The sequence below is a fragment of the Eubacterium sp. ER2 genome, assembly GCF_000765215.1.
Taxonomy (GTDB): Bacteria; Bacillota; Clostridia; order Lachnospirales; family Lachnospiraceae; genus Claveliimonas; species Claveliimonas intestinigallinarum.
This window is the reverse complement of sequence record NZ_JPJE01000001.1, coordinates 1-56730: the sequence shown is the minus strand read 5'-3', so window position 1 is coordinate 56730 and position 56730 is coordinate 1. Positions and strand designations below refer to the sequence as shown.

Sequence of the window (56730 nt, the reverse complement as noted above, 5' to 3'; positions counted from 1 at the left end):
GCCGGCCAGGGGAAGCTGGGCCTCTATGGCGGCCTGGAAAGCGAGGTGGTTGATCCTGTCAGGCTCCGCGCTGACGAACATGACGCCGTCGATCTGCCCTTCACGTACCATCTGGGCGATGCGGGCGTCCACCTCCAGGGCGGCGTCGTTGATCTGGGAGAGGGTGCCCTCCTTTTCCAGATACAGCTCCCCGTCCCTCCAGGTGTACAGCTTTGCGGGGCTGTCCTGCCCTGCTGTGTCCAGACTGGAGGAGGCCAGTATATACTGCACGGCGGCCACCTCCATCTGGGCGGCCCTTGTCTGGAGAAGGATCTCCTTCATCATGCCCTGGATGTCATTCCCGCCCTGTTTAAAGAGATTGCCTCCGCTGCTTCCGATAAATGCGATTTTCTTCATGTACTTTTCTCCTCTACTACTTTATCATGGTAAACTATTAACAACCTAAACAGTATAGCATACAGATTACGGGGACGCAAGGCCTTATATGTAATCTTACTCTCGCATATTTGTAAATACATGTGTCTTGTCACATGTAAATAACAGTGGTATAATGGGGAAAGTTCGTGTTAAAAAGGAGAAAATGATATGGATATCAAAGAGGAGATCAATCAATTAAAAAAAGAAAAGGACGCGGTGATTCTGGCCCACTATTACGTGCGGCCGGAGGTACAGGAGATTGCCGACTATACAGGGGATTCCTTTTATCTGAGCCGGACAGCAGAAAAGCTGACCTGCCGGGTGATTGTCTTTGCCGGCGTGTTTTTCATGGGGGAGAGCGCCAAGATCCTGAACCCGGAGAAGGTGGTGCTCATGCCGGAGGTGTCGGCGGACTGCGCCATGGCCCACATGGCGGATCCGGAGACTATTCAGAAAATGCGGGATACATACGATGACCTGGCGGTAGTGTGCTACATCAACTCCACGGCAGAGCTGAAAAGACATTCCGATGTGTGCGTTACCTCGGCCAATGCGGTACAGATCGTGCGAGAGCTGCCCAACAGGCATATCTTCTTTATTCCGGACAGAAATCTGGCCCGGTTCGTGGCCCGGCAGGTGCCGGAAAAGCACTTTGTCTTCAACGACGGCTTTTGTCCCGTCCATGAAAGCATGAAGGTTCGGGAGATAGAGAGGGCAAGGCGGCAGCACCCGGAGGCGCTGACTCTTGTCCACCCGGAATGTCCCGCTGCCATCTGTGACATGGCAGACTATGTAGGAAGCACCTCTGGGATCATCAGGTATGCCCAGGACAGCCCTTCCAGAGAGTTCATCGTCTGCACAGAGAGCGGGGTTCGGTGGGAGCTGGAGCGGAAAAATCCGGGCAAGACATTTTATTTTCCTGATACAGAGCCTGTCTGCGAGGATATGAAGACTATCACCCTGGAGAAGATCAGAGATGTGCTGAGGACGGGAAACAATGAGATCCATGTGGAAGAAAGCTCTGCCAGCCAGGCCGCAAAGCCTCTTGAGAGGATGATGGACCTGGCGGCGAAATAAGATAAAAGGAGGTGCAAAGAGCATGAAGATACATGCGGACACAGTGATCGTGGGAACCGGCGTGGCGGGACTTTTTGCCGCCCTCAGCCTGCCCCGGAATCTGAATATTGTCATGATCACGAAGGCTGACCTGGAGAGCAGCGATTCTTTCCTGGCACAGGGCGGGATATGTGTGCTCCGGGACGAGGAGGACTACGACAGTTATTTTGAGGACACTATGCGGGCCGGACACTACGAGAACCGGAGGGAGTCTGTGGATATTATGATCCGCGGTTCCCGCCAGATCATCAGGGAGTTAGTTGGGTACGGCGTGGAATTTGCGAAGGACAGCAACGGTGGGTTCGCCTACACAAGGGAGGGGGCCCACTCCAGGCCCAGAATTCTCTTCCACGAGGATATCACGGGGAAGGAGATCACGAGCCATCTCCTGGATCAGGTGAGAAAGCTGGAGAATGTCACGCTGTATGAGTATACGGAGATGACAGATATTATAGAAGAGAAGGGACGCTGCACGGGGGTTCTCGCGAGGAAGGGCGAGGAGAGGATCGCCATACGGGCGCCATTCACGATTCTGGCAAGCGGAGGCATTGGCGGCAGATACAGGCATTCCACTAATTTTCCCCACCTGACCGGGGACGCCATCGACATTGCGAAAAAGCATGGTATCCGTCTGGAGCACCTGGACTATGTTCAGATCCATCCCACTACACTCTACTCCAGGAAGCCGGGACGCAGGTTTCTCATCTCCGAGTCAGTGAGGGGAGAGGGAGCCTGGCTGCTGAACCGGGACGGAGAGAGATTTGTGGATGAGCTGCTTCCCAGGGACGTGGTGACGGAGGCGATCCAAAAGCAGATGGAAAAGGACGGGACGGATCATGTGTGGCTGTCTATGGCCCCCATTCCCAGGGAGAAGATCCTGAGCCATTTCCCCAATATTTACCGCCATTGCCTGGAGGAGGGGTATGATGTGACAAGGGAGAGGATTCCCGTGGTGCCGGCCCAGCACTATTTTATGGGCGGTATCTGGGTGGACAGTGAGAGCCGCACATCCATGCCCTGTCTCTACGCGGCGGGGGAGACGAGCTGCAACGGAGTCCACGGGGCCAACCGGCTGGCCAGCAACTCCCTGCTGGAGAGCCTTGTATTTGCCAGAAGGGCGGCAAAGGATATTGCCCGCAGAACAGCACAGGAGACTCTGGACATGGCAGAGCAGAAAATAGTATAATGGAAAACAGCAAGGAGAGAGATGAGATGAACAGAATTACAATGACACTGCAGGTGGATCACCTGCTTCTGGAGGCGCTGAAGGAGGATATTTCCAGCGAGGATGTGACGACAAACGCGGTGATGAAGGAGGCCGTGCCCGGGCAGGTGGATCTGATCGCCAAGCAGGAGGGCGTGATTGCGGGCCTTGATGTGTTCCGGAGAGTCTTCCAGCTTCTGGACGAGAATACGGAGGTCGTTTTCTTCTGCCGGGACGGCGAGAGAGTGACTAAAGGACAGCTCATGGGCAAGGTGGAGGGAGACATCCGGGTACTTCTGTCCGGTGAGAGGGTGGCTCTCAACTATCTGCAGCGGATGAGCGGTATCGCCACCTACACCCGCTCCGTGGCGGATCTCCTGGAGGGGACGGGCATCCGCCTTTTGGATACAAGGAAGACCACGCCCAATATGCGCGTTTTTGAGAAATATGCGGTCCGCGTGGGAGGCGGATACAACCACCGCTACAATCTGTCCGACGGGGTGCTTTTGAAGGACAACCATATCGGCGCCGCCGGCGGCGTGAGGGAAGCCGTCCGCATGGCAAGGGAGTATGCGCCCTTTGTGCGCAGGATCGAGGTGGAGACGGAAAATCTGGAGATGGTGAAGGAGGCCGTTGAGGCGGGAGCCGACATTATCATGCTGGACAACATGTCCCCGGAGGAGATGAAGGAGGCGGTGCGCCTCATAGACGGCAGGGCTGAAACCGAGTGCTCGGGAAACGTGACAAAGGAGAATATTGCCAGCCTTGTGTCCACTGGGGTGGATTATATTTCCAGCGGGGCCCTCACTCATTCGGCTCCCATACTGGACATTTCTATGAAAAATCTCCACGCCCTGTAGGCAGTCGGAAAAACGAGAAGCAAAGGAGGCCAGAAGAAAATGACTGGTTCTGATAGAAGAGAAGATATCGTCCGGAGGATCCAGGAGAGCGGAAGACCGGTTCCCGCAAAGAGTCTGGCCGCTCTCTACCATGTGAGCCGGCAGGTGATCGTGCAGGACGTTGCCCTGATCCGGGCCGCGGGCTATGAGATCATCTCCACCAACCGGGGCTATATACTGGGGACAGCGCCCTCTGTCAGCCGGGTGCTGAAGGTGAAGCACACAGACGACCAGCTGGAGGAGGAGCTGTGCGCCATCGTGGATCTGGGCGGCGCGGTGGAGAACGTCATGGTGAACCACAGGGTGTACGGGCACCTGGAGGCGGATCTGCACATCACCTCCAGGAGAAGAGTGGCGGAATTTATCAGCGACATCAAAAGCGGGAAGTCCAGCCCTCTGAAAAATATTACCTCGGGGTATCACTATCACAGGATCACGGCGGACAGCGAGGAGACTCTGGATATGATAGAGGAGGACCTGAGAAAAAGAGGGTTCCTTGTGGAGCCGAAGGAGGATGAGAGGGAGGGCCATGACGAGACTGAGTACACTCTGCTACATTGAGCAGGACGGGAAATACCTGATGCTTCACCGGACGGTGAAGAAGGAGGATGTAAATAAAGACAAGTGGATCGGTGTGGGCGGACATTTTGAGAGGAACGAGAGCCCGGAGGAGTGCCTTCTGCGGGAGGTGTGGGAGGAGACGGGGTACACCCTCACCTCCTGGCAGTACCGGGGGATCGTTACTTTTATCTACGGGGAGGACACCACGGAGTACATGTCCCTCTACACGGCGGACGGATTTACCGGGGAGCCCCACCCCTGCGACGAGGGACAGCTGGAGTGGGTGGACAAGGAGGAAGTGCTTTGCCTGAACATCTGGGAGGGAGACAAGATCTTTTTCCGCCTCCTGAATGAGGGGCGGCCTTTTTTCTCCCTGAAGCTTGTCTACGACAGGACGGACACCCTTCTGGAGGCCGCCCTGGACGGAAGGCCGCTGGAGCTCTTCGACATTTTAAATGAGGACGGCACAAGGACGGGCCTTGTGAGGGAGAGGGGCGTGGCCCACCTGGAGGGGAGCCTCCACCCCACCGCTCACGTCTGGATCGTCCGGAAAAAGGAGGACGGCTGGGATCTTCTCCTGCAGAAGAGGAGCGCCTGCAAGGACTCCAATCCGGGGTGCTGGGATATCTCCTCCGCTGGACATGTGGAGGCGGGGGACGATTACCTCCCCTCCGCCATCCGGGAGCTCGCTGAGGAGCTGGGCATCCGGGCCCGGGAGGAGGAGCTTCACTTTGTGGGCATGCGCCGGGCACAGTTTGAGGATGTCTTCTACGGCAGGCCCTTCCGGGACAATGAGCTGAGCGCCGTCTATATCTACCGGGAGCCGGTGGACGAGACCGCCCTCTCCCTCCAGGAGTCCGAGGTGGAGGCCGTGCGCTGGATGGACTACCGGGAGTGCTGGAGGCAGGTGGAGGAAGACACCCTGCCAAACTGCATGTATCTGGACGAGCTGAAAATGGTGGGAGACTTCCTGTTTGGAGAAAAAGAGAAGGAGTAAATGTGAAAGATGGGACTGGAAGGGATTAAGATAAAACTGGAAAATGAGTCGCTGGAGGCCCAGATCAGCCTCCACGGGGCGGAGCTGAAATCGCTGAAGCAGAAGGCCAGGGGCACAGAGTATATGTGGAAGGGGGATCCTGCCTACTGGGGAAGGACGTCTCCGGTTCTTTTCCCCTTTGTGGGAGGCGTGCGGGATAAAAAATACAGGATCGGGGACGTGAAATACCCCATGGGCCAGCACGGCTTTGCCAGAGATAAGGATTTCGCTCTGGCCAGCGTGACACAGAGAGAGGCCTGGTTTGTCCTGGAGGACGATGAGGAGACAAGGGAGGTGTACCCCTTCCCCTTCCGGCTGGAGATCGGCTACCGGCTGGAGGATAAGGAGCTCCTGGTGATGTGGCGGGTGACAAACACCGGCAGCAGCGATATGTATTTTGCCATCGGCGCACATCCGGCTTTTTGCTGCCCTGTGAGAGAGTGGGAGAAGCAGGTCGACTACAGCCTCTGCATCCGGGACAGACAGGGGGAGAAGCGGCCATCCTTTGTGAACCGGGTATTCGGGCAGGGGGGACTTGCCACGGACCAGGAGGTCACCTTTGAGCTGAAGGACGGCCTGCTGCCTGTCAGCGAGCACCTCTTTGACGGGGATGCCCTGATCCTGGAAAACGGCCAGGCCGGCAGCGTCTCCCTTGTGGATCCGAAGGGCAGGGAGTACCTGCAGGTGTCCTTTGAAGCCCCTCTTGTGGGGATCTGGTCTCCGCCGAAGAAGAAGGCCCCCTTTGTCTGCATCGAGCCCTGGTACGGGCGCTGCGACAGAGAGGGCTTTGACGGGGAGCTGAAGGACCGGGAGTGGGAGAACAGTCTGGAGCCTGGAAAGGTCTTTGAGGCGTCCTACCGGATCCGGATCAGAAGATAGGCTTTTACTCTTTCTCGTTAAAGGAGAGGACATAGCAGTAGTTTTCGGAATAGAGGGCAGAGGGCATCCATCCCTCACTCTCCTTTGTTTCGTGCGCGGACCTATTTTCCTGCACCAGCTCTTCTATGTCCCCGGGCGCGTCGGAGATGGGATCCCCCTCCTCATAGAGAGGCAGGATCTCGCCTCCCTTCCCCACAAAGTAGACCCCGTCAGAGGTCCGGCGGACAAGCCTGTGCTCCGCTGTCACAGGATCCTCCCGGTAGTAGGTGAGCTCCTCCGGCACGAGGAAATAGAAGGAGGAGGAATAGCCCTCTGCTTTTGGAAAATCAGACCAGTATCTCTGGAGGGAGATGCCGTTGGTATTGCCGCCGGAGGCGCTGACATCCACTTCGGGGCTGGACTTATCCTCTACCACATACTGGCGGTCAAAGGAGGAGATATAGGTGTTCACATTAAAGGAGCAGTAGATGGAGCCGTCCTCCAGACGGTACACATCCTGTACCTCCACGTCGTCCACAGAAATCCTCTTATCCAGCACTGGCACAGCCTCCGCCACCCGCTCTCTGGCCAAGACCATGAAGGGGGCGGAGGAGGTGAGGGCCGCGTACAGGGCCAGCAGGATGAGGGCCGCCGCGCCGGCGGTCATGACCTGGCGGAAGGTCAGCTTCCGGGCAAGCCTCTCAAACAAATCCCGGTCCCTTTCTATCTGCTTCGCGTCCTCGCCGCCGGAGGTGATTTCCGGAAGCTCTGCGCTCATCTTTTCGTAGTATGCCCGGCAGTTCTCACAGCCGGAGAGGTGGTCCTCCACCATGTCTTTGCTGGCGTCGCTGCACACATTGTCCTTGTACAGGGGCAGCAGGTCCCTCACAATATCGCAGGAAATTTTCATGACATACACATCCTTTCATGCATTTACTGCAGGCTGTCCTGGGACAGCTCTTTTATGATCTTCATCCTGGCCCGGTAGTAGGTGACTCTGGCCCAGTTCTCCTGTTTTCCAAAGATATCCCCGATCTCCCGGAAGCTCAGCTCCCCCAAGGTCCGCAGAGTGAAGACCTCCTTGTAGGGCTCGTCCAGGCAGTGGAGGACCCGGTAGATGGAGAGAGCCTCCTCCTTTTGGATACAGGCCTCGGACACGTCCGGAGCCGGCATCTGCCGTTCGGCCAGACTCTCGCCCGCGGCCTCCTGCGGCACCAGGCGTTTCCCCCTTCGGAGCTGATCCATGTAGAGGTTCTTGGCGATCTGACACAGCCAGGATGTGACAGAGCAGCCTCCTTTAAAATGGCGGATGTCCTTCAGGGCCCGGAAGAAGGTCTCCTGGGTGATCTCCTCTGCCGTGTGGGGATCCCTGCTCATGGAGAGGACAAAGAGATACACATCCCTGAAAAAACGGTCGTACAGCTCTTCAAAATCAATCTTCACCGTGTCGTCACCTCCCCTCTTTGCACATTAGACGCAGATCCCGGTATGTTTGTTACAGATTTTCCTGAAAAAGTTTCTTTTTTTACAGAAGCCGGTATATATGGTATGATAGCGTCAGTATGAGAAAATGTCTACCGGGAGCTGCGGGTGGGCAGGCCGTGCACTCCAGGGCAGAAGGGAAGGAAAAAGGGACATGAAGATAGAGATCATAGAGGACGACCGGCTTCTGGGGCAGGCCCTGGAAATTTTTCTGAAAAAAGAGGGATATGAGACAGCTCTGGCCCGCTCCTGCCGGGAGGCGCGGGAGCGGCTGGAGCCTTCTGTCTGCCTCCTCCTTGTGGATATCACGCTGCCTGACGGGGACGGGATCCGTCTGTACCGGGAGCTGACGAAGAGCAGGCCGATCCCCGGCATCTTTCTCACAGCCCGGGACGAGGAGGAGGACATGCTGGCGGCCTTCGATGCGGGAGCCGACGACTATGTGGTGAAGCCCTTCCCCATGCAGGTGCTCTCCCGCCGGATCAGGGCCGTGCTGCGAAGGAGTGAGGCCAGGCAGGGGCAGGTTCTTGTCTGCCGGGAGCTGACCCTCTGGCCGGAGAGGAAGGAGGCAAGCCTGGCCGGACAGCCCCTCCCCCTGACGCCCAGAGAGTACCGTCTCCTGGAGCTCTTCATGAGAAATCAGGGGCGGGTCCTTGGAAAGGAGAGCATCCTGGAACAGGTCTGGGATGTGGACGGCCGGTTTGTGGGTGAGGGGACTGTGAGCGTCACGGTAAACCGGCTGCGCAAAAAGATCGATACCCGGCCCGGGCAGGAGAGCTACATCCAGAATGTCTTCGGCCTGGGATACCGCTTCGGAGAGTGAGAGGGGGAAAGAGCGCTGTGTGGATATGGATTGCGGCGGGAGCCGTCCTGGGAGCGGGGATTTCTTCTGCTCTTGTCCTTCATGTGCAGAGAAGGAGAAGGGCGGAGGAGCTTGCGGAGCTGGCAGGGCTTGCGCGGGACGTGCTGGACGAAAGGGACATACAGGAGAGGGCGGCGGGGGAGGAGACCCTCTACGGCCGCATAGAGCATATGCTGGTGCGCATCCAGCGCATGAACCGGGGACGGCAGGAGGAGCTTGCGGCGAGCCGGAGGCGGATCCAGGAGCTGATCACGGAGATCGCCCACCAGATGCGCACGCCCCTGGCAAACGGGGGCACCTACCTGGAGCTGCTGGAGGGAGAGCTCTCAGAGAGGAGGGGCGCCGGAGAAGAATGTGCGGGGGAGGCCTCTGTGCCCGACCCCGTGCCTCTGTATCTGGAGGCACTGCGAAGCTCCCAGGAAAAGCTCCGCTTCCTGACCGAGGAGTTTATCCGGATCTCCCGGCTGGAAAACAACATCATCCGCATCCGGAAGGAGGAGAGGGACATTGCCGGTACCATAGAGGCGGCCCTTGCCCAGGCCCGCCCCAGGGCAAAGGAGAAGGGCGTGGAGATCCTGGAAGATCTGCCCGGAGGGCTGGACTGCCCGCATGACCCGGGCTGGCTGGGGGAGGCCCTGTGGAATGTGCTGGACAATGCGGTCAAGTACAGCCTTGAGGGCGGACACATATGGGTGGGGGTATCCAGAGGCGAACTGTATCTGACCATCCGGGTGGCGGACGAGGGGATCGGCATCGACGAGGGGGAGGAGGCCCTGGTGTTCCGGCGGTTTTACAGGGGAAGAAGGGCAGCCTCTCAGGAGGGGCTGGGCGTGGGCCTCTATCTGGCGAGGGAGATCACGGCCCGGCATGGAGGCTTTATGGAGATACAGCGCAGGGATCCCGGCGTGGAGGTGAGGATCTGCCTGCCTGACATATAGCGCCGCTTATAAAAGACAGGAGAGGAGCGAATGTCATTTCCTGAAGAGCTGGAAAAACGAAAAGACTGCATTTTTGTTAGGAGTCTGTAAGATTTATCCTCTATACTGAAAACAGAATACGGCGGCAGGGGCGCGTGTCCGTCCCTGCCGCTGGTGCATTATGAAGGAGGACAGGAAGATGGAGATCGTAAGAGCCGCAGGCCTGAAGAAATATTATGTGACAGACACCTATGAGGTCCGTGCCCTGGACGGGGTGACTCTCTGCATAGAGGAGGGGGAATTTCTGGCCGTTGTCGGCACATCGGGAAGCGGCAAGACCACTCTTTTGAACCTGCTGGGCGGCCTGGAGGAGCCCACGGCGGGGGGCGTATGGATACGCAGGAACAGCCTGAAGGATATGACACGGGAGGAGAGAACGGTCTTTCGCAGGAGGAATATCGGGTTTGTCTTTCAGCAGTTCAATCTGGTTCCTATGCTGGATGTGTATGAAAATATCGTCCTGCCCCTGCGGCTGGACGGGGAGGAGCCGGACGAGACCTTTCTGGAGGAGCTTGTGACGGCCCTGGGGATAAAGGAGAAGCTGGGCCAGATGCCCCAGACTCTCTCCGGGGGACAGCAGCAGCGGGCGGCTATCGCCCGGGCTCTGGTCACCAAGCCCGCCATCCTGCTTGCCGACGAGCCCACAGGCAGCTTGGACTCTGTGACAGGCATGGAGGTGATGGGGCTTCTGCGGACCTGCGCGGACCGGTTCCATCAGACCGTGATTCTTGTGACCCACCAGGAGGCGGCTGCCCAGATGGCGGACCGGATCCTCCGCATGTCTGACGGGAAGCTGTCAGGGGGTGAGAAGGTATGAGAGAGCACAGAGGGAGAATAGCCGGGAGCGCCCGGCAGGCTATGAGGATGCTGGCCAGGCGGGGGGCCCGAGCGGCTGCGGGGAGAAACAGGATCCTCTTTTTTGCGGTGCTCTTTTGTACAGCGGCACTGGCCGTGATCTTTGCCTTCTCCACGGGAAGGCTAGAGGCAGAGCGGATCCGCTCTGTCCGGCAGGCGGGGACAGCGGCCTCCACCTGTCTGGAGAGGGCGGACATATCTCAGTATGAGTCTATCCGCAGCCTCTCCTACATTCGGGCTGTGGGGAGAAAGGCCCCTGCCGGCCGGGCAGTGAGCCCCAGGGGAGAGGAGCCCAAGGGGGAGGGCTATGTCTGCCGGCTGTCGGCTCTGGATGAGACCGCCTGGGAGGTCATGGTAAGCCCCGCCTACACGGGGATAGAGGGCCATTACCCCGCCGAAGAGCAGGAGATCATGCTGCCGGTGCGGGCTCTGGAAGACCTGGGGATCAGCCGGCCCCGGGAGGGCATGGAGATTTCCCTGGAGGTGGAGACGGGGCTCTTTGAGAAGCGCCGGGAGACCTTTCTGTTAAGCGGCTGGTACACAGACTACACGGCGGGCTCCGGCCAGGAGGCCCAGGGCTACATCTCTGAGGAAAAGCTGGAGGAGTGGGGAGGCAGCCTGGAGGAGGAGCTGGAGCTTCTCATCCTGCAGAAGGACACTCTTGGCGGACAGCAGACGGAGGAGAGGCTCTACCGGGATGTGGGGCTGGAGACGGAGGATCAGCGGTTCACAGGAGGAAACACGGCCTCCTACGAGGCGGTGAGGCGGCTGGCCGGAGGCTACGGGGCAGCGGCCCTGGCGGCAGCGGTCATCCTGACGGGCATGTTCTTTCTCATCTACAATGTGATGCAGATCTCCATGGCCGGGGATGTCCGGCAAATGGGACTTCTGCACATTCTGGGCATGACGGACGGCCAGCTTCGGGATTTTTATCTGGGACAGCTTAAAGGTCCGATCCTGGGAGGTGTGCTGGGGGGAACTGCCCTGTCCGCCCTTCTCCTTCTTACGTGGGTGCCCACAGCACTGGGAGAGCGGTATCTGGGAGACTGGGGCGGGGCCGAAAGCGTTACCTTTTTCCGGCCCGGCATCCTGGCGGCCTGCGCGGTCTTTGCCCTGCTGTCGGCAGGAGGGGCGGCTCTGCCGGCCATCCTGCGGGTGATCCGCTTAAGCGGCCCGGAGGCCTCCGCCTACACCGGGGGCAGACCGGGAGAGAGGAGAAAGAGAAGGGCGGCTGCCAGAAAGAAAAAGAGGAGAAGACCCTGCTCGCCAGGGAGAGAGCTTGTCTTCATGGCCTGGCAGAACGTGACCCGTCACCGGGCCCGGTTCCTCCTCACCGTCCTGTCCCTGTTCCTCGGGATGGAGGCGGCCCTGGGGGCTCTTGTGGTGGCCCGGGGCGCGGACTACAGGGGCGCTGTGGCACAGAGACCGGATTTTGTGGTGGCGGGGAGCTCCTGCTATCCGGCGGAGGAGGGGGAGGGAGATCTGGGAGGAGACCTGGAAAGGGATCCCTTCCTCACCGGCAAGGATGGATTTTCCCTTCTCTATGACAACGACTATGACGAATTCTCTCCCATCAGCCAGGAGGTAAAAGAGCAGCTTCTGGCCGCGGAGGGCGTGGATCAGAGCAGCGTGAAGCTGGTGGAGGGAGGCTATCTGTCCCCCACCTTCAGCAGGAAGGGGCTGGAGCCCCTGAACGACACAGATGACAGCGTAAAGGAGCTGGAGGAGGAGTACGGAAGCTCCGGACTTCCGGTGGAGGTCATGCTGGGGGCGGATTACTGCACAGTCCAGATCCTGTCGGAGGAGGAGATACGGGAGCTGACAGCTTTTGCCAGGGAGCATGACCTGGAGGTTGACATGGAGAGCCTGGCGGCAGGTACCGGCGTTCTTCTTCTCCACGACCACATCCTGTCCCCGGCCAAGGAAAGGCTGGCCGGGGAGAGCGTGGGGGAGCCTATCACCTTTTCCACACTCTGGACAAAGGAGGAGAGGGAGAGAAGGATGGAGGCCACCCAGGAGGAGCTGGAGCAGATGGGAGAGGTGGAAAGAAAGACCTCCCGGCCACTCACCCTGTGTGGCTACATGGACACGAAGGCGGAGGGTTTCCCGGATTTTCCCAGAAGCTGGCACGGGGAGAACATCCTCTATTTTGTCATCAGCCGGGAGGGATTTGACAAGCTCCCCACAGAGGCTAAGACCCTCCTTGTGGAGATGGACGCAGAGGACGGCCGGGAGGCGGACGTCCAGAGGGATGTCGAGAGGATCACCGCGGCGGAGAACAGGCGGAGGGACGAGGCGGGGGAGGCCGGCGTCTTTTTCATCAGCGCAGAGGATCTTCTTGAGGAGGCCGGAAGCTACATCTTTGTCAGCAACCTGGTCTTTGGCGTCATCGCGGTTCTTCTCATCTTTGCCGGGCTCCTGAACTATTTTAATGTCTGCGTCACCGGAATTTTGTCCCGCCGCAGGGAATTTGACATGCTGGAGAGGATCGGCATGACCAGGCGGCAGCTGCGGTGGATGCTGGTGGCGGAAGGGAGCTTCTATGTCCTGGCCGCGGCCGCCCTCCTTCTGACAGCGGGGAGCGCCATCCTGGCGGTCCTGGGGGCCTTCATGGGGAGTCGGATATCCTGGTTTGCCTTCCACTGGCCTGTGGGCCCGGCGGCGCTGATGACGGCAGGTCTTTTTGTGATCTGCCTGACTGTGCCCTTCCTGGCCTGCAGGAGGGGGAGATAAACCAGAAAGTATATGGAAATAGGAATATGGACAGAAAGAGAAAAGCAGAGACCGGGGAGGAGGCCTCTGCTTTTCGCATAAGTTCCACTTATAGATATGATCGGAAATTGAAATTGCAGTATTTTGAGAGCGATATAAAATATAAAGCAGGAAAATGAAAAGAAAGGATGATGGAAATGGAAAAATATCAGTTTGGTTACGGATGCATGCGACTTCCCCTCCTCAATGCGGATGACCCGGCGTCTTTTGACTATCCTCTGATAGAAAAGCTGTTTGACACCTATATGGAGCGGGGCTTTACCTACTTTGACGCGGCTTACACGTATCACGGCTACCACTGCGAGGAGGCGGTAAAAAAGGCTCTTGTGGAGCGCCATCCAAGAGACAGCTTCGAGCTGGCCACCAAGCTCCCCCTGCGGGATTTTAAAGATGCAGAGGATATGGAGCGCATTTTCAATGAGCAGCTGAAGCACTGCGGCGTGGAGTATTTTGACTATTACCTCCTCCACAACATGGGCACCAATGTCTATGAAAAGTGCCGTAAATACGACGCCTTCGGCTTCGCGGCAAAGAAAAAGGCGGAGGGGAAGATCCGGTATCTGGGCATGTCCTTCCACGACATGCCGGAGCTTCTGGATGAGATTTTGGAACATTACGGGGAGCTGCTTGATTTTGTTCAGCTCCAGATCAACTATGTGGACTGGGAGCAGCCCAACGTGCAGTCCCGCCGCTGCCTGGAGGTGGCCAATAAGTACCACAAGCCCGTGTTTGTCATGGAGCCCTGTAAAGGGGGAACCCTCGTCAACCTGCCGGAGGAGGCGAAGAAGCTGATGAGAGAATATGCGCCGGAGGCCTCCTTCGCGTCCTGGGCTTTTCGATTTGCAGCCAGCCAGGAGGGTGTGGCGCGGGTGCTGTTCGGCATGAACACCATGGAGCAGGTGATGGACAATACAGCCACGTTCAGGGATTTCAGGCCCATCACAGAGGAGGAGATGGCTGTCATCCGCCAGGTGACAGAGATCATAGAGAAAAATACGCCCATCCCCTGTACGGCCTGCTCCTACTGCACCCACGGATGTCCGAAGGGGATCGCCATCCCTGAGTATTTTGCGCTGTACAACAGCATTTCCCGGACTACCGGCAGCTTCTCCAGCCAGGCGGTCTACTATAACAATATCAGCCTGAAGCACGGGAAGGCCAGCGACTGTATCGGCTGCAGGCAGTGCGAGAGGGCCTGTCCCCAGCATCTGCCCATCACCGACTATCTGAAGGACGTGGCGGCAAAGTTTGAGGCAGGCAGCAGTTTCCCGACCAGGAAATAGAAATGGAGGAGGAATTTGCAATGGGAAAGACATTGATCGTTTATTATTCAAGAAAAGGTGAGAACTATTGGAACGGAAGCATCAAGAACCTCACCAGAGGAAACACAGAGATCGTGGCGGAGATGATCGCGGAGATGACAGGAGCTGACCTGTTCCAGGTGGAGACAGTGAAGACCTACGACGCGGATTACTATACATGCATTGAGGAGGCCAAGGCCGAGCTCAGGGAGGGCGCGCGCCCGGAGCTGAAATCTTATATGGACAGCCTGGACGGGTACGATACGATTTTCGTGGGTTATCCTAGCTGGTGGGGCACTATGCCCATGGCCATGTTTACATTTCTGGAGCACTATGCCCTGTCCGGCAAGCGGATCCTTCCCTTCTGCACCAACGAGGGAAGCGGCATGGGCAGCAGTGAGAGAGATTTAAAGAAGGCCTGCCCGGGAGCAGCAGTTGAGAAGGGCCTATCCATCCACGGCGCGGAGGCGGCCGGGTCCAGAGCCCAGGTGGAGGCCTGGGTGAAAAAGACCATGTGAGCATAAGGAGAGTGATAGAGATGAGCATTACAGAGGCTTCAAAAAGGTATCATGAGAGGATGTTCCCGGGATACAAGTCGAAATTCCTGGAGACAGACCCGGAATTCATAGAGCGGTTTGACAACTTTGCCTTTGACGAGGTGGTCAACAGCGATGACCTGGACGACCGGACCCGCATGATGGCCATCCTGGCCACCCTGGTGGGGAGCCAGAGCGTGGACGAATTTCAGGCCATGGTCCCGGCGGCCCTGAACTTTAGCGTGACACCGGTGGAGGTAAAAGAGATCGTCTACCAGGCTGTGGCCTACCTGGGGATCGGCAGAGTCTTCCCCTTCCTGCATGCTGTAAATGACATTTTGGAGCAGCGGGGCGTCGCGCTTCCCCTGGAGCCCCAGGCGACGACGACTACAGAGAACAGGCTGGAGGCGGGAGAGCAGGCCATGGTGGACATCATGGGAGAGTCCATGAGAGGATTTGCCGGCTCCGGACCGGAAGAGAGCAGGCATATCAACAGATGGCTCACAGACAACTGCTTCGGGGATTACTACACGAGGGGAGGCCTGGACTACAGGCAGCGGGAGATGATCACCTTCTGCTTTCTGTCGGCCCAGGGAGGCTGCGAGCCCCAGCTCACCTCCCACGCCGTGAACAATATGATGGTGGGAAATGACAAGGCATTTCTGATCAAGATCATTTCCCAGTGTCTTCCCTTTATCGGCTATCCCAGAAGCCTGAATGCCCTCAGATGTGTGAACGAGGCGGCGGACGAGGTGGGCAATGTGGCGTAGCTGCTCATGAGCGGCAAGGGCGCCTTTATCACAGGCGCAGATTTCCTCGTTGACGGGGGAGCCACAGCCTCCTACTTCTACGGCCCCTTAAGACCGGAGGAATAGAAAGACAAAATACGTCAGACAAAAGTACGCAGTAGACAAACCGCCTTCCTTTTTGCTAGACTGTAACTGAAAAGCAGGTACAGACAGTGAAATGGAAGATGATTTTTTGCTGCTCAGACAGATGAAATATTTTGTGGCTGTGGTGGACCGGGGCAGCTTTACAGAGGCGGCGGAGCAGTGCTATATCTCCCAGTCAGCCATCTCCCAGCAGATACGGGCGCTGGAAAAGGAGCTGGGGGTGGAGCTGATCCACAGGGAGAACCGCCGCTTTTCCCTCACCCCGGCGGGGGAATACTTTTACGCCCAGAGCAGAGGGGTGCTGGAGGAGGTGGATGCGATCCGGCGGCAGACCATCCGCATCGGCCAGGACGATGAGCTCCGGCTGCGCATCGGGTATCTGCGCTGCTACAGCGGCCAGGAGCTCAACCAGGCGGTGGCAGAGTTCTCCCGGCTCTACCCGGAGGTGTCGATCCACATCGTGAACGGGACCCATGAGGAGCTTTATGACCTCCTCCGGTTCGGCGGGGTGGATCTTGTGCTGAATGACCAGCGCAGGGTCTTTTCGGACAAATATGCCAACTATCAGCTCCTCCGCTGCGGCTGCTATGCGGAGCTCTCAGCTGGGCATCCGCTTGCGGGGCAGGCCAGCGTGGAGCTGGAGGATCTGAAGAGGACTCCCTGCATCCTGATCTCCTCCCGGGAACAGCGGAACACGGAGGAGGACTATTTTAAAAATACGCTGGGCTTTGGGGGAACCTTCCTCTTTGCCGAGAACCTGGAGGAGGGGCGGCTGATGGTGGCGGGAAACAGAGGCTTTCTGCCCATCGAGAGCGTGGGGACCCTGCCCCCTGCCGGCGCGGCGATCCGGCGGCTCCCCATCATGCAGGGCGGCAGGCAGCTGGAGAGAAACTACTGCCTGTTCTGGGTCAAGGAGCAGAGCAATTACTATATCGAGGAGTTTGCCCGCATGCTGCGGGGCCTCCTCGGGGAGCCCCGGGATGACTGCCGGAACCAGGAGAGCTGAAACAGCGGGGAGTGATCCGCCAATCGGCCTGTCCAGCCACAACCCGGAGGAGGCTCTGGCGGCGGTAAAGAGCGGCGCCATCGAGGTGCTTATGTTCAGCGTCAATCCCTGCTATGCCCTGACCCGGCCGGCAGTGGCCACGGTGCTGGCCGGAGCCGGGATCGGCGCTCTGGAAGCGTTCATCCGGGAGCTTGGCCTTCCCGCCTATATTGACGGTTTTACGGATACTCTGTATAATGAATATTAAGACAAAAAGATACCAGACGGATTGTTACGAGCTAAGAAATAATATGACACCGGGGGGAACGGACATGGCTAACAGTATAAAAGGAATGGATGAGAAAGAGCGCAGATGACAGAAAGAGTCATTCTGCGCTCTTTTGTGATATGTGGCAGGTCCGGGTCAGACGGTAAGTTATCGTCATAAGGAGGAGAATATGCAAAGCGGCGAGATAAGACTGGCAGTTTACGGAATGAAATATTTCCAGGTGTTTGATCTGCCTCCTGTTTCACAGGAGCAGTGCAGTATCCGGATTTCCGGCGACCTGTTTCAGATACCGGAGGATATTACCCTTCATCTGGAAGCACTGGACGGGGAATGGTGCTTCCCGGAATCCAGGGAGTATTCCGTTCATTGGAAGAACGAAGTGTTTTTCCTGCACAAAGTACATGAAAATGAGATCCTGATGCTGACTTCCAAAAAGGGGAGCCGTTTGCTGATGATAGCCCAGCGGAAAGGGAACACGATTCCCGTGTACCGGAAATTTTCCCTGGATAAAAATCAGACGGTGACGGTAGGAAGCGGCCCGGATAATACCATACAGTTCCAGCGGGCGGGACTGGTGTCCAGACACCATGGCCGCCTGAAAAAGACAGATCGCTGGATTTATGAGGATCTGGGAAGCGCAAATGGCAGCTTCTATAACCATCATCAGTTAAGAGGCTCCTGGATAGCCCTGGAGCCGGGAGATGAGATAGAGATATATGGGCTGCGGATGATTTTTCTGGGAGATATTCTAGCGGTCAGCTCCTGCCAGGAGGCAGTTTACGGAAAAGAGCTGAAGCTGGCAGACAACGAGCGGATTAAATGGCTCTCCAGTCTTCAGCTTTATAGCGAAGAAGAGGAGAGGAACGACGGATACTTTAACAGGCCTACCAGGGTTCTGCCGGAATATGAGATCGAGCCGGTGGAAATCGAAGCGCCTCCGGCACCGAAAAACCAGGGGGAACGATCCCTTCTCATGACCATCGGCCCGTCCATTACCATGGCTATCCCCATGCTGATCGGAGTGATTATCACGGGAATGGGAGGTCTTATAATCGGTCTGATTACCATGCTTGGCTCTGCCGTCATCGGGGCCTTTTGGGCCTGGATGAACATGAATGCCCAGAAGAAAAAGGCGGTGGAGGAAGAGGAGCAGAGATTCCAGGCATACAGTGAATATCTGCAGAAAAAAGAAGAGGAAATTAAGGAGAAGACCAGCCGGAACCTGCAGGAAATGATACGGCAGTATCCGGATGGTGGCAGATGCACCACTTTCGGGACAGATTCCGGGCGGCTCTGGAACCGAAACGATACACAGTCGGATTTCCTGTTTTTCCGTCTGGGAACCGGAGAACGGGATCAGCAGATGGATATCCGGATTCCAAGAGAACGGTTTACCCTGATTCGGGATACCCTGGCGGAGGAACCGGCCCGGATCCGGGATACCTACCAGGTGCTGAAAGGAGCGCCCGTGGGAGTGGATCTGGAAGGCTGCCGGATCCTGGGAATTACGGGAGGAGAAAAGAAGGCCGGGATTTACAGCGTGCTGCGTGCCCTGCTGGCACAGATTACCTCTTCCTGTAGCTATACGGATGTAAAGATGGTGTTCCTCTGTGACAGAAACAGCCCGGAGCAGAGGGAACTTCTGGAAACGGTGAAATGGTTTCCTCATTTGTGGGATGAGGAAAAAAATATCCGGTATGCGGCGGACGGCCCGGAAAGCGCGGCAGGACTTCTTCTGGGAATCAGCCAGATGATCCGCGCCAGACAGAGTCGGCAGTCCCATGGAGGAAATGAGAAAGCGCCCCTTCCCCGGTATCTGATTTTTGTCCTGGACAGAAAGCTGCTGGAAAATACCCCGCCGGAGGAAGCCCTTCTGGATAATGGAGAATATCTGGGAGTTACGACGATTGTCTGCACGGAGCGCAGGGAGGAGCTCCCCAACGCCTGTGAGATTTATATACAGAATGAGGGAACAGAAACGGCCATTGTCTCCGCAGAAGAGGGAATGAGGAAGGTGCGGCCCCTTCATCTGGATGCGGTGAGCCCTCATCAGCTGGGTCAGTATGCCCATACCCTGGCGGCTGTCCAGGTACGGCCCATGGGTCAGAATGCCAAAATTCCGGATACTGTCACGTTCTTTGAGATGTACGGGGTACATACGCCGGAGGAACTGCAGGTGGAAGAGCGGTGGAAGAACAGCCGTGTCTATGAGAGCATGAAGGTACCCTTCGGTGTAAGAGAAGGAGGAAGTCTCTGCTATCTGGATATCCACGACGGCTCTGAGGCCGGGGCGGAGGGCGACGGCCCCCATGGACTGGTAGCCGGAACCACAGGATCCGGAAAAAGCGAGACTTTGCAGACGCTGCTGCTGGCCCTGGCCGTGAATTTCAGCCCGGAAGATTTAAGCTTTTTTATTATTGATTACAAGGGCGGCGGTATGGCAGATCTGTTTACCCGGCTTCCCCATATGCAGGGACAGATTTCCAACCTGTCCGGCAGTGAGATAGACCGGGCCCTGATTTCCCTGAAAAGTGAACTGAACCGGCGCCAGGCCGTGTTCCGGGAAAACGGAGTCACCAAGATAGACACCTATATCCGCCGGTATAAGAACCGGGAAATCCGTCAGCCCATGCCCCATCTTGTGCTGGTGATTGATGAATTCGCGGAACTGAAAAAGGAACGGCCGGAATTTATGAAGGAGGTCATCCATATTGCCACTATCGGAAGAAGCCTTGGGGTGCACCTGATCCTTTCCACCCAGAAGCCGGGGGGCGTCGTGGACGACAATATCAGTTCCAACATGAAGTTTCGCCTCTGCCTGAAGGTGGAGAGCCGCCAGGACAGTATGGATATGCTGAGAAAAGACGATGCCGTCTATATCCGGCAGACTGGGCGGGGCTACCTGAAGGTGGGAGAAGGCGGCACTTATGAGCTGTTCCAGTCAGCCTGGAGCGGGGCGGTGTATGATAAAGACATGGATAACGACAGCACCGAGCTTGCGCGGATGTACCGGCTGACCGGAGAAACCATTCTGGTGGGCAATCACCAGAGGATGAAGCAGAAGAAACAGAGGAAGAAAGAGTGGCTGGAGAGACTCTGGAAGCTTCTGGAAAGGATTTTAATAGAGCAGGGAACCTCCCTGGAAAACTGCCTGGGCAGTACGGGAAAGGGAGAGGCAATCTGCCAGGCCTTTTACCAGGCTCTCTGGAGCCAGGGAACAGAGTATCCCCAGAGCGAGGCCAATACCGGGAAAATATGGAATTTTCTGGAGGCATGCTACGAATGCGGGGCCAGAAAAGGGGAGACAGACGGGGAAGAGCTGGCGGAAAAGCTTCTGGATCGGGCGGAGATAACCGGCCGCAAATATCCGGAGAGCAGGGAAAAGACCCAGCTGGATGCGGTTGTGGACTATATCGCGGATATCCCGGTAAGCCAGGAGAGGAAGGCTCAGCACAAACTGTGGCTTCCGGTGCTTCCCCAGACAATCCCCCTTCAGACCATCCCCAGGTACCAGCAGGAAGAATTTACCGGGGAATGGAGGGGCTTTACCGGAGAGAACTGGAGCCTGGAAGCCGTGGTGGGAATGTACGACGATCCGGAGAACCAGAGGCAGGCTCCGGTAGTGCTGAATCTGGCAGAAAATGGCCACTACGCTGTATGTGGGACCGTGGGCTCCGGAAAGAGTACCTTTTTGCAGACCCTGGTGTACTCTCTGATTACCCGCTACAGCCCGCAGATGCTTCATGTATATGGAGTGGACTTCAGCAGTCATATGCTGGGTGCTTTTGAGGGAGATGCCCATACCGGGGACATCATTTACGAAAATCAGCCGGAAAAACTGGCACGCTTCTTCTATATGATGAAACGGATTCTGAACGAGAGAAAAGCTATTCTGCGGGGCGGAACCTTTACCCAGTATATCCGGGCAAACGGACCGGTGCTTCCGGCCATCGTGATTGTACTGGATCAGTATGGTTCCTTCCGGGAGAAAACGGACAATAAATATCAGGCCGCCATTCTGGAGCTGGTAAAAGAAGGCGCCGCCTGCGGCATGTACCTGGTTATCTCCGCAAACGCTTACGGGAGCAGCGAGCTGCCCGCAGCCATTACGGATAATATCCGGGGCGCCGTCTGCCTGGCCATGAACGATAAATACCAGTATGCGGATGTACTGAAATCCGGCAGAGTGAACATCCTGCCCGATACCCGGTACAAAGGGAGAGGCCTGCTGACTGTGTTCGGCAGAATGCTGGAATTCCAGACCGCAGTGGCCGTAAAGGCGGAGGATGATTACCGGAGACTGGAACTCATTCAGAAGAAGTGCCGGGACATGAGCGGGGCCTGGGACGGCGAGAGGGCGCCGGCAGTGCCGGAGGTTCCCGAAGAGCCGGTTTACAGCGAATTCTCACAGCTTCCCCAGGTAAAAAAGCTGCTGTCCGACGACCGGATGCTTCCCATCGGCTATCACATGGCAAGCGGAGAAGTGGCGGCGCTGGATATGAGCCGGTTCTACTGCTATCTGGTCATGGGAAAACGGAGAACCGGGAAAACCAATTTCCTTCAGACCGTTATCCGGATGGCCGGAGAAAAAGGCGGCAGACTTTCGGTTATTGACGGAAGCGGCGTTCTGGAAAGGACCGCGAAGGAAAGCCAGGCGGTGTATCTGAAGACGCCGGAAGAGATTCTGGAATACTTCCACGGACTGATGCCGGAAATCCAGAAGAGAAACCAGAAAAAGGCGGCCCTTGCGGCAGATGGAATGGACGAAGCGGAAATCTACGAAGAGATGAAAGCGGAAGAGGCCATTTTCATTTTCATCCAGGATATGGAGGCCTTCCTGGATATTCTGTATGAACCGGGAGAAGGGAAGCCGAATATGGCCGGATTCTTTGAGATGCTGGCCAACAAAGGCAGAATGCACCGAATTTACATATTTGCGGAATACCAGGGAGAAGGCGGATACGGAAGCCGCAATAGAGAATTTTTCCGGGCCTTTGTAAAGGACGGGGAAGGTATCCTCTTTGGCGGCGGCGCTTCCGACCAGGATATTCTGGACTTTGACTATATGGGCGGACTGGCTCAGAAGAGCCGCGCCGAGAGACGGGGAACCGGCTGGCTGGCGGCTGGAGAGAATCCTGCCCTTACCGGACGAGTGAAGATTCCCCTGGCAGGAAAGTAGGTGAAAGCATGTTACATGTGGAAATTCAGGTTCCGGCCCTGGAAAAAACATATGAATTCAGCTTAAATGAAAACGCGAAGGTAAAGGTGATCATCGAAGAGATAGCTGCCGTTATCGCCCAGTATGAGCAGAAAACCTGGAAAACAGAGGAAAGTCCCCTGCTGCTGTGCGACTGCGGCAGACACCGGATACTCCCTCTGGGAAAGACGTTGTATGAATGTCGTACAAAGCAGGGCAGTCAGCTGATGCTGATATAGAAGGAGGAAGGCTATGGCACAGACAGTAAAAATAGACACAGCCCAGCTGGAGCGGGACTGCTCCCAGTTTGAGAGCGGGATCCGGGAACTGGAGAAGTGTCTGCAGGAGATGAAGGAAAGCGTGGAGGAGCTGCATCAGTCCTGGGAAGGGCCGAGCCACGATACATTTGTCAGTAACTTTAACCAGAGCTTTGAGCAGATGGTACAGGCTGGACAGAGCCTGACCGTTTATCTGGAGTCACTTCGGCAGTCACAGAGGGACTATACAGGCTGCGAAGAGCAGGTAAGAAATCTGATTCAGAAGCTTTGAGGAAGGGAGGAAACCGTATGGCAGAACTGGTATTTCCGGGAACTGTAAAAATTGACGCAGAGCACCTGGAAAGCAGGGCGGAGCTGGCCACGGAACGGATAGCCCGGTACCGCGCCCAGCTGGAGACCATGAATGAACTGATAAAAAACACTTCCAGTTACTGGGAAGGCGAAGGGAGGGAAGCGTATCGGAAGGCCTTCGAGGAGCGCTTCCGGCAGGTGGAGGACACCCTTCATATGTTTGAAGAATACCCCCAGGAGCTGATGAAACGGGCGGGAATCGCCAGAAGTACTATAGGAGCTGCACAGGCGCTGGCCGAAGCACTTTCGGAATTTACCATGCAGTAGAGGAGGTGACAGTTTGAAAACCAGATGGGAGATAGAGCTTGAGTACAATAGGGCTACCGGGCAGGCCAAAGAACTGGAAAACATTGCCTCGGAGATGAGGGGCCTTGCCTCCAACAGCCTTGGCGCCATGACAGCAGACCTGGTCTCGGGCTGGAAAGGAGAGAATGCTTCTCTTTATATTCAGAAGGTCGATGAACGGCAGGAACAGATGAAACAGACGGCCACCGGCATTGGGAAGATTGCGGAGGCCATCAGGGAAGAGGCAGAAAAAATCAAGAGCCTGGAACTAAGCAGACTGACGGAACACGGCGGCAGCAGCCGGAGTTTTTAAACAGAAGGAGGAAAAAAGATGTCAGGATATGAAGTGAATTTTACAGCCATGAAGGCGGCAGCAGACCATTTGTCAGAGATCTTAAGCGACCTGAGCAAACAGATTGACCGGATGGGAGAGATTGAGTCGGCTATGATGAATGAAAGCGTGTGGAAAGGACCGAAGCGCTCGGAGTATGTAAAGAACTTCGATACTTACCGGGCGGCGCTTACCAGCCTTTACAACAACGGACGGGACCATCTGGTTACCCTGCAGGAAGAAATGACGACCTATGCAAAGCCGGAAAACAGCTAAAAGAAGTACGAAACAGTGAAAGGAGAATATCGAAATGAGTGACGTGATTATTGTAAATCCCCAGAAATTAAGAGAAGCCATCAGTGAATTTGAATCCTGCAAATCCCAGATCAGCAATGATATTTCTTCGCTGGAAAGTAATATTGGCGAAATCCGTTCTGCCTGGAAAGATGAGCAGGCATCCAATACCTACCAGAGTAAGATGCAGAAGCTTGTGACCAATGTAACAGCTGCCAGGGACAAGCTACAGCAGAACATTCAGGATCTGGAAAGCTACACGGGAGAAGTGGAGAAGACTATCAGCGAGGCTCAGGCTAAAGCAGAAAGTCTGGACAGTAACTTTATGGTATAGCATAAGTCGGAGGGAAAAATATGGCGAATTTTTCAGTACAGTTTGACCGGATGCAGAGCGCCATTGCCGAAGAGGATCAGGTGGTTTCCAGGCTGGCCTCTCTGTCGGAGCGGTTAAGCTCCGTAAGCCAGGCGCTGTCCGGAAATTCTACCACAGCCAAATACTGCGGCAGCGTTAAAAAGGCGGCTCAGGAGACGGAAGACCATCGGCAGTATGTGAAGAATCTGGAAACGGTTCTGACAGAAATTTGCACCACCTATCAGAATACCGATAAAAAGGCAGGACAGGCTCTTGCGTCCCAAACTGCAGGGGGCGCTTCCATTTCTTTCCGAAAAGAAGAAAATACTACATCCTCCACAGCCGGCACAGGAGCGGAGGAAGGAATGGATCTGCTGAAAGAGGCAGTAGAAGGGGTAAAGAGCAATAAGGAAAACGCCAAAGAACTTCTGCAGCAATGGAAAACGTTCTATGACGGCCTGGATGAAAAAGAACAGAAAGCGTTGGATAAAGCGGCCAGGAAACTGTTCGGGGATGAACTGATGGATTCCGTGGAATTGAGCGGAATGATCATCAATGGGGACGAATTTAAAGACATTGCCCTGAAGGCAAAGGATGTGGTCATTCCAGGTGACACAGCCTATCAGAAAGCGGTGAAGGAGACCCTGGATTATGTCTTTGACGATGAGACCATGAGCAGAAAAGAAGCAATGGAGGCAAAGGCCCTGGAGCAGTTAAGAGACGGGGACTACCTGGGTGTCGCCGGTACAATCGGTTATGGATTTGTAGACATTGTAATCAGAGGTTCCGTGGAGGTTGTCACGAGCGTAGTGGATTCTACACTTCATATTTCCGATACCCTGGAAACGGGGGGAATGGTTCTGGACGAGGTAGGGAGCTTTGCCGGCGGACTATTTGACTGGGGGAAATAAATGAGCACATTAGAAAAAGAAATGCTTCCAATAGGAAGTGTGGTAAAAGCAGGAGGACAGACGGTTCTTCTGACCGGTTTTCAGAAGGCAGAGATAAATGGAACAATGACCGCAGGATATTTCTGCGTGCCCTGGCCCTATGGCTATCTGGGCGAGGAGTCTCTTTACTTTATCCGGCGGGGCGATATCTCTGAAGTCATCTCCAGGGGATACTGTGACGGGGAAGGAAAAGAGTTCTGGAACTATGTCACAGAGTATGCGGACAGTTTGGAGGCCATGGAGCCCGGGCAGGCCCTTCTTCTGGAGCAGATTCTCCAGGAAATCCGGGAAAAAGCAGAAGAGGACGGAGGAGAGAAGCAGTGAAACACTATCTTCCACTGGGAACGGCAGTCAGGATTACAGGAGAAATCCGTACCGTGATTATCATCGGCTATATGCCTGTCAGCCAGAAGGGCGTGACGGATTATGTGGGGACCGGCTATCCTGCCGGAATGTACGGAAAGAGAAATCTTTACTGCTTTAATGAAAACGAAATTGAAGAAGTGCTGGAAAAAGGCTATTGTAACGAGGAGGAAGAGGGATATCTGGAAAGGCTGGCTCTTCTGGAGCAGGAGGCCAAAAAGGCAGGACTTCTCAGAGAGGAATAACAGGAAAACCCATGAATGTAATCAAGTATTTAAAAGACCTGCTGGGCGCGGAAAAAGAGGCAGGCCCGGTGGGATTCCGTATTGCGGCAGTCAGCCATAAAGGGAAAGTGCGGGGAAATAACGAGGACAATTTCTGCGTTATGGGTACTGTGCTTCCCCTGATGCACGAGGGAACAGAAGGAATTCTGGAGTTTCAGGCGGAGCCGGAAGGCCAGGTGACAGTGGCGGTGTTTGACGGCATGGGAGGGGAGGCGGCCGGAGAGCTGGCCTCCTTTACTGCGGCGGAAAAAATGAGAGAGCTGTCCGGACAGAAAACTTTTTCCGAGGAAAGTGTAAAAGAACTCTGTATGGACCTGAACCGTTCTGTCACAGAAGCTGCTGAAAGAGAAAAATATATCCAGATAGGAACCACGGCAGTGCTGTTTTTTGCAAAAGGAAATCAGTATATTATGGGAAACGTAGGAGACAGCCCTTTCTATCTTTTCCGCAGGGGGGAGCTGACGCTTCTTTCGGAAGCCCATGTCAGCCGGTTGCCCCCGGAGCTTCAGGGCTTTTTGGGAAGAAAGCCTACCCTGACTCAGTTTTTGGGAATGGGGGAAGAGGAAGTCCGGATGGAACCCTTTGTAAAGCAGGGAAGCTGTATGTCGGGAGACCGAGTTCTTCTGTGTAGTGACGGACTGACGGATATGATAGAGGAGGAGGACATAGAAAGCATTCTCCGTGAGGAGCGGAAAACAGCCCGGTGTGTGGAACGCCTGCTGGAGAAGGCTCTTGACCAGGGAGGCAGGGATAATATTACGATTGTTCTGTGTGACATTACAGAGTAGAAAAGAGAGTAGAGTATGGACAAAATCAATCAGATATGGCCGTCCTGGCACACCGTGGAGTTGATTGGCCGGGGCGCTTTTGGAGAAGTATACAAAGCAAAGCGGGAGGAGCTGGGAGAGACCTTTTACAGTGCCGTGAAGATTATTCAGATTCCCCAGGACGAGGGGGAAATCCGGGAGATGCTAAGCGATGGCCAGACCAGCGCCTCCATTCAGTATTACTTCGAATCCGTGGCCCGTGGGCTGCTGAATGAGATTAAGGTCATGGAGACCCTGAAATCCGCGGGAAACGTGGTAAATATCGAGGAGTTTGAAATACAGCAGAAGGAGGACACCATTGGGTGGACGGCCTATATTCGGATGGAGCTTCTTCAGAACCTGAATGACTACCGGAAGGGAAGACTGATGAGCAGGGAGGAAGTGGCAAATCTGGGCCAGGATATCTGCGAAGCCCTGATCTGCTGTGAACAGAGCCGTATCATTCACCGGGATATCAAGCCTTCCAACATCTTTGTGGATCGTTACGGAAACTTTAAACTGGGGGATTTCGGGATCGCAAGGCAGATGGAGAAAACCCAGAGTACTCTTTCCCGAAAGGGAACGGAGCTCTATATGGCTCCGGAGGTGCGACTCGGAGAGAGCGGCAGCAGCTACAATGTGGATATCTACTCTCTGGGGCTGGTGATGTATCGGTTATTAAACAGGAACCGGATGCCTTTTGAGCCTCTGGAAAGTGAGATGCTTTCCTACCAGGAAAAGGAGGGGGCGCTGGTCAGAAGGCTGAAGGGAGAAGTCCTGCCTCTCCCTGTGGATGCAGGAGAGGAGCTGGGCAGAATCATCCTGAAAGCCTGCCAGGCAGACAAAGCGAAGCGGTATCAGAGCGCGGAAGAGATGAAGCGGGACCTGCTGGCCTGGAAAGGAAAAACGGAGACCTCCGCTCAGACAGGAAAAGAGAACCGGACGGAGCAGGCTGCAGAGGAGGCACCGTTTTGGCAGGAAGCGCCGGAGCCCCAGGCAGGGCAGGAAGAATTTTCGGAAGAAACGGTTGCCTTTTTTCAGGAGGAACCCAAAGAGCCGGAGAAGGAAAAACAGCCCAGGCCGGGAAAAGATATCTGGTTAGACAAAGAGATTCGTCCTGGGCAGAAATACATCATGGCACCGGTAGGCGGAAGAAAGATGCAGGTAACGATTCCTCCGGAAATCCGGGAAGGGCAGTCCATCCGGCTGAAAGGAGAGGGGGAGCCCGGGGAAAACGGAGGCCCTGCAGGAGATATGTATTTCCGGATTCACATCCGGGAGGAGAAAAAGCAGGAAAACACGGCGAAAGAAACGCAGAAGGAGCCGGAGAAGCAGGAGAAGCCAAAGGCGGAGGCAAAGCAGGAAGCAAAGAAGCCGAAGGCGGAGAAAAAGAAGAGCGGAGCGGGTTCCGGACGGAAGAACAGGACGTATTTTAAAAATCTGGAAAAGACCGGATCTCGCCAGAAAGACATGGATGAACAGCAGCTTCAGAAACTGCTGATTATCCTTACAATAGTGGGAACACCGGCTTCTATACCGGCGGGCGCTATCTGGGCAGTGCCTCTGATTCCCGTTCTGATTCTGCCGGGTCTTCTGCTGATGAAAAAAAGAAAAGGCGCCGGAGCCTGGCTTGGAGCGCTGGGAAGTGGGGTGGCTTTATTTATGATACTGTCGGATATTATGGGAGTCATGATGATGGTGCCGTTTTTATATGTTCCCGCGATTTTCGTGATTTTTGCCGGCTTTTTCTTTATAATCTGGCTCTGTGTCCGGATAAAGCGCCAGATGACGCAGATTATCAGGAGTTAGATAGTAAAAGACAAAGGACGGGGATGAGAAGATGGACAGAATCAGTCAGATATGGCCGGCCTGGCATACTGTGGAATTGATAGGCCGGGGTGCTTTTGGAGAAGTATATAAGGCAAAACGGGAGGAACTGGGGGAGACATTTTACAGTGCCGTTAAGATTATCCAGATTCCCCAGGGCGAAGAGGAAATCCGGGAAATGCTGAATGAGGGTCAGACCAGCGCCTCTATTCAGTATTACTTTGAATCCGTGGCTCAGGGGCTGATGAATGAGATTAAGGTCATGGAGACCCTGAAGTCTGCGGGAAATGTGGTAAATATCGAAGAGTTTGAAATACAGCAGAAGGAGGACGCCATCGGTTGGACTGCCTATATCCGGATGGAACTTCTGCAGAATCTGAACGACTACCGAAAGGGAAGACTGATGAGCCGGGAGGAAGTGGCAAATCTGGGCCGGGATATCTGCGAGGCCCTGATCTGCTGTGAGCAGAGCCATATTATTCACCGGGATATCAAGCCTTCCAACATCTTTGTGGATCGTTACGGAAACTTTAAATTGGGAGATTTCGGAATCGCAAGGCAGATGGAGAAAACCCAGAGTACACTTTCCCGGAAGGGGACAGAGCTTTACATGGCTCCGGAGGTGCGAGTTGGGGAGAGTAAAAGCAGCTATAATGTGGACATTTACTCCCTGGGGTTGGTGATGTATCGGTTATTAAACCGGAACCGGATGCCCTTTGAGTCTCTGGAAAGTGAGATGCTTTCCTACCAGGAGAAGGAGGAGGCACTAGTCAGAAGGCTGAAGGGAGAAGCACTACCCCTTCCCGTGGATGCAGGAGAAGCACTGGGCAGAATCATTCTGAAGGCCTGCCAGCCGGACAAAGCGAAGCGGTATCAGAGCGCGGAAGAGATGAAGGGGGATCTGCTGCTCTGGAAGGGAAGTCCGGAAGACGCCGCTCAGACTGGAAAAGAAAGTCGGACGGAGCAGGCTGCAGAGGATAAATTGTTCCGGGAGGAAGCTGCGGAGTCCACGGCAAGGCAGGAAGAGTTTTCGGAAGAAACGGTTGCCTTTTTTCAGGAGGAACCAAAAGAGCCAGAGAAGGAAAAACAGCCTAGGCCGGGAAAAGATATCTGGTTAGACAAAGAGATTCACCCGGGACAGAAATATATTATGGCGTCGGTGGGCGGAAGAAAGATGCAGGTAACGATTCCTCCGGAAATCCGGGAAGGGCAGTCCATCCGGCTGAAAGGAGAGGGCGAGTCCGGGGAAAACGGAGGCCCTGCAGGAGATATGTATTTCCGGATTCACATCCGGGAGGACAAAAAGCAGGAAAAAGCGGTGAAAGAAACGCAGAAGGAACCGGAGAAGCTCCAGACGGAAACAAAGCAGGAGGCAGAGAAGAGGACAGAAGCGAAGGCAGAGGCGAAACCAAAGAAGAGAAAGACAGCATCAAAACCGAAAAAAAAGAAAGCCGAGACTAGCTCGCCGGAGATTGATGAAGACGGTATGTTTGGCTTCTTGATTCTGCTTATGATGGTGGGAGCAGCGACATCCGTTCCGGTGGGCGCTATCTGGGCAATACCTTTAATCATTGTTCTGATCCTGCTAGGGCTTCTACTGATGAAAAAGAAGAAAGCCGCCGGAGCCTGGCTGGGAGCATTTGGTAGTGCAGTAGCTCTTTTTATGATGCTGCTTTTTATTGCAGGAGTGGTGCCGCCATTTGTGAGTATTGCTGGCTTTATCTTTATAATCGGTATGTGTGTTAACGTAAAGCAAATTATGACGCAGATTATCCGGAGTTAGAGAGTAAAAGACAAAGGACGGGGATGAGAAGATGGACAGAATCAGTCAGATATGGCCGGCCTGGCATACAGTGGAGCTGATCGGCCGGGGAGCCTATGGTGAAGTATATAAGGCGAAGAGGGAGATTCAGGGAGAAACCTTTTACAGTGCGGTAAAGGTAATTCAGATACCCCGGGAAGAGGGAGAAGTCCGGGAAATGATAAGCGACGGAATGACCAGCCAGTCGATTCAGTCCTATTATCAGTCCATTGCCAAAGGAGTGATGAATGAAATCCGGACGCTGGAGACCCTGAAATCTGCCGGAAATGTAGTAAATATTGAAGATTTTGACGTGCGGGAGCGGGAGGACGCCATCGGATGGGAGGTCTATATCCGGATGGAGCTTCTGCAGAATCTGGACGCCTACCGCAGGGAGCACCCTCTGGATGCCCGGGAAGTGGCGAAACTGGGAGGCGATATCTGTAAGGCGCTGGAATACTGTGAGCAGAGTCACATTATCCACCGGGATATCAAACCTTCCAACATTTTTGTGGATCGGTACGGAAATTTTAAACTGGGCGACTTCGGGATTGCGAGACAGATGGAAAAGACCCAGGGCACCCTCTCCCGGAAGGGCACGGAACTTTACATGGCGCCCGAAGTGCGGTTTGGGGAGAGCGGCAGCAGCTACAATGTGGACCTTTACTCCCTGGGCCTGGTGATGTACCGCCTTTTAAACCGGAACCGGATGCCCTTTGAACCTCTGCCCTCCGAAAAAGAATTTCTCCTTCAGCAGGACAAGGAAGAAGCCCTGGTGCGGCGGCTGAAAGGGGAAGAACCGTCCCCTCCGGCAGATGCGGACCCGGTGCTGGGAAGTATCATTCTGAGAGCCTGCCAGGCAGACAAAGAAAAGCGTTACCAGAGCGCCCGGCAGATGCGTCAGGACCTGGAAAGCTGGAACCGGAACGGGCAGAAGACGGCCTCTGGACCGGCAGACAAGATGGCCGGGGCAGGAACAGAAGCCGGTGGAACTGTGAAAAAAGAGGAAGATACTCCGGTTAAGGAGAGCCGGAACCCGTACGAGGATAGCAGGGGGGACCGCCTGGACGAGACGGTTTCCGTGTTTGGCGAAAGGAAGACAGACTTTTCAGAAACAGACGCGGCCAAGGCAAATTCGACAGAGACGGCAGAAGACCAGACGGCAGGAAATCAGATGGCAGAAGACCAAGGGACAGGAAATCAGACGACGGAGAGTCCGAAGACAGAGGATCAGAAGCAGGGAGAAGAGCCTCCGCTGTATTCCTTCCAGCAGTACAAAAGCACGGATTACGGGAAGCCGGAAAAAAGCGGGAAGAAGAACCGCTATGCCTTTATCGCCGTGGCGGCTGTGCTGGTAGTGGCGCTGGTAGCTGGAATCTGGCATTTTCGGGTTCAGTCTGCAAGAGACAGGCTTTTTGAAACTGCCCAGAGCAGTCTGGAGGCAGGGGATTACGAAGAAGCCAGGACGCGGTTTGAGGAGGGAATGGAAGAATATCCCGAAGATGAAAGGGGATATCTGGGCCTGGCAGAAGTATACGGGGCTCAGGAGGAATATGATGAGGCCCTGAAGGTTCTGGCCGATGGAAGCAGTGCCTGCCAGGATACAGACGGGAAAATTGCCCTGTTGATTTCGAAGATGGAAGAGAAAAAAGCGGATCAGGAATATACGGATAAGATAGAGGAAGCCGATGGACTGGCGGAGGCCGGAGACTTTGAGGGGGCAGAAGCGGCCTACAAGGAGGCCATAGAAATGGATGACTCAAGGACGGAGGCCCCGGGCGGGCTGATGACGCTTCTTATCCGGCAGAACCGTATCGATGAGGTGACAGCTTCTCTGGATGCCGGGGAATACTCTTTTTCTGAAGGCGAAGTAGATGATTTGAAGGATGCCTGTACCCTGCAGCAGATATACAGTATGATGCAGTCTTCTGATTATGCCGGACTATTGGCTTATTTTAAGGGAGACAGGGCTCAGCTTGGAACTGGAATTTACTACTATCAGAACGGACAGAAGCTTGATGAGATTGCGGAAGGATCCGGCATGATTCTCAGCACGTATGGGGTATATGCCGGGGATGTCCAGGACAGCCAGCGAAATGGAAATGGAAAGCAGTTTGGAATCTATGCAGATTCCGATACCCAGTATACCGTGACAGAGGGCGTCTGGAGCGGGGATGCGGCCAATGGGCAGTGCACGTATTCTGAATACAGGGAAGTGGACTCCAATGGCGAAGAGTGGAACTGGACTTATTCCGGTAATGTGTCGGGAAATCTGTTCAATGGCGATATTGCGATCAGCTGGAGTCACCCGGACGGCAGTGATGCGGATTCGGGGACGGCTCATGCCGAGAACGGGACATTTTCCTGCATTCGGGAGGAAGCAGGATCTCAGTATGTGTATGTAGAGGGAGGAAGCGGCCGTTACTGGTTTTACACAAGCGCTGATGACCTTTCAAACCAGGGTATCTGGAAAGCATACATCTATTAAAAAAGAGGGTAATCATGGACAGAATCAATGAAATATGGCCCAAATGGCATACTGAAGAGCCCATCGGCCAGGGCGCCTATGGCCGGGTGTTTAAAGTAAGGCGGGAAGAGCTGGGGGAAGTTTTTTACAGCGCTGTCAAGGTTATCCGGATTCCCCAGGACGCAGGAGAGGTTCGGGAGATGATAAGCGACGGAATGACCAGCCAGTCCATCCAGTCCTACTATCAGTCTATTGTCAAAGGTCTGATGAACGAAATCCGGGTGTTGGAGACATTAAAATCCGCCGGAAATGTGGTCAATATTGAAGAATTTGAAGTCAGGGAGCGAGAGGATGGCATCGGTTGGGAAGTCTATATCCGCATGGAACTTTTGGAAAATCTGGACCTGTACCGGAGAAATCATCTGATGGGACTTCGGGAGACGGCAAAACTGGGGCTCGATATCAGCAGCGCCCTGGATTACTGCGAAAAATCCCGGATTATCCACAGGGACATTAAGCCGTCCAATCTCTTTGTGGACGGATACGGCAATTTTAAGCTGGGAGACTTTGGAATTGCGAGGCAAATGGAGAAAACCCAGAGTACTCTGTCGCGGAAGGGGACGGAGATGTATATGGCGCCAGAACTTGGTTTTGGAGAGAGCGGCAGCAGCTACAATGTGGATATCTATTCTCTGGGGTTGGTGATGTACCGGTTATTAAACAGGAATCGTATGCCCTTTGAGCCACTTCCTTCTGAAAAGGAAACATTGTTTCCCCGGGACAAAGAAAATGCCCTTCTTCGACGGATTCAGAAGGAGTCGTTTCCTGCCCCGGCGGACGCTGACGAGGAATTGGGACAGATTATTTTGAAAGCAAGCGAGCCGGATAAGACCAGAAGATATCAGCATGCCAGGGAGATGCATCGGGATCTGGAGAACTGGTTCCGGGAGCGGGAAGCGGAAAACGGATTTCGGGCGGAAGAAGAAAGCCGGAAGGTATTTCTGCAGGAGGCGGCAGAGGCTGCCGGCGCTCCGGAACCTTCTGGGGCCCAGGACCGGGATTTTCAGGAGGAAAAGACGGTATCTGTATTCATGGAAAGACAGGAACAGCCGAAGCAGGCGTCCGAACCGGATATAACGCCGGGCTTTCAGTTCCATTCCCGTACGGAGCCCGAGGAGGGAGAAAAGAACGGAACCGGGGATTCCCGGAAGAAAAAGCCCTGGTGGGCCCTGGGAATTGCGGCTCTGTTCATAGTGGCTCTAGTGGTCTTTTTCGTAAGCAGAACGGGAGTACCGTCGGAGGAGGAGGCACAGGCGACTTTGCAGGAAATTGGGTTGGATGAAGGCCTTTTTACGGAACTTCCGCTGACCGGAACCCAGGAAGAAATCGAGGACTGGCTGGCTGCGGCTGGTTACGATTGTAACGAGTCAGATGATGGAATTACCTTTACTGCCGGAGACTGGCATGGGAGAATTCACAATAGATATCTGACTATAGTATGGAATAGTGCGGAGGCAGGTGAAGCAGACCGGGCAACGTTTAATGCTCTTTTTGGCTATTTTAAGCATGGAGACTATGAGGAAATTTATGCAGAAGAATCCGAGGATTATTATTCATTTGGGGATGAGACAAACAATTATACTATCCAATATAACAGTGAATACGGAAGCCTTTCAGTTTCCAGACAGGGAATTCCTGAGATTGATACATTTTCGGTGGACATCCTGCCCCAGGTCATTGCCGAATGTCCAGTGTCCAGTCTGGAAGAAACCTGCCAGTGGCTGGATGAGAACGGATATCCATATACAGAAACAGAAACTTCGGGAGTAGAGATTCCGGCTTTTGGGGAGGAATATATAGACATCAATTTTTATGAGGATTTTACTTCCACCTATTTTTATATCCCGGCCAGCAATACTCAAGACGTATTTGAGACGTGTGTGAGCCAGATGGAGGAGTATTTGGGTACGTCTGGGAGCTGGGATGACCTGGCGGATGGGGAAAAATGGAGCATGGAATGGAAAGGAAGAACCATTTCCATAGATTACACGACATCATATAAGGCTGTTTCCATTGATTTTTCCCAGGAGTAATTTGTTTCTTAGTGTAATCGATATGTGCCGGGTATTTGATGTAATATGCTTAACAAGACAACCGGGATAGAGGAAGCCTGTCTGCTCCGGGCAAGATGCAAAATTTAAGAATTCTTAAACATTTTCCCAACATTATTTAAAAAAAATCTCCTGTATATTTAAGTCATCAAAGAGAGAAACCGTATTTGGCGGACTCATGAGAAGCTGTGTGAAGCTTCTGCAGTGGGAGGGAAAAAGATGAATATGAGAAATTTTGTCATGAGGGAGAAAGAGTCCCGGGATTATCTCATCTCAGAGAAAAATGCGCAGATTGAGATACGGGACGGGTTTAACAGCAACCTGGTGATCCAGCACTATACAGAGAGCAGAAAGGTCATCATCTACATCCCGGAGGGATGGCAGAAGACCATCACCGTGGAGGTCAACAGCGGAACCATCTGCTGCCATCAGCGGGAGCCCTACAGAGGGCTCAGACTCTCTGTGAAAAAGGGGGAAATACTCTACGGGGAGGACAGGTCCAGATCCCATCCCTCCTCCGCCACGCCCTCGCCCCACTCCGATTTGTCCCGGCTCCGGGCTCTGTAAAAGCCGTGGCTCTCACTCTGCTTGTACATCTTCGGCTTCAGCATGAAAATGAGAGAAGGCTGTCTTGACATTTCAGGAAATCTGTCTATACAGATTGCATATATTGAGAATGGCGGGCAGATGCCTGTTCTGGTATAAAAAATATAGAATGACGCGAAAAAGGGAGGATTTATTTTGAATATCCTGATCACTCTTGATGAGAATTATTTTCCTCAGCTCCGCGTGCTGCTCACATCGCTGCGGCTGAATGATCCGGGGGAGCATTTCGACATCTACCTGCTGTACAGTGACCTGCCGGAGCATATGCTGCAGGCAGTGGAGAGATGGTGCCGGGCCGCGGGATACGAATTTCACCCCATCCGGATGGACGGGAACCTGTTCGGGAGCGCTCCTGTGAGCAGCCGTTATCCGGCGGAGATGTACTATCGTCTGCTGGCGCCCCGCCTGCTGCCGGAGGAGCTGAACCGGATCATCTATCTGGATCCGGATATACTGGTCATCAATCCCCTGCGTCCCCTCTGGGAGACGAATATGTCCGGGTGGCTGTTCGGAGCCGCCGCCCACACGGGAAAGACAGAGCTGGCCAACGATGTGAACCGGCTCCGGCTGGGAGTGGAGCACGATTACTACAATTCCGGTGTGCTGCTGATGGACCTGGAGCTGGGGCGTGAGGAAATCATCCCGGAGAAGATTTTCCGTTATGTGGAGGAGCACCGCATGGAGCTGGTGCTGCCGGATCAGGATCTGTTAAACGCCATGTTCGGGGAGCGCATCTTCCCCCTGGACGACGCTGTCTGGAACTACGACGCCCGCAACTACAACAACTACGTCATGAGGAGCTCCGGGAAATACAATGTGAAGTGGGTCATGGAAAACACGGCCATCCTGCATTTCTGCGGAAAGGCGAAGCCCTGGAAGCCGGGCTACATCTACCGCTTTGGGGTGCTGTACCAACACTATGAGCAACTGGCCGGACGCTCCTGGCAGCCCTATCTGTAGCTGCGCTATATACTTACAGGTTTATACAGGGAAACTAAACGAGCCTTCTTTGTAGGAGTATCGGTTTACCCTGGAGTGCCCCATATAGGGTCAAAGCAAGCCACCGGCTAAGCCGGTGGCCTTGATTGACTGCACAGATCAATAAAGGTCTTCATATTCTCAGTCAGATATTTGCTTTTGTGACAGATGATATTGAGCTTTCTTGTCAGTGGCTGAGGAAAGGGGATCATCTTTACGTTATGCTCGTCTATGTTTTTCTTGACCAGCAGACAGGGAAGAACTGCTACTCCAAGTCCTTCGGAGACGCCGCGGATGATAGCCTGTGTACTGGCGCTTTCCCAGAGAGGATGTACAGTGATCTGCCGTAATGCAAAACATGCATCTAAAATTTCTCGCCCGGCGCTTCCATGTTCTCTCATAAGAAACGGATATTCAGCCAGCTGCTCTAAAGTAACCTGGCTGTATTTTGAAAGAGGATGGTCTGGCGCTACGATGGCCTGCATATAATCCTCCATAAAAGGGTGGGCTATGATGTCCGGAGATTCAGGCTGCGTTTCGATCAGCCCGATATCGATGTTATTATCTAAAATATACTGCTCAATTATGGAAGAGCTTTTGATCATTACTTCTATACGAAGCTCGGGGAACAGAGCCTGATATTCTTTCAGAAGCAGAGGAAGAATATGAGTGCCGATAGTAATACTGGCTCCGATACGGATGACGCCCAGTGTATCCCAGTTGCGTATCTTCTTTTCCATTTCTTCAAACATAGACACAATATGCAATGCATATCCATAAAATTCTTTTCCTGTCTCTGTCGGAAAAATCCGGCGTCCAAACCTTTCAAACAGACGAATTCCGTAATATTCTTCCAGTTCCTTGATGGCAACGCTGACAGAAGGCTGCGCAAGATGTAGTTCATCTGCTGCTTTTGTGATATTGCTGTGGCGGAATACTGTTGTGAAGATCTTCATATGGCGAAGAGTCATATAAACGTCCTCCTTATATAAGAAAATAGCTATCTATTTAATAGAATAATAGTATTTCCATAATAAATCAAGAAGAAATATACTTAAGAGGAAGGAGGGAAAAGCAATGGAGAAAAAACGGACTATTTTACTCAAAGTATTTGTATCTACTTTATATCTGAGTGCCTTTACATTTGGCGGCGGCTATGTGATTGTGACTTTGATGAAAAAAAAGTTTGTAGATGAGTATCACTGGATTGAAGAGGACGAAATGCTGGATCTGACTGCAATCGCACAATCCGCACCAGGAGCGATTGCAGTCAATGGGGCAATTGTTGTTGGGTATAAGCTGGCGGGAGTGGCGGGAGCTTTGACTGCGATTATAGCTACGATTATTCCACCGTTCTTTATCATTTCTATCATTTCGATTTGTTACAGTGCATTTCGCAATAATTTGATTGTGGGGAAAATGTTGGAAGGCATGCAGGCGGGGGTTGGCGCAGTGATTGCAGCAGTGGTATTTGAGATGGCGGGGGGAATTATCCATGGGAAAAATCCGGTATCTGTGATGATCATGGTGCTTGCGTTTACAGCAGCTTGCTTTATGAAAGTAAATGTGATCTATGTGGTCCTTGTCTGTGGACTGATAGGTATTATAAGGACACTGGCAGAAAAAAGGAGGAAATAACAATGGTTTATCTTGAATTATTTTGGAGTTTTCTTCAAATTGGGCTGTTTAGTTTTGGGGGAGGATATGCTGCTATGCCGCTTATCCAGGGGCAGGTTGTTACAGAGCATGGGTGGCTGAGTATGGCTGAATTTACAGATTTGATCACAATCTCTCAGATGACACCCGGACCTATTGCCGTCAATTCGGCAACTTTTGTGGGGATTAAGATTGCCGGGCTTCCCGGGGCATTGGTCGCCACTGCGGGTTGTATTCTACCATCCTGTATAATCGTTATGCTGATTGCCAGGCTATATCTGAAATACAGAAGAATGGAAATGCTTCAGGGAATTCTGAATTCACTCAGACCGGCAGTTGTGGCAATGATTGCATCAGCAGGAGTATCCATTCTGATTACTGCATTCTGGGGAAATGAGGGAAAGATCGTCCTGGCAGAGACAAACTGGTTAATGGTGGGTATATTTGCGGCAGGTATCTTATTGCTTCAGAAATGCAGGATGAATCCGATATGGGTCATGGTTCTGGCAGGAGTGGCCAACACAGCAATATCTTTGATCGGAGGATGAGAAAGATGAGGTTTGTCATAAAATATGGAATGGAAAAGTACAGGATATATGATGAAAGTAAACATCTTGCAGGAATAGTGGAAAGAAGGCTGTCCACCAATAATCAGCTGACAGTAAACTGCATGGATCATAAGACTGCATATACCGTCAGCCGGGGAGATGGTGAAATTATAATCAGCGGAGAAGAAGTGAAAACTCTTCATTGCAGGCTGCAATATCCGGCAGATAATCAATATACTCAGACAGCATATTGGAGACCTCCAATGGCTGTGCAGACTGATATTGTAATCCGCGGCAACAGAGTGACTGTCCGTCAGTCACGAAACAGAAGGTTTCAAATTTTCCTGAATGGGAAAAAGGCAGGCGAGATGGATCATATGATGTCAGTGTCAAAGGAGCTCTTTCTGGAAAATGACATTTTGAAGCAGTACAGTGGTCTGATTTTTGCAGTAGGTATCCTGATGCTCCATGATGATGATATAGAAATTTTATAGAGAATTTATAGAGAAGAAAGAGGACTTTCAAAAAGGGCAGAACCGGTTTTTTGGTTCTGCCCAGAGTGATTGATGACGCATGTATATCTGCTTTATTCAGTATCCAGAAATTCCTGCACATGCTCGCATCCCAATTCGAGGATTGACCGGACATGCTCGTCATCTAATTGATAAAATATCTCTTTTCCATTGCGCTGCCGTTTTACTAAACCATTCATACGCAGTATCCGCAGGTGGTGCGAGACCGCGGGTTCGGACATCTGCAGTTTCTCTGCTATGTCTTTGACACAGGCGTCGGATAAAAAGATCTGAAATATGATCCTGACCCGGGAGGGATCGCCGAGAGCCTTAAACAGCTGGGTCAAATGCTCCAGGGCTTTATTGTCGGATGCATATAATGAATTCCTGTCCGTCTGAATTTCCTCCTTTCATCCTGCCGCATCAGAGATTTTTCACAAACAGTGCTCTGATGGCATTGAATACCGCTATGATCATGACGCCTACATCGGCAAACACGGCCAGCCACATGTTTGCAAATCCAAGTGCTACCAGAACCAGGCAGATCAGTTTGATGCTGATCGCAAAAACGATGTTCTGATAAACGATGCGCAGACATTTTCTGGAAATCCGGATCGCCTTGGAGATCTTAAGCGGGTCATCATCCATCAGGACGATATCAGCTGCTTCAATGGCCGCATCGGATCCCATGGCGCCCATAGCGATACCGATGTCTGCGCGGCGGAGAACAGGGGCGTCATTGATTCCATCCCCGACAAACGCCAGTCTGGATTTTTCGGGTTTTGTCTTCAGAAGCTCTTCAACCTTTTCAACCTTATCGGCGGGAAGCAGCTCGCTGTAAACCTGGTCTATGCCCAGATCTGCTGCAACCTTGTCAGCGACCTTTTTCGCATCCCCGGTCAGCATGACTGACTTTTGAACGCCGGCAGCCCTGAGAGCCCTGATCGCTTCCCTGGAGTGGGGCTTTTCGATGTCAGAGATTACAATGTGTCCTGCGTATTTTCCATCGATTGCCATATGGATGATCGTGCCTACACTGTGGCAGGGAATGTACCTGATCCCAAGGTGATCCATCAGCTTATCATTTCCGGCAGCGACCTCAACTCCATCCACCTTTGCAATGACGCCGTTTCCGCTGATTTCCCTGATATCTGACACGCGGCTGCGGTCAATCTCTTTCCCATACGCCTTTTGCAGGCTTTTGCTGATGGGGTGGGACGAGGCGCTCTCTGCCAGAGCTGCATACTCGATCAGCTTTGCGTTTTCCATCTCGCTATGATGGATGCCGTTTACCTCAAATACGCCTTTTGTCAGAGTTCCTGTCTTGTCAAATACAAGGATTTTTGTCTTGGACAGGTTCTCCAGATAGTTGGAGCCCTTTACAAGTACGCCGGCTTTGCTGGCTCCTCCGATCCCCGCAAAGAAGCTGAGCGGGATACTGATGACCAGGGCACAGGGGCAGCTGGCTACCAGGAACGTAAGAGCGCGGTAGATCCATGTCTCCCAACCGGCAGACAGGCCCAGTCCAAATATACGGATCACCGGAGGCAGGATGGCAAGAACCAGAGCTGCGTAGCAGACAGCCGGTGTGTAGATCCGGGCAAACTTGGAGATAAAGTCTTCGGATTTTGATTTTCTGGAGCTTGCGTTCTCCACCAGATCCAGGATCTTGGAGACAGTGGACTCACCAAACTCTTTGCTGGTTTTAATCTTCAGCACGCCAGTCATATTGATGCAGCCGCTGATGACCTCGTCTCCAGCCTTTGTGTCCCGTGGAAGCGATTCACCGGTAAGAGCGGCAGTGTTTAAGGTGGAAGATCCCTCTACAACCGTTCCGTCTATCGGAACCTTTTCGCCGGGCTGTACGACAATGATACTTCCCACAGCCACTTCATCGGGATCTACTTTTTCCAGCCTTCCGTCCTTTTCAATGTTGGCATAATCAGGACGGATATCCATCAGATCGCTGATATTCCGGCGGCTTCTTCCTACTGCGTAGCTCTGGAACCACTCGCCTACCTGGTAGAACAGCATGACCGCGATTGCCTCCAGATAGTCGCCGTTCTCGTAGATCGCCAGGGCGAAGGCTCCGACAGTGGCTACCGCCATCAGGAAGTTTTCGTCGAACACCTGCCCGTTTCGGATGCCCTTAAATGCCTTTCTTAAAATGTCATAGCCAATAATGAAATAATCCACTAAGTAGCATGCCAGCCGAACCCATCGCCCGGCAGCTCCCAGCTGATCAAAAGCCTCGGCTCCCAGATACTGCAGCATAAGCAGGATCAGGCTGGCAGCCAGGATCCTTCCCAACATCACTTTTTGCTTTCTGGTCATACCGCTGTTGTTTTTCTGCCCGATCAGGAGCAGGACTACAGCCAATACAGCGACAACAGCCAGCAGACCCGTTTCAATCCATTCCTGCATTTTTATTTTCCTCTCTATAATTTATTTCAGAAAAATCTCACAATCCGGTTCCACCTTCTTGCAGGCCTTGATAACAGCCGGCATAACAGAAGCAGGATCCTTTCCCTCGTTGAATTCTACGATCATTTTCTGTGTCATAAAGTTTACAGTTGCGTTCTGCACACCCTCAGTCTTTTTGGCGGCATTTTCCATAAGATTTGCACAGTTTGCACAGTCTACATCGATTTTGTAAGTTTTCTTCATGATAAAAATCTCCTTTATTTTCTGTTTTTTTGTTTCTGATTAAACGCTTGCTTAATCGTTGCCTTTATGATATTCACAGTGCATTACAAAGTCAATAATTTGCCCTTTTATCCTTCCGTTTGGGATATAAGGACTTCCGTTTGGGCTATTTTGCAACAAAAAAAGAAGGATCATCCACACAGAGTCCTTCTTTCTGCTTTATATTCTTGTTTTTCGCTTGCCGGTATTTTCTGACCCTCTGATTTCCTCGTGATAAAAATAATCAACGATCACAGGATGCCCTTTCTTGGCCCGGCCGTAAGGCAGCTCATTGTCTACAAACAGACAGTCATTCTGTTTTGCCATCTGTTCGGCCTTCTGTTCCAGCATTTGAAAATAGCTGCGGTCTTTTTTATTGTAAATGGCATCATAGAGCGGGAAAAGATTTGGATATTTTTCTTTAATATATTCCATAATGTCTTTTTTAAATCCGCCCCGGAGATTGAGATTTTCCAGCCATACAAGGTCACACTGGTTTCTGACTTTTTCGAAAATTGCTTCAAAATCAGTGATACCGGGAAATACAGGAGAAATGAAACAGACGGTTCGTATTCCTGCATCATATACCTGCTTCATTGCCGTCAGCCGACGCTCTATACTGACTGCATGATCCATATCCGCCCGAAACTGTTCATCCAGCGTATTTATAGACCAGGATACGGTGACCTTTTCCATCGTTTTCAGAAGCTCCAGGTCCCGGACAACCAGATCAGATTTTGTACAGATAAGAACCTCCGCGCCACTTCCTTTCAACTGTTCCAGAACCCTGCGTGTGTTTCCGAAGTGTTCTTCCTGTGGGTTATATCCATCGGTAACCGAGCCAATGACTACTCGCTGGCCTCTGTATTTCCATGGATTTTTGATCTCCGGCCAGCGCTTTATATCAAGAAAAGAGCCCCAGGGCTCAGTATGGCCAGTAAAACGCTTCATAAATGAGGCATAGCAGTATTTACAGCCATGGGTACATCCGACATAGGGATTTACAGAATATCCGCCCACAGGCAGAGTAGATTTTGTCATAATATTCTTTGTTTCCACTTCCCGGATCAGAATATTGTCTTCCTTTACTTGTTCTTCCATGCTTTTTGCTCCTCCAAAACATCATAATATGCCTGTGGCAACTCCTGGATCATCTGATCTTCTCCCATGACAGGAAGAAGATCTTCTTTCATAAACACAGGAATGTCGTGACTATGCGCCTGATCCGTGAGATTTCGGACCCATTCCGGCTTTGACACGGATTTCCCTTTTCGACGTCCGGTTTCCGTACCGATTACGATCCATTCGATTCCGGTAAAGTCCACCTCGCCGATATCGTCAAACATAGGCTCAAAGCTGACCTGGTAGTGCTTCCCTTTTATGTTTTTACGCATAGCCTGAATTCGGTTCTTTTCTTTTGCTGATGTGACCGTAACACCGAACCAGACATTGTCCAGGTCAGTAGAAAAACGGATTTTTTCAGGGCGCTTTGTCAAGAGAATATACTGATGCTGGGGATTTTGTGCCATTCTCTCAAATATTTCCCTTTTCCATTCGGGCTCCCAGTCAGAAAAATCGCTCATTCCTGTGAGCAGCAGATTTTGGGGACGTTTTCTGTCCATCAGCCTCAGCTTACCAGGAAAGTATTCCGGCCTGGAAAAATCCTCTGTCATATGGAAACGGCGGACATTATTCCTGGCATAGCAGTAGCTGCATCCAATCGTGCAGCCGATCACCAGATTCATATTCTGGATTTGGTCTTTGATACAAACAGCCATTTGGGTCACTCCATTATACTATAATTGTTCTTCGACATTATGAAGGATTCGCTGCAGATAGTTTTCGCACTGGTCGATCTCATCTTCGCTGAAGCCCTTATAATATATGTTTTCTATTTCTTCGGTCACTTCGTTATAATCCTTTTCCAGAGCTCTGGCGTTATCTGTCAGGAAGATCAGAATCTTTCTTCGGTCTTTATCTCCGCGGTCTCTGTAGATCAGCCCAGCGGACTCCATCCGATCCAGCATACCAGTCAGAGAAGTCATCGCCAGGCCTGACTGTTTGGAAAGTTCTCTGATCGGAATACCATCTCCCTGCCACAGAATGTATAGAAGATTGCCTTGAGCTCCGTTAAATGCATCAATATTCTTATCGTCAAGAATATGTTCAAACAATCTTCCTCCGATATGTTTGATCCTTGAAATTAAAAAGCCAGCCTGTCTACTCATAAATCACCATAACAGGCAGCCATGTACTCATGCCTGCCTGTCCTTTCTGTAAATTATTATTTTTTCTGTGCCTCCGCAAATTCCGCGTAACCGTTCCATGCAAAAACTGCTTCGACATTTTCGTCGGCGAATACATTCTTCACATCACAAACGTGAATAATATGATCGTCCGCATCCACTGTCTGGGAGACAGATGCATGGATTAAAAGCCGGCAATTCTTCGGTGCCTGGATCTCAGTTCCCTCCACTTTTTGCATTGGGATGCCAAATTTTTCTGTTTTGTCCACATCTCTTCCCGAACTGGTTCCACAGCCGATAAGTGCATTGACGAGTTCCATTCCTGGTACTGCCACTACAACTTCCTTGTTCGCAGCCAAAAGTTCCAGCGTATATGCCCCTTTATTTAAAGAAAATATAATCTTCCCAGGTGAAGTAGAAGCATAAGTCCAGAATGCGAGAGTCGCAAGGTTGGCAGTGCCGTCCGGTTTCTCAGTACAGATGAATGTGATCGGATTTGGCGAGGTGTAAACAGGTGCTGAAGCAATTTCAATTTTTTTCATAGTAATCTTCCTTTCAAACATATTATACTATAAAAGATAGTACTATATAGTAATATTTAAGTCAATACTATTTTCAAATTAATCGATCGCTTCCATCAGGAAAATTACAGGCCGCACGCCGTCCGGACAGGCGGCCACACACACTGAGTCGTCTTTCAGCCAGGTTCCTCTTGGCTGGAGCAGTTCTCCCTTTGACAGGCTCTCTGCAAAGGGAGCAAGGAATTGCCAGGCAACACTGCACATATTTTCAGGACGATGAATACCGTCACTGTAAAGCACCTGCCCTTTTTGATGCCATGGGCAGGGACCCAGACCGGGGACGGCATACATCTTTTCCAGCTCCTTATCTACTTCCGCTTTTAATACAGTAATCCTGATTTTCTTATTCATGTCCAATTATCTCCTTTTATCTTATAAACTTTATCTCATAAACTTTATCTCATAAACTGCTGCAGCACATCCTGCTGAGCTGAGAAATCCTTCAGACCCAGATCGTATAGCTTTCTTTCAGTCTCCTCGTCCATGGAGTAGGTTCCTACCCGGACCGGCTCGCTGGGCGCAAAGATAAATGCTTTTCCGGCTTTTTCCAGATCAAATACTTCTCTCTGATTGGTCAGATATGTAAGATGTCTCTGATCAATGGCCTCTATGATTTTTGGGTATTTCCGGCAGAGGCGGGAATACAGGAGCCGCATGCCCTGAGGCTTTCTCACATAATCCCGCTGCTTGGACAGGATGACCACCAGGCGGTCGCAGCCCTCCTCCAGAGCGCGGCGCACCGGGATGGCGTCGGAGATGCCTCCGTCATAGTAGGGGATACCGCCTATCTCTACCGGGCGGCAGGCCGCGGGGATGGCGCTGGATGCCATGATCGGCCGGTAGTCGTCCTGCTTCATGTCCTCTTTGGCGAAGTAGGCGGCTTCCCCGGTCAGGGCATTGGTGGCCACGACCTCATATCTGGCGGGATTTCTCATGATGGCCGCAAAATCCAGCGGATCCTTTCCCGTAGAATTGGTCAGTTCCCCGTAGATATACTGCAGGCCAAACAGATTGCCGGTCTTCAGCAGGCTTTTGATCCCGAAATAGCCTGGGGAATGAATGTGGTCTGTGAAAAAGCGCAGATTGCGGCCCTTCTGTCCGGCCATAAAGGACGCCACGTTTCCGGCGCCTCCGGAGACCCCGATACAGTAGTCAAAGGTAATCCCCTGGTCGAGAAAGGCGTCCAGTATTCCTGCGTTGTACGCGCATTTCATACCTCCGCCCTCCACTACAAGTCCTGTTTTTTTCTTCTCATTCATCTGCAAGTCCCTCTTTTCCAATTTCTGCCTGATCAGTGTCTATGGGCAGATTTTTGATTTTCTCGTGATAGCGGTCAATGATATCCTGAAGGGTGATCTCCCTCATTTTCTGCTCTGCGGTCTCCTGGATTTCTCTGTAAAAATCTCCGATGGAGAGCTGTACGTGGATCCCGATTCCACATTCCGGGTTGGTATCTACATCCAGGTGGAGCAGAGGCTTATCACCCTCCACAGCCCGGTAAATGTCCAGCATGGTGATCTGATCAGCCGGCCTTGTCAGGCAGGCGTTGGCCTGTCCCTGTGTGTTGGAAATGAGTCCGGCTCTTTTTAATGCCGCCATCAGCTGCCGGATATAGGCGGGATTTGTCTTCACGCTCTCGGCGATCCTGGTACTGGTCAGATGCTCCTTCTCTCCCAGAGCGATAAAAGCGAGACAGTGGATCGTGTCACTTAGCTTTTTGGAATATTTCATTTGTCACCTCAAAAATTTTGCTTGTAATTTATAATTTAACATGTTACAATCGCCATGTAATTTTAATAATAACAACTGAATGGAGGAAAGTCAATCATGCAGATCATGCAAAATCCGGTTTTGAAAGATACGCATATGAAAAATGTGCAGACTCTGGTCGATAAAATAAATGGGGCAGAGGCTGTTTTGGTGGGAGCGGCTGCGGGAATGTCCGCATCCTGCGGCTTTAATTTCTTCTATCAGAACGATGCTATGTTTCAGAAATATCTGGGTGACTTCCATAAAAAATATGGATTTACAGGGGCTTTTAATGGATTTTACTATCACTATCCTTCGCCGGAGGCCCGCTGGGCGTTTCTGGCCCGCATGGGTTACATGGAATATGAATGTCCCACCGGGCAGCCCTATTATGACCTCATGGAGCTGCTTCGGGGAAAAAACTACCATATCATGACCACCAACCAGGATTTCCAGTTTACCCGTGTGGTCCCGGAGGAAAAACTGAGCGCGATCCAGGGGGACTCCCGTTATTATCAGTGCAGCCGGCGCTGTCATGACCATATTTACTATAATAAAGAGTTGGTTTATGCTATGAATGAGGCCATTGATGAAAATCTGTGCATTCCTGTGGAAATGATTCCCCGCTGTCCCAGATGCGGCGCTCAGATGGAGCCTTGGGTACGGGGCTATACGTTTCTGGAGGGTGAAAAATACAGGGAGGAATATCGGAAGATCAATGAATTTCTCGAGCAAAATAAGGAGAAGAAAATCCTTTTCCTGGAGCTGGGAGTAGGGCGCATGACGCCCATGTTCATTCAGGAGCCCTTCTGGAATTTGACGTACTCTCTGCCGAGGGCGTTTTATATTACGATCAATCCCAGGGATGCCCTGCTCCCCGGAGAATTAGAGAAGAAGGGCCTGGCTGTAAAAGAGGATATCGCCGCTGTCCTGCGGGACGCCGTGGAAATCCAAAAAGGTGAAAATAGAACAAAGGGGCAATGAAGACTATGGGTGAAGCATACAAAAAAATCTATAAAGAGATCAGAGACGCAGATGCGCTCCTGATCGGCGCCAGCAATGGGCTGTCGATCTCAGAGGGATACAATATCTTTGCGGATGACCGGTGGTTCCGGGAGAACTTCAGGGATTTTCGCGCCAGGTACGGCATCAGGAGCGTACTCCAGGGACTGTTTTTTCAGTACCCATCGGAAGAGACAAGGTGGGCCTTTTTCAGCCGGCTGATCAGCAGGAAATGTTATCTGGAGCAGCCGGGCTCTGTGATGAAGGATCTGTATCGCCTCGTCGGCCAGAAGGACTATTTTGTCGTGACCTCCAACGGGGAGGATCATTTCGTGCCCGCGGGATTCAGCCGGGATAAGATCTTTGAGATGGAAGGGCGCCTCACCCAGTCCCGGTGCCGGAATGGCTGTGAGGGAGTACTGTATGAGAACCGGGATGAGGTCCTGAAGATGGCCGGGGCTGAGAGGGATGGGGTTGTTCCCGCGGAGCTGATCCCCCGATGCCCGAAATGCGGCAGCCCTGTGACGGTCAATATGGCTGACAGCAATGCCTTTTTCCAGACAGAGCAGTTTCAGAGGAAAATGGCAGACTATCAGAATTTTATAAAGCAGTATCACGGGAAAAAGCTGGTGATTCTGGAATTTGGCGTTGGCTGGCGCAACCGCATGATCAAGGAGCCTTTCATGCGGCTTGCCGCCTCTGAACCGGAAGCGGTCTATATTACCTTCAACAAGGGAGAAATCTATATCCCGGATGAGATCAGAGGGCGATCCATAGGAGTGGACGGGGATATTGCCGCGGCTCTGGAGGAGATTTTGAAAACAGGTGAGGTGCTATGAAGAAAAATACGATTTCTATTATCCGTCATTCCGGGGTGGGACAGGAGCAAAGCCTGCTGGTCGGGCAGCTCCGGGGCAAATCCGAGGGAAAAGGAAGGATTGAGACATTTTTTCTATATCCCGGCATCGAGGCGTCATACAATGAATTTCAGGCTTCCAGCTCAGAGTTCCAGCATGAGGCATCTGACAGGATCATGGAAATTTACTACTGCAGAAGCGGAAGGATCGGCTGGAATATGCGCCATGGAGTTTCCGTTTACCTGGGAGGCGGGGATATGACTGTGCACAGTGCTTCGTGCTGTTCCCAATCAGATATGATGTTTCCGCTGGGATATTCAGAAGGGATTGCTGTATCTGTCGACTTTTCCGTGCTGGGAAGAGAATGCCCGGAGATATTAAAGGATGCCGGCCTTGACCTGAAACGGTTTCAGACAAGGTACTGCGGGGAAAAGCCTGTCGCAATTCCCGGAAGCCCGGAGCTTGAAAGCATTTTTGCACCGCTGTTTTCCGTTCATCCCGGACAGAGGCGCCCCTATCTGAAGCTGAAGGTACAGGAACTGTTCCTGTATCTGGACAGCCTTCAGTTTGAGGGGAGAGAGTTAAGCCAGTATGCCTCAGAGCAGACAGACCTGATCAGAGAGATCCACGATCTTTTGACAGAACACTTGGAAAAAAGGTACACGATAGAGGAGCTGTCCCGGCGTTATCTGATGAATACTACTATGCTAAAGGAAGTCTTTCGGAGAGTATACGGACTTCCCATTGCAACCTATATGAAGGAGTACCGGGTCCATGAGGCAATGAAGCTTCTGCGTGATACAGATGAAACGGTTGGGGCGATCGCCGGGAAAATGGGCTATGAAACTTCCGGAAAATTCAGCAAGGCATTTAAGGATGTCGCCCAGATGCTGCCAACTGAATATCGGAAGATGCATAGGAAGCAAGTGAAATATGTCGGCATAGCCGCGAAGATGCCTTCCGCAAAACGGTAAAATGGATATGGAAAGCAAATTTATTTCAGCCCTCCTGCCTTTAATTTTTCAGTGACCCGGTGATAGACGGGCATTTCCACACCGCAGGCCGCAGCCACATCCCTTCCGTCCGCGGTAAGAAAAGCGCCGATGCTTTCGCCGGTAGCGCCGGCTCCTGCAATTACATATTTTAATTCCATAATCAATACCGTCACAAATAATAGTTGACTGAGTCCTCATTTAATATAAAAACTATATTGTGGATTGAGTCAACTATTTGAATGGGTATAAAAAAATTCTTTTCATGACAGTGGGATGTACTATAATTCCTATCGGAAACAAAAGAGGACAAAGGGGAAGGAGGAGCGGCCTTATCAAGCCGCCTGGAACGATCGATGTAGAAGGAAGAAAACGATCTTTTGATTTACTTGGGCGCGGCAGTTTTTTTCGTGCTGGCTGTCACACAGTCGCAGAAAAATATACTCCCTCAGGTCGCCGGCGCCGCTATATATGTTCTTGCTGCTCTCTCTGACTGTGGCCTACACGGTATACAACGGGGGTATCGGCATTATGAGCCAGTCCGCGTAATTAAGAAAGAGCTGTCTGACATCCGGGCAGACGGCATTTTGCTCCTGCTTCTTAATCTGGCTCTGAGCGGAGTGGCCGATGCGCTGGTGTCCATGCTCACCCTGCAGTCCACGATGCTGGCCTCATTTCAGAAAACGAGCAGCGTGGATGCAAACAGGATGAACGGGATCACCGGACTGGCGGTCTGCGTGCTCATATCGCTGCTGGGAGTGAGCTTGATCTGCTATGCGTCTAAGTTATAGACGTGTGCCGAATTGGCATTGTACTTTTCGGACCAAACCTCCTACAATATTACCTGAAGACAGGAGAAAGGTTCCTGTGCAGGCAGTGAAACTGGATTTTCAAATATTCATTTTCAAGGAGGAAAAGAACATGGAATTTGTGACATTGAATAACGGAGTAAAAATGCCGCTGGAAGGCTTTGGCGTGTTCCAGGTGCCGGATCCGGCGCAGTGCGAGCAGGCGGTTCTGGACGCCATCGCCAGCGGATACCGCCTCATCGACACGGCGGCCGCCTACATGAATGAAAAGGCAGTGGGAGAGGCGATCAAAAAGTGCGGCGTCCCAAGAGAAGAGCTTTTTATCACCACAAAGCTGTGGATACAGGACGCAGGCTACGGGGAGGCGAAGAAAGCCATCCAGACGTCCCTTGATAATCTGGGCCTTTCCTACCTGGATCTGTACCTGATCCACCAGCCCATGGGCGACTACATCGGAGCCTACAGAGCCATGGAGCAGGCCTATAGGGAAGGCAAGCTGAAGGCCATCGGCGTGTGCAATTTCTATCCCGCGCGCCTGGCAGACTTCTGCGAGACAGTGGATGTGATGCCGGCCGTAAACCAGGTGGAGCTGCATCCCTTCTTCCAGCAGGAGGACGCCCTGTCTCTCATGAAGGAGTACGGAGTCGTTCCGGAGGCCTGGGGCCCCTTTGCCGAGGGAAATCACGGCATCTTTACCCACCCTGTGCTGACGAAGATCGGGGAGAAATACGGCAAGAGCGCGGCCCAGGTAGCCCTGAGATGGAATGTGCAGAGGGGCGTGGTGGTCATTCCCAAGTCCGTGCACCAAGACCGCATAGAGCAGAACATGGACATCTGGAATTTTGAGCTTGACGCAGAGGATATGGCTGAGATCGCGAAGCTGGATCTGGGACACAGCGAGATCGTCAACCACGATGACCCGGCCTTTGTGAAGATGCTGCATGGCATGAAGATCCACGAGTAAGAAAACCAGAGGTACCGGTCTGCGGTGTGTCCTTTTTCTTCCCGGACGCACGGGGCCGGTCCTTTTTTCTGCGTGGCGATAGCGCGTGATTGAAACCGGCGGCGGGCGTTAGTGCGGTCAGCGGGAATGGGCGGCGCGGATATGCTCGAAGACCTGGCGGAACCTGGCCTTCTCAGCCTGCAGGCAGGTGCAGTGGTAGGTGACGCTGGCCTCCGGGTCAAGGATGGGGATGGCGATGCGGTCTGTCACTTCACCTGTGTGCTGTATTATGTAGTCTGTGGTGAAGGCGGGAAAGGCAGAGTTTGCCACCAGCTCCCCCAGCACGTCTATGTCCTGCTGCAAAAGAAAGCGGGCGGAGGGCATTTTCCGGCGGCACAGCTCGTCCCAGAACCCGATCTGGGAGTAGAGGAGAAAGGTCTGGCCGTCCAGATCCTTCAGGTAGAGGCCGTCCGCGTCCGCGAGAGGATGCACAGGAGGCAGGGTGACATAGAGATGCTCGCTCTCCATGGGGACAGAATAAAAGTCCTCCCCCTCCGGCTTTTCGTGGAGAATGGCGATCTGATATCTCCCCTCCCGTAAATATTCCGGTAGGCGGGGATCACCGGTCAGCTCGGTGGAGATAGTCATGCCCTCGTACAGGCGGGACAGGAGCGTGGCGAAATCCGGGATCAGCACAGGGGCGCAGGATCCCACGCAGATGGTCCGCCTTTTCCTGTCAAAGTCCCGGAGCTGCTGGATCATGGACTCCTCCTGCAGGAGCAGGTTCCTGGCGTATCTCACGGCCAGCTCCCCGGTCTCGTTCAGTGTCAGCCGGCTCTTCTGGCGCTCAAAAAGGGAGACTCCAAGCTCCTCCTCCAGCCGCTGCATGGAGCGGCTCAGGGCGGGCTGGGAGATATGGAGCTGCTCCGCCGCGGCGGACAGAGTGCCGCAGTCGGCAAAGGCAGCAAGCTGTTCAAACAGATGGATTTCGATCATGGATGTCCTCCTTTAAAATGCGTGGACAGATTTTGTTTTATTTTACAGTAATCAGAGATTTATTACAAGCGACGGGAGGAAAACAAGATGGACTCTGTAGCTCTGAGAAATGGAGCGAAAATGCCGCTCCTGGAATTCAGATGCGGTTCTCGCATCTGCGTTCTACTGTTTTCATCCCGGTTTCAGGGCGGATTTTCACTTTTCAAACCGTGCAGTTTTTACGGTACAGACGCAAGAGAGCACAGGGGAGGGGATGCCGTTGGTGGCGGGACATAAGGCATATATAGTTGCATAAATGAAAGAATTTATATTATACTGAAGGAGAACATATGAGGTGCTGGAATAGGGCCGACGAGGCAGCCGGGCCCGGGAGGAGGGGCCGCAGGTAGAAAACGGAAGAGAGAGGGAGACAATGACACTGACACAGTTAAATTATATCATCACCATAGCAGAAACAAAGTCCATCAACAAGGCGGCGGAGCTTCTGTATGTCTCCCAGCCCTCACTCACCAGCGCTGTCCGGGAGCTGGAAAAAGAGCTGGGGATCACCCTGTTCTACCGCAGCGGGCGGGGAGTCACTCTGACAGGGGACGGGGCTGAGTTCCTTCTCTATGCCAGGCAGCTCTACGGCCAGTACGAGGAGGTCATGGAAAAATACGGAAAGGGAGGCTCCCAGAAGAAAAAGTTCGGCGTCTCCACCCAGCACTACTCGTTTGCTGTGAAGGCCTTTGTGGACATGGCCAAGGAATTTGACATGTCCAAGTATGAATTCGCCATCCGGGAGACAAGGACAGCGGAGGTGATCCGTGATGTGAGTACCATGAAGAGCGAGATCGGCGTTTTGTACCTGTCTGAATTCAATCGGAAGAGTCTGGAGAAGATGCTCAGGTCGGCGGGGGTTGTGTTCCACCATCTGATCGACTGCCAGGCCTTTGTTTACCTGTGGAAGAACCATCCTCTGGCCGGGGAGGAGTCCATCCGGTTTGAACAGCTGGAGCCCTATCCCTGCCTTGCTTTTGAGCAGGGGGATGACAGCTCCTTCTACCTAGCGGAGGAAATCCTGTCCACCAATGAGTATCCCCGTATCATTCGGGCTAACGATAGGGCCACCATGCTGAACCTGATGGTGGGACTGAAGGGCTACACCCTCTGTTCCGGCATCATCTGTGAGGAGCTGAACGGAAACGAGTTTGTGGCAGTGCCCTTCCAGGACGACGAGGAGAACAGAAACAGTACCATGGAGATCGGCTACATTGTCAGAAAGAACATGATCCCCAGCAGGATGGGGGAGCTCTATATCCAGGAGCTGAGGAAGTACCTGGGGACAGGACAGTGAGACCTGCGGAGGATAAATACAGACAGACCGGTTATAGCTTGAAACTATAACCGGCTATTTTTTTTCTGTATTAGCCGGAAAGGACTGGCCGTGGTAGGATAGACCCAGACAGAAACAGGCCCAGACAAAAGCAGATACAGACACAAATAGAAAAAGAGGAGGAACCTACCATGAAAGATGTAAGAAATACAGAAAACTGGAGCTTTGAGACAAGGCAGGTGCATATAGGACAGGATCAGCCGGATCCGGCCACAGGAGCCCGGGCCGTGCCTATCTATGCTTCCACGTCCTTCGTGTTCCAGGACTGCCAGCATGCGCAGGATCTGTTCAGCCTGGAAAGCGGCGGCAATATCTACGGGAGGCTGAACAATCCCACGGAGGAGGTGTTCGAGAAGAGAATCGCTTCCCTGGAGGGCGGCACGGCGGCTCTGGCGACAGCCTCCGGCGCGGCGGCCATCACCTACACCTTTCAGGCTCTGGCAAAGGCGGGGGAGCACATTGTGGCATCCAGGACTATATACGGCGGAACCTACAATCTTCTGGCCCACACCCTTCCGCAGACAAGCGGCATCACGGCCACCTTCGTAGACCCGGAGGAGGAGGGAGCCTTTGAGGCGGCTATCCAGGAAAACACAAAGGCCATCTTCGCGGAGACGCTGGGCAATCCGAATTCCAACCTGGCGGATATCGAGGCGCTGGCCGGGATCGCCCACAGGCACGGCATTCCCCTGGTGATCGACTCCACCTTTGCCAGCCCCTACCTGGTGCGGCCCATCGAGTACGGGGCGGACATTGTGGTCCACTCCGCCACCAAATTCCTGGGAGGACACGGGACAGCTCTTGGGGGAGTCATCGTGGACGGCGGAAGCTTTGACTGGAAAGCGTCCGGCAAATACCCCTGGCTTTCAGAGCCCAATCCAAGCTACCACGGCGTATCCTTTGCCGAGGCGGCGCCAGGCAGCGCCTTTGTCACCTACGTCCGAGCCGTGCTTTTGCGGGACACAGGGGCCACACTGTCCCCCTTTCACGCCTTCCTTCTCCTCCAGGGGCTGGAGACCCTCTCCCTGCGGGTGGAGAGACATGTGGAGAACGCGCTGAAGGTGGTGGAATACCTGGCAGCCCATCCCCAGGTGGAGGCTGTCCATCATCCTTCTCTTGACAGGGAGCCCACTCATGCTTTATATAAAAAGTATCTGCCAAATGGAGGCGGCTCTATTTTCACCTTTGAGATCAGGGGAACGGAAGAGGACGCCCGGAAATTTATCGACAGCCTGCCCATCTTCTCTCTGCTGGCCAATGTGGCGGACGTAAAGTCCCTGGTGATCCATCCGGCTACCACCACCCACAGCCAGTGCACGAAGGAAGAGCTGAAGGAACAGGGAATCCGGCCCAACACCATCCGCCTGTCCATCGGGATCGAGCGGGCGGAGGATCTGATCGCCGCTCTGGAGACGGCCTTCCAGGCAGTTAGAAACGGAGATTGATCAATGCAAAAAGAGACAGATTTCAGAGAATTGTTCCGGTCAGGCCGGCTTGTCACAGACGGCGCTATGGGAACCTACTACAGAGAAATATACGGGGGAGGCAGCCGCTTCCCGGAGCTGGACAATGTGGCGGCGCCGGAGAAGATCGAGGCCATCCACCGGGAATACATAAGAGCGGGGGCGGACATTCTGCGGACCAACAGCTTTGCCTCCAACACAGAGACCCTGTCCCAGACCTGGGGGGAGGCCTCCCGGGAGGAGCTCCTGGGGAAGGTGTATGAAAATGTCCGGGCAGCCTGCTGTATCGCCGGGGAGGCGATTGAAAAAGAGGCGCCCGGAAGACCGGTTTACATTGCGGGAGACATAGGACCCATACCGGAGCACGGAAGCGGAGAAGAGGAGGCCGGCGAGCAGGAGATACTGGAGGAATACAAGACGATTGCAAGAGCCCACCTGGATGCGGGGGTGAAGCTGATCTGGTTCGAGACATTTTCTGATTTTAAGAGAATTCTCCCTGTGGCCCGGTGGATCCGCTCTGTCAGCGACGCCTTCATTATGGCCAGCTTTTCCGTCAACATGTACGGCTATACCAACGCCGGGCTTGGCGCGGCGGATCTGGTCAGAACAGCCAGAGAGAGCTCGGAGATCGATGGCATCGGCTTCAACTGCGGCGTAGGGCCGGCCCATCTGGCAAAAGTGCTGCGCAGGCAGGATTTCGGCGACCTGGTGGTGTTCGCGGCCCCCAACGCCGGCTATGCGGATCGGATCCAGAATCGGAACGTATACAGGGATAATATCCTCTATTTCGGGGAGGCCATGGAGGAGATCGCGGGGCTTGGAGTCAACATTATCGGCGGCTGCTGCGGCACCAGCCCAGCCTACATACGGCAGCTGTCCCGGATGCCCGGGGGAAGGATGATCCCCAGGCGGTTCACAGACCGGCCTGAGGAGAGGGCGGACAAGGATATCAGCTACAACAGCAACCCCTTCATCCGCCGGCTCTACTCCGGCGAGAAGGTGGTGATCGCCGAGCTGGATCCGCCCCACGACGGAAATGACGCCAGGATGATGGAGGCGGCGGCTGCCCTGAAGGCAGCCGGGGTGGAGATGATCACCTTCTCCGACTCCCCCATGGGGCGGATGCGGGCGGATTCCGCCATGTCCGCCGTGAAGGTGGCGGGCCGCCTGCAGGTGGAGACCATGCCCCACATTGCCTGCCGGGACAAAAATGTCATCGGCATGGGCGCCCAGATACTGGGAGCCTACATGAACGGCATCCGCAATTTCCTCCTTGTCACCGGGGATCCGGTGCCTTCAGGGGAGAGGGATGTGGTCACCTCCGTCTACGACTTCCACTCAGTGAGCCTTATGAAATACCTGGAGCGCATGAACAGGGAGCATTTTGCCCGGGATCCGGTGGCATACGGCGGAGCCCTCAACTACGGAAGGGCCAACCTGGACGCGGAGATCAGGCGGATGGAGAAGAAATGCGAGGCAGGCGCCTCCTTCTTCCTGACCCAGCCCATCTACTCAGATGAGGACATGGAGCGGATCCGGTATATCAAATCCCGGATAGACACGAAGATTATCTGCGGCATCATGCCCCTTGTAAGCTACCGGAACGCCCTGTTTATGAAAAATGAGATTCCCGGCATCAGCGTGCCCGACGAGATCATCGCCCGGTACGACAGGGACATGAGCAGGGAGGAGGCCCAGCAGGTGGGCGTGGAGATCGCCGTGGAGATCGCGGAAAAGCTCCGCGATATCACGGACGGATACTATTTTATGGTGCCCTTTAACCGGGCCGCCATGATCGCTCAGATTTTGGAGAAAATTCGCTGATCACGCAGAAACAGAAAAACTGGTACTTCATTCGCAGAGCATTTTCCTGTATACTGGAGAAGAACGAAAAAATCACAGACAGCAATTTGGTGATATGTCAAGAGGTGATAAAAAAAGATTTCAATGAAAACAGATAAAAAAGGGTACAACAAATAGGCCTGCGACAAA

The 56730-nt window shown here is 53.2% G+C and carries 59 protein-coding genes (1 of these 59 only partly in view); 43 read left to right on the top strand and 16 right to left on the bottom strand.

Annotation, left to right across the window (positions count from 1 at the left end):
- A protein-coding gene (locus NI21_RS0100290) for a PTS sugar transporter (RefSeq protein WP_033124229.1) crosses the window boundary here: on the bottom strand, window positions 1-396 show its start. It extends 1167 nt beyond the left edge of the window; only the first 396 of its 1563 coding nucleotides appear in the window; it begins with the start codon at window positions 394-396; its stop codon lies beyond the left edge, outside the window.
- A gap of 189 nt (window positions 397-585) precedes the next feature.
- Between NI21_RS0100290 and nadA the strand changes: the two genes are divergently transcribed.
- The 6 genes from nadA to NI21_RS0100260 are packed head-to-tail and all read left to right on the top strand — an operon-like array spanning window position 586 to window position 6112.
- Complete coding sequence (gene nadA, locus NI21_RS0100285) at window positions 586-1494, top strand: quinolinate synthase NadA (RefSeq protein WP_033124228.1); 909 nt, start codon at window positions 586-588, stop codon at window positions 1492-1494.
- 22 nt (window positions 1495-1516) lie between these two features.
- Complete coding sequence (locus NI21_RS0100280; protein WP_033124227.1) at window positions 1517-2719, top strand: L-aspartate oxidase; 1203 nt, start codon at window positions 1517-1519, stop codon at window positions 2717-2719.
- Between the two features lie 26 nt (window positions 2720-2745).
- A complete protein-coding gene (gene nadC / locus NI21_RS0100275) occupies window positions 2746-3597 on the top strand; it encodes a carboxylating nicotinate-nucleotide diphosphorylase (RefSeq protein ID WP_033124254.1) in 852 nt (283 codons plus the stop codon).
- A gap of 39 nt (window positions 3598-3636) precedes the next feature.
- Window positions 3637-4197 (top strand): transcription repressor NadR, encoded by a 561-nt coding sequence (locus tag NI21_RS0100270; protein WP_033124226.1) that lies wholly within the window; start codon window positions 3637-3639, stop codon window positions 4195-4197.
- Window positions 4166-5194, top strand: coding sequence for an NUDIX domain-containing protein (locus tag NI21_RS16205; protein WP_081957909.1), 1029 nt, complete (start codon window positions 4166-4168; stop codon window positions 5192-5194). Before NI21_RS0100270 ends, NI21_RS16205 begins: the two co-directional genes overlap by 32 nt.
- A 9-nt stretch (window positions 5195-5203) precedes the next feature.
- Complete coding sequence (locus NI21_RS0100260) at window positions 5204-6112, top strand: aldose 1-epimerase family protein (protein ID WP_171031521.1); 909 nt, start codon at window positions 5204-5206, stop codon at window positions 6110-6112.
- Window positions 6113-6116: 4 nt separating this feature from the next.
- Here the strand turns inward: NI21_RS0100260 and NI21_RS15960 are convergent, their stop codons facing one another.
- Window positions 6117-7001 carry a zf-HC2 domain-containing protein gene (locus NI21_RS15960; protein WP_052083726.1) on the bottom strand — a complete coding sequence of 295 codons (885 nt, stop codon included), beginning with the start codon at window positions 6999-7001 and terminating at the stop codon, window positions 6117-6119.
- Between the two features lie 23 nt (window positions 7002-7024).
- Complete coding sequence (locus NI21_RS0100250) at window positions 7025-7534, bottom strand: RNA polymerase sigma factor (RefSeq protein ID WP_033124225.1); 510 nt, start codon at window positions 7532-7534, stop codon at window positions 7025-7027.
- Window positions 7535-7727: 193 nt separating this feature from the next.
- Between NI21_RS0100250 and NI21_RS0100245 the strand changes: the two genes are divergently transcribed.
- The 26 genes from NI21_RS0100245 to NI21_RS0100120 all read left to right on the top strand — a co-directional run bounded on the left by NI21_RS0100245 (window position 7728) and on the right by NI21_RS0100120 (window position 36306).
- Complete coding sequence (locus NI21_RS0100245) at window positions 7728-8396, top strand: response regulator transcription factor (protein WP_033124224.1); 669 nt, start codon at window positions 7728-7730, stop codon at window positions 8394-8396.
- Window positions 8397-8413: 17 nt separating this feature from the next.
- Window positions 8414-9373, top strand: coding sequence for a sensor histidine kinase KdpD (locus tag NI21_RS0100240; protein WP_052083729.1), 960 nt, complete (start codon window positions 8414-8416; stop codon window positions 9371-9373).
- 178 nt (window positions 9374-9551) lie between these two features.
- Window positions 9552-10229: an ABC transporter ATP-binding protein gene (locus NI21_RS0100235; RefSeq protein WP_033124223.1), complete on the top strand. Its 678-nt coding sequence runs from the start codon at window positions 9552-9554 to the stop codon at window positions 10227-10229.
- Window positions 10226-13000 (top strand): ABC transporter permease, encoded by a 2775-nt coding sequence (locus NI21_RS0100230; protein ID WP_052083724.1) that lies wholly within the window; start codon window positions 10226-10228, stop codon window positions 12998-13000. Before NI21_RS0100235 ends, NI21_RS0100230 begins: the two co-directional genes overlap by 4 nt.
- Before the next feature lie 176 nt (window positions 13001-13176).
- A complete protein-coding gene (locus NI21_RS0100225) occupies window positions 13177-14322 on the top strand; it encodes an aldo/keto reductase (protein ID WP_033124248.1) in 1146 nt (381 codons plus the stop codon).
- Between the two features lie 20 nt (window positions 14323-14342).
- Window positions 14343-14858 (top strand): flavodoxin, encoded by a 516-nt coding sequence (locus NI21_RS0100220; RefSeq protein ID WP_033124247.1) that lies wholly within the window; start codon window positions 14343-14345, stop codon window positions 14856-14858.
- Window positions 14859-14878: 20 nt separating this feature from the next.
- Entirely contained in the window at window positions 14879-15646 is a 768-nt protein-coding gene (locus NI21_RS0100215) for a carboxymuconolactone decarboxylase family protein (RefSeq protein ID WP_033124222.1), read from the top strand.
- A gap of 211 nt (window positions 15647-15857) precedes the next feature.
- Entirely contained in the window at window positions 15858-16775 is a 918-nt protein-coding gene (locus NI21_RS0100210) for a LysR family transcriptional regulator (protein ID WP_033124246.1), read from the top strand.
- The gene (locus tag NI21_RS17195) at window positions 16750-17022 is read left to right on the top strand and encodes a hypothetical protein (RefSeq protein ID WP_033124221.1); all 273 of its coding nucleotides are present in this window, start codon (window positions 16750-16752) and stop codon (window positions 17020-17022) included. The genes NI21_RS0100210 and NI21_RS17195 overlap by 26 nt, the downstream gene beginning before the upstream one ends.
- Before the next feature lie 190 nt (window positions 17023-17212).
- Window positions 17213-22222 carry an FtsK/SpoIIIE domain-containing protein gene (locus NI21_RS0100200; RefSeq protein WP_033124220.1) on the top strand — a complete coding sequence of 1670 codons (5010 nt, stop codon included), beginning with the start codon at window positions 17213-17215 and terminating at the stop codon, window positions 22220-22222.
- Window positions 22223-22230: 8 nt separating this feature from the next.
- A complete protein-coding gene (locus NI21_RS0100195) occupies window positions 22231-22479 on the top strand; it encodes a hypothetical protein (RefSeq protein ID WP_033124219.1) in 249 nt (82 codons plus the stop codon).
- Between the two features lie 13 nt (window positions 22480-22492).
- A complete protein-coding gene (locus NI21_RS0100190) occupies window positions 22493-22789 on the top strand; it encodes a WXG100 family type VII secretion target (RefSeq protein ID WP_033124218.1) in 297 nt (98 codons plus the stop codon).
- Between the two features lie 17 nt (window positions 22790-22806).
- Window positions 22807-23136, top strand: a complete 330-nt coding sequence (locus NI21_RS0100185; RefSeq protein ID WP_033124217.1) for a WXG100 family type VII secretion target — start codon at window positions 22807-22809, stop codon at window positions 23134-23136.
- Window positions 23137-23149: 13 nt separating this feature from the next.
- A complete protein-coding gene (locus NI21_RS0100180; protein WP_033124216.1) occupies window positions 23150-23467 on the top strand; it encodes a hypothetical protein in 318 nt (105 codons plus the stop codon).
- Between the two features lie 18 nt (window positions 23468-23485).
- Window positions 23486-23761 (top strand): WXG100 family type VII secretion target, encoded by a 276-nt coding sequence (locus NI21_RS0100175; RefSeq protein ID WP_033124215.1) that lies wholly within the window; start codon window positions 23486-23488, stop codon window positions 23759-23761.
- A 34-nt stretch (window positions 23762-23795) separates the two neighbouring features.
- Window positions 23796-24113 (top strand): WXG100 family type VII secretion target, encoded by a 318-nt coding sequence (locus tag NI21_RS0100170; protein WP_033124214.1) that lies wholly within the window; start codon window positions 23796-23798, stop codon window positions 24111-24113.
- A gap of 20 nt (window positions 24114-24133) precedes the next feature.
- A complete protein-coding gene (locus NI21_RS0100165; RefSeq protein ID WP_033124213.1) occupies window positions 24134-25042 on the top strand; it encodes a hypothetical protein in 909 nt (302 codons plus the stop codon).
- Window positions 25043-25405: a DUF4176 domain-containing protein gene (locus NI21_RS0100160; RefSeq protein WP_033124212.1), complete on the top strand. Its 363-nt coding sequence runs from the start codon at window positions 25043-25045 to the stop codon at window positions 25403-25405.
- Complete coding sequence (locus NI21_RS0100155) at window positions 25402-25689, top strand: DUF4176 domain-containing protein (protein WP_033124211.1); 288 nt, start codon at window positions 25402-25404, stop codon at window positions 25687-25689. The genes NI21_RS0100160 and NI21_RS0100155 overlap by 4 nt, the downstream gene beginning before the upstream one ends.
- Window positions 25690-25700: 11 nt before the next feature.
- Entirely contained in the window at window positions 25701-26516 is an 816-nt protein-coding gene (locus NI21_RS0100150; RefSeq protein ID WP_033124210.1) for a PP2C family serine/threonine-protein phosphatase, read from the top strand.
- 15 nt (window positions 26517-26531) lie between these two features.
- Window positions 26532-28343 carry a serine/threonine-protein kinase gene (locus NI21_RS15955; RefSeq protein WP_052083722.1) on the top strand — a complete coding sequence of 604 codons (1812 nt, stop codon included), beginning with the start codon at window positions 26532-26534 and terminating at the stop codon, window positions 28341-28343.
- A 31-nt stretch (window positions 28344-28374) separates the two neighbouring features.
- A complete protein-coding gene (locus tag NI21_RS15950) occupies window positions 28375-30144 on the top strand; it encodes a serine/threonine-protein kinase (RefSeq protein WP_052083720.1) in 1770 nt (589 codons plus the stop codon).
- 31 nt (window positions 30145-30175) lie between these two features.
- Complete coding sequence (locus NI21_RS15945) at window positions 30176-32650, top strand: protein kinase (protein WP_052083718.1); 2475 nt, start codon at window positions 30176-30178, stop codon at window positions 32648-32650.
- Between the two features lie 14 nt (window positions 32651-32664).
- The gene (locus NI21_RS15940) at window positions 32665-34722 is read left to right on the top strand and encodes a serine/threonine-protein kinase (protein WP_052083717.1); all 2058 of its coding nucleotides are present in this window, start codon (window positions 32665-32667) and stop codon (window positions 34720-34722) included.
- A gap of 237 nt (window positions 34723-34959) precedes the next feature.
- On the top strand, window positions 34960-35307 hold the full coding sequence (locus tag NI21_RS0100125; protein ID WP_033124209.1) for a hypothetical protein: 348 nt from the start codon (window positions 34960-34962) through the stop codon (window positions 35305-35307).
- Between the two features lie 174 nt (window positions 35308-35481).
- Window positions 35482-36306, top strand: coding sequence for a glycosyltransferase family 8 protein (locus NI21_RS0100120; protein ID WP_033124208.1), 825 nt, complete (start codon window positions 35482-35484; stop codon window positions 36304-36306).
- Window positions 36307-36413: 107 nt separating this feature from the next.
- Here NI21_RS0100120 and NI21_RS0100115 read toward each other — a convergent pair whose 3' ends face one another.
- The gene (locus NI21_RS0100115; RefSeq protein WP_033124207.1) at window positions 36414-37295 is read right to left on the bottom strand and encodes a LysR family transcriptional regulator; all 882 of its coding nucleotides are present in this window, start codon (window positions 37293-37295) and stop codon (window positions 36414-36416) included.
- Window positions 37296-37401: 106 nt separating this feature from the next.
- On the opposite strand from NI21_RS0100115, the gene NI21_RS0100110 reads away from it, so the two are divergent.
- Genes NI21_RS0100110 through NI21_RS0100100 form a run of 3 tightly spaced genes read left to right on the top strand, consistent with a single transcriptional unit; the run spans window position 37402 to window position 39022 of the window.
- A complete protein-coding gene (locus tag NI21_RS0100110) occupies window positions 37402-37962 on the top strand; it encodes a chromate transporter (protein ID WP_033124206.1) in 561 nt (186 codons plus the stop codon).
- 2 nt (window positions 37963-37964) lie between these two features.
- A complete protein-coding gene (locus tag NI21_RS0100105) occupies window positions 37965-38528 on the top strand; it encodes a chromate transporter (protein WP_033124205.1) in 564 nt (187 codons plus the stop codon).
- Between the two features lie 5 nt (window positions 38529-38533).
- Entirely contained in the window at window positions 38534-39022 is a 489-nt protein-coding gene (locus tag NI21_RS0100100; protein WP_033124204.1) for a hypothetical protein, read from the top strand.
- 92 nt (window positions 39023-39114) lie between these two features.
- Here NI21_RS0100100 and NI21_RS0100095 read toward each other — a convergent pair whose 3' ends face one another.
- From NI21_RS0100095 to NI21_RS0100050, 10 genes are all read right to left on the bottom strand, one after another.
- Window positions 39115-39387: a helix-turn-helix transcriptional regulator gene (locus tag NI21_RS0100095; protein ID WP_052083705.1), complete on the bottom strand. Its 273-nt coding sequence runs from the start codon at window positions 39385-39387 to the stop codon at window positions 39115-39117.
- A 76-nt stretch (window positions 39388-39463) separates the two neighbouring features.
- A complete protein-coding gene (locus tag NI21_RS0100090; RefSeq protein WP_081957905.1) occupies window positions 39464-41464 on the bottom strand; it encodes a heavy metal translocating P-type ATPase in 2001 nt (666 codons plus the stop codon).
- Between the two features lie 21 nt (window positions 41465-41485).
- Window positions 41486-41707 carry a cation transporter gene (locus tag NI21_RS0100085; protein WP_033124203.1) on the bottom strand — a complete coding sequence of 74 codons (222 nt, stop codon included), beginning with the start codon at window positions 41705-41707 and terminating at the stop codon, window positions 41486-41488.
- 198 nt (window positions 41708-41905) lie between these two features.
- A complete protein-coding gene (locus tag NI21_RS0100080) occupies window positions 41906-42826 on the bottom strand; it encodes a radical SAM mobile pair protein B (RefSeq protein ID WP_033124202.1) in 921 nt (306 codons plus the stop codon).
- On the bottom strand, window positions 42811-43503 hold the full coding sequence (locus NI21_RS0100075; protein ID WP_033124201.1) for a radical SAM mobile pair protein A: 693 nt from the start codon (window positions 43501-43503) through the stop codon (window positions 42811-42813). The genes NI21_RS0100080 and NI21_RS0100075 overlap by 16 nt, the downstream gene beginning before the upstream one ends.
- A gap of 18 nt (window positions 43504-43521) precedes the next feature.
- The gene (locus tag NI21_RS0100070) at window positions 43522-43953 is read right to left on the bottom strand and encodes a MarR family transcriptional regulator (protein WP_033124200.1); all 432 of its coding nucleotides are present in this window, start codon (window positions 43951-43953) and stop codon (window positions 43522-43524) included.
- Window positions 43954-44009: 56 nt separating this feature from the next.
- Complete coding sequence (locus tag NI21_RS0100065; protein ID WP_033124199.1) at window positions 44010-44513, bottom strand: flavin reductase family protein; 504 nt, start codon at window positions 44511-44513, stop codon at window positions 44010-44012.
- A gap of 78 nt (window positions 44514-44591) precedes the next feature.
- Window positions 44592-44903 carry a TIGR04076 family protein gene (locus tag NI21_RS0100060; protein WP_033124198.1) on the bottom strand — a complete coding sequence of 104 codons (312 nt, stop codon included), beginning with the start codon at window positions 44901-44903 and terminating at the stop codon, window positions 44592-44594.
- A 44-nt stretch (window positions 44904-44947) separates the two neighbouring features.
- Window positions 44948-45811, bottom strand: coding sequence for a patatin family protein (locus NI21_RS0100055; RefSeq protein WP_033124197.1), 864 nt, complete (start codon window positions 45809-45811; stop codon window positions 44948-44950).
- Window positions 45804-46283: an Rrf2 family transcriptional regulator gene (locus NI21_RS0100050; protein WP_033124196.1), complete on the bottom strand. Its 480-nt coding sequence runs from the start codon at window positions 46281-46283 to the stop codon at window positions 45804-45806. The genes NI21_RS0100055 and NI21_RS0100050 overlap by 8 nt, the downstream gene beginning before the upstream one ends.
- A 96-nt stretch (window positions 46284-46379) precedes the next feature.
- On the opposite strand from NI21_RS0100050, the gene NI21_RS0100045 reads away from it, so the two are divergent.
- From NI21_RS0100045 to NI21_RS0100035, 3 genes are read left to right on the top strand one after another with little or no spacing between them, the layout of a single operon-like run.
- A complete protein-coding gene (locus NI21_RS0100045; protein ID WP_033124195.1) occupies window positions 46380-47285 on the top strand; it encodes an NAD-dependent protein deacetylase in 906 nt (301 codons plus the stop codon).
- 5 nt (window positions 47286-47290) lie between these two features.
- Complete coding sequence (locus NI21_RS0100040) at window positions 47291-48142, top strand: NAD-dependent protein deacetylase, SIR2 family (RefSeq protein ID WP_081957910.1); 852 nt, start codon at window positions 47291-47293, stop codon at window positions 48140-48142.
- The gene (locus NI21_RS0100035) at window positions 48139-49134 is read left to right on the top strand and encodes an AraC family transcriptional regulator (protein ID WP_081957903.1); all 996 of its coding nucleotides are present in this window, start codon (window positions 48139-48141) and stop codon (window positions 49132-49134) included. Before NI21_RS0100040 ends, NI21_RS0100035 begins: the two co-directional genes overlap by 4 nt.
- A gap of 20 nt (window positions 49135-49154) precedes the next feature.
- Here the strand turns inward: NI21_RS0100035 and NI21_RS16655 are convergent, their stop codons facing one another.
- Complete coding sequence (locus NI21_RS16655; protein ID WP_156111845.1) at window positions 49155-49313, bottom strand: hypothetical protein; 159 nt, start codon at window positions 49311-49313, stop codon at window positions 49155-49157.
- Between the two features lie 426 nt (window positions 49314-49739).
- On the opposite strand from NI21_RS16655, the gene NI21_RS16650 reads away from it, so the two are divergent.
- Window positions 49740-49943, top strand: a complete 204-nt coding sequence (locus NI21_RS16650) for a hypothetical protein (protein WP_147581150.1) — start codon at window positions 49740-49742, stop codon at window positions 49941-49943.
- A 130-nt stretch (window positions 49944-50073) separates the two neighbouring features.
- The gene (locus tag NI21_RS0100025; protein WP_033124238.1) at window positions 50074-50925 is read left to right on the top strand and encodes an aldo/keto reductase; all 852 of its coding nucleotides are present in this window, start codon (window positions 50074-50076) and stop codon (window positions 50923-50925) included.
- A 117-nt stretch (window positions 50926-51042) separates the two neighbouring features.
- Here the strand turns inward: NI21_RS0100025 and NI21_RS0100020 are convergent, their stop codons facing one another.
- Window positions 51043-51900 (bottom strand): LysR family transcriptional regulator, encoded by an 858-nt coding sequence (locus NI21_RS0100020; protein ID WP_033124192.1) that lies wholly within the window; start codon window positions 51898-51900, stop codon window positions 51043-51045.
- A gap of 412 nt (window positions 51901-52312) precedes the next feature.
- Here NI21_RS0100020 and NI21_RS0100015 point away from each other — a divergent pair, with 412 nt between their 5' ends.
- The 3 genes from NI21_RS0100015 (at window position 52313) to NI21_RS0100005 (ending at window position 56562) form a co-directional block, all read left to right on the top strand.
- On the top strand, window positions 52313-53236 hold the full coding sequence (locus NI21_RS0100015) for a LysR family transcriptional regulator (protein ID WP_033124191.1): 924 nt from the start codon (window positions 52313-52315) through the stop codon (window positions 53234-53236).
- Between the two features lie 170 nt (window positions 53237-53406).
- A complete protein-coding gene (locus NI21_RS0100010; RefSeq protein WP_033124190.1) occupies window positions 53407-54720 on the top strand; it encodes an O-acetylhomoserine aminocarboxypropyltransferase/cysteine synthase family protein in 1314 nt (437 codons plus the stop codon).
- A gap of 3 nt (window positions 54721-54723) precedes the next feature.
- Window positions 54724-56562 carry a bifunctional homocysteine S-methyltransferase/methylenetetrahydrofolate reductase gene (locus NI21_RS0100005; protein ID WP_033124189.1) on the top strand — a complete coding sequence of 613 codons (1839 nt, stop codon included), beginning with the start codon at window positions 54724-54726 and terminating at the stop codon, window positions 56560-56562.
- Window positions 56563-56730 lie beyond the last annotated feature (168 nt).

Excerpts from the sequence above, each read along its gene's own strand:
- nadA (WP_033124228.1), top strand. The coding sequence starts at position 586 with ATGGATATCAAAGAGGAGATCAATCAATTAAAAAAAGAAAAGGACGCG.
- NI21_RS0100280 (WP_033124227.1), top strand. The coding sequence starts at position 1,517 with ATGAAGATACATGCGGACACAGTGATCGTGGGAACCGGCGTGGCGGGA.
- nadC (WP_033124254.1), top strand. The coding sequence starts at position 2,746 with ATGAACAGAATTACAATGACACTGCAGGTGGATCACCTGCTTCTGGAG.
- NI21_RS0100270 (WP_033124226.1), top strand. The coding sequence starts at position 3,637 with ATGACTGGTTCTGATAGAAGAGAAGATATCGTCCGGAGGATCCAGGAG.
- NI21_RS16205 (WP_081957909.1), top strand. The coding sequence starts at position 4,166 with ATGACGAGACTGAGTACACTCTGCTACATTGAGCAGGACGGGAAATAC.
- NI21_RS0100260 (WP_171031521.1), top strand. The coding sequence starts at position 5,204 with ATGGGACTGGAAGGGATTAAGATAAAACTGGAAAATGAGTCGCTGGAG.
- NI21_RS15960 (WP_052083726.1), bottom strand. The coding sequence starts at position 7,001 with ATGAAAATTTCCTGCGATATTGTGAGGGACCTGCTGCCCCTGTACAAG.
- NI21_RS0100245 (WP_033124224.1), top strand. The coding sequence starts at position 7,728 with ATGAAGATAGAGATCATAGAGGACGACCGGCTTCTGGGGCAGGCCCTG.
- NI21_RS0100235 (WP_033124223.1), top strand. The coding sequence starts at position 9,552 with ATGGAGATCGTAAGAGCCGCAGGCCTGAAGAAATATTATGTGACAGAC.
- NI21_RS0100230 (WP_052083724.1), top strand. The coding sequence starts at position 10,226 with ATGAGAGAGCACAGAGGGAGAATAGCCGGGAGCGCCCGGCAGGCTATG.
- NI21_RS0100225 (WP_033124248.1), top strand. The coding sequence starts at position 13,177 with ATGGAAAAATATCAGTTTGGTTACGGATGCATGCGACTTCCCCTCCTC.
- NI21_RS0100220 (WP_033124247.1), top strand. The coding sequence starts at position 14,343 with ATGGGAAAGACATTGATCGTTTATTATTCAAGAAAAGGTGAGAACTAT.
- NI21_RS0100215 (WP_033124222.1), top strand. The coding sequence starts at position 14,879 with ATGAGCATTACAGAGGCTTCAAAAAGGTATCATGAGAGGATGTTCCCG.
- NI21_RS17195 (WP_033124221.1), top strand. The coding sequence starts at position 16,750 with ATGACTGCCGGAACCAGGAGAGCTGAAACAGCGGGGAGTGATCCGCCA.
- NI21_RS0100200 (WP_033124220.1), top strand. The coding sequence starts at position 17,213 with ATGCAAAGCGGCGAGATAAGACTGGCAGTTTACGGAATGAAATATTTC.
- NI21_RS0100195 (WP_033124219.1), top strand. The coding sequence starts at position 22,231 with ATGTTACATGTGGAAATTCAGGTTCCGGCCCTGGAAAAAACATATGAA.
- NI21_RS0100190 (WP_033124218.1), top strand. The coding sequence starts at position 22,493 with ATGGCACAGACAGTAAAAATAGACACAGCCCAGCTGGAGCGGGACTGC.
- NI21_RS0100185 (WP_033124217.1), top strand. The coding sequence starts at position 22,807 with ATGGCAGAACTGGTATTTCCGGGAACTGTAAAAATTGACGCAGAGCAC.
- NI21_RS0100175 (WP_033124215.1), top strand. The coding sequence starts at position 23,486 with ATGTCAGGATATGAAGTGAATTTTACAGCCATGAAGGCGGCAGCAGAC.
- NI21_RS0100170 (WP_033124214.1), top strand. The coding sequence starts at position 23,796 with ATGAGTGACGTGATTATTGTAAATCCCCAGAAATTAAGAGAAGCCATC.
- NI21_RS0100165 (WP_033124213.1), top strand. The coding sequence starts at position 24,134 with ATGGCGAATTTTTCAGTACAGTTTGACCGGATGCAGAGCGCCATTGCC.
- NI21_RS0100160 (WP_033124212.1), top strand. The coding sequence starts at position 25,043 with ATGAGCACATTAGAAAAAGAAATGCTTCCAATAGGAAGTGTGGTAAAA.
- NI21_RS0100150 (WP_033124210.1), top strand. The coding sequence starts at position 25,701 with ATGAATGTAATCAAGTATTTAAAAGACCTGCTGGGCGCGGAAAAAGAG.
- NI21_RS15955 (WP_052083722.1), top strand. The coding sequence starts at position 26,532 with ATGGACAAAATCAATCAGATATGGCCGTCCTGGCACACCGTGGAGTTG.
- NI21_RS15950 (WP_052083720.1), top strand. The coding sequence starts at position 28,375 with ATGGACAGAATCAGTCAGATATGGCCGGCCTGGCATACTGTGGAATTG.
- NI21_RS15945 (WP_052083718.1), top strand. The coding sequence starts at position 30,176 with ATGGACAGAATCAGTCAGATATGGCCGGCCTGGCATACAGTGGAGCTG.
- NI21_RS15940 (WP_052083717.1), top strand. The coding sequence starts at position 32,665 with ATGGACAGAATCAATGAAATATGGCCCAAATGGCATACTGAAGAGCCC.
- NI21_RS0100125 (WP_033124209.1), top strand. The coding sequence starts at position 34,960 with ATGAATATGAGAAATTTTGTCATGAGGGAGAAAGAGTCCCGGGATTAT.
- NI21_RS0100115 (WP_033124207.1), bottom strand. The coding sequence starts at position 37,295 with ATGACTCTTCGCCATATGAAGATCTTCACAACAGTATTCCGCCACAGC.
- NI21_RS0100110 (WP_033124206.1), top strand. The coding sequence starts at position 37,402 with ATGGAGAAAAAACGGACTATTTTACTCAAAGTATTTGTATCTACTTTA.
- NI21_RS0100105 (WP_033124205.1), top strand. The coding sequence starts at position 37,965 with ATGGTTTATCTTGAATTATTTTGGAGTTTTCTTCAAATTGGGCTGTTT.
- NI21_RS0100100 (WP_033124204.1), top strand. The coding sequence starts at position 38,534 with ATGAGGTTTGTCATAAAATATGGAATGGAAAAGTACAGGATATATGAT.
- NI21_RS0100090 (WP_081957905.1), bottom strand. The coding sequence starts at position 41,464 with ATGCAGGAATGGATTGAAACGGGTCTGCTGGCTGTTGTCGCTGTATTG.
- NI21_RS0100085 (WP_033124203.1), bottom strand. The coding sequence starts at position 41,707 with ATGAAGAAAACTTACAAAATCGATGTAGACTGTGCAAACTGTGCAAAT.
- NI21_RS0100080 (WP_033124202.1), bottom strand. The coding sequence starts at position 42,826 with ATGGAAGAACAAGTAAAGGAAGACAATATTCTGATCCGGGAAGTGGAA.
- NI21_RS0100075 (WP_033124201.1), bottom strand. The coding sequence starts at position 43,503 with ATGGCTGTTTGTATCAAAGACCAAATCCAGAATATGAATCTGGTGATC.
- NI21_RS0100070 (WP_033124200.1), bottom strand. The coding sequence starts at position 43,953 with ATGAGTAGACAGGCTGGCTTTTTAATTTCAAGGATCAAACATATCGGA.
- NI21_RS0100065 (WP_033124199.1), bottom strand. The coding sequence starts at position 44,513 with ATGAAAAAAATTGAAATTGCTTCAGCACCTGTTTACACCTCGCCAAAT.
- NI21_RS0100060 (WP_033124198.1), bottom strand. The coding sequence starts at position 44,903 with ATGAATAAGAAAATCAGGATTACTGTATTAAAAGCGGAAGTAGATAAG.
- NI21_RS0100055 (WP_033124197.1), bottom strand. The coding sequence starts at position 45,811 with ATGAATGAGAAGAAAAAAACAGGACTTGTAGTGGAGGGCGGAGGTATG.
- NI21_RS0100050 (WP_033124196.1), bottom strand. The coding sequence starts at position 46,283 with ATGAAATATTCCAAAAAGCTAAGTGACACGATCCACTGTCTCGCTTTT.
- NI21_RS0100045 (WP_033124195.1), top strand. The coding sequence starts at position 46,380 with ATGCAGATCATGCAAAATCCGGTTTTGAAAGATACGCATATGAAAAAT.
- NI21_RS0100040 (WP_081957910.1), top strand. The coding sequence starts at position 47,291 with ATGGGTGAAGCATACAAAAAAATCTATAAAGAGATCAGAGACGCAGAT.
- NI21_RS0100035 (WP_081957903.1), top strand. The coding sequence starts at position 48,139 with ATGAAGAAAAATACGATTTCTATTATCCGTCATTCCGGGGTGGGACAG.
- NI21_RS16655 (WP_156111845.1), bottom strand. The coding sequence starts at position 49,313 with ATGGAATTAAAATATGTAATTGCAGGAGCCGGCGCTACCGGCGAAAGC.
- NI21_RS0100025 (WP_033124238.1), top strand. The coding sequence starts at position 50,074 with ATGGAATTTGTGACATTGAATAACGGAGTAAAAATGCCGCTGGAAGGC.
- NI21_RS0100020 (WP_033124192.1), bottom strand. The coding sequence starts at position 51,900 with ATGATCGAAATCCATCTGTTTGAACAGCTTGCTGCCTTTGCCGACTGC.
- NI21_RS0100015 (WP_033124191.1), top strand. The coding sequence starts at position 52,313 with ATGACACTGACACAGTTAAATTATATCATCACCATAGCAGAAACAAAG.
- NI21_RS0100010 (WP_033124190.1), top strand. The coding sequence starts at position 53,407 with ATGAAAGATGTAAGAAATACAGAAAACTGGAGCTTTGAGACAAGGCAG.
- NI21_RS0100005 (WP_033124189.1), top strand. The coding sequence starts at position 54,724 with ATGCAAAAAGAGACAGATTTCAGAGAATTGTTCCGGTCAGGCCGGCTT.